The organism is Paractinoplanes tereljensis (assembly GCF_016862435.1).
In the GTDB taxonomy this organism is placed as follows: domain Bacteria; phylum Actinomycetota; class Actinomycetes; order Mycobacteriales; family Micromonosporaceae; genus Actinoplanes; species Actinoplanes tereljensis.
Map to the genome: position 1 here is coordinate 57,672 of NZ_BOMY01000047.1, position 53,435 is coordinate 111,106.

Genomic DNA, 53,435 nt, shown 5'->3' on the forward strand with positions numbered 1-53,435 from the left:
CGTCAAGCTGCCCGGCGGCAGCCGGGCGGGTCTCGGTGAGCGCCCCGACATCGACGGCCTTCCGGCGGTGCAGGGGCTGGGCGACGCGCCGACGATCGGCCTCGACGAGGCGGTGCGGCACGCCACCGCCAAGGTTCGCGAGACGGCCGCGCCCGAGGGCTATCACAACCGGGTCGACGCGGACGGCGACGGCCACCTGGACGAGGCCACCTATCGCGGCGACGGCAAGGGCGGCGCCGAGATCCTGGTCGACCTCGACGGCGACGGCCAGGCCGACTTCATCGGGCACGACACCGACCTCGACAACCGGGTCGACTTCGCCGACTACGACAAGGACCACGACGGCGTCTTCGAGAAGCGGATGTACGACGACGACGGCAACGGCTACCTGGACCGTACGGAGTGGACCCACGGCAGCTGATCGTCCGTCGTCTATTTACATTTACAGTTAACAGTCCTAATAATTGGCCATGCGCCGATCGACGATCTTCGCCATGGCAACCGCCGCGCTCCTCCTCGGCGGCACTCCCGTCTACCTCGCCAGCTCGGCCAACGCCGCGACCGCCTGCGCCACGGCGTGGAGCGCCACGACGGTCTACGTCGGCGGCAACAGCGCCTCGCAGAACGGCCACAACTACACCGCGAAGTGGTGGACCCAGAACGAATCCCCGGCCACCCACTCCGGACAGTGGGACGTGTGGGCCGACAACGGGGTCTGCGGAGGGACTACCACCCCGCCGACCACCGCCCCTACCACCACACCGCCGACGACTCCGCCCACCACCGCGCCGACCACGCCGCCGACGACTCCGCCGACCAGCTCCCCGGTCACCGGAATTCCGAAGCACGCCCTGATCGGCTACCTGCACGCGAGCTTCGCCAACGGCTCCGGCTACCTGCGGATGTCCGACGTACCGGCCGACTGGGACATCATCAACCTCGCCTTCGGCGAGCCCACCAGCGCGACCTCCGGCGACATCCGCTTCACCCTGTGTCCGGCCACCGAGTGCCCCGGCGTCGAGACCGAGGCCCAGTTCATCGCCGCGATCAAGGCGAAGCGGGCGGCCGGCAAGAAGGTCCTGCTCTCCATCGGCGGCGCCAACGGCCAGGTGCAGCTCACCACGACGGCGGCCCGGGACACGTTCGTCAGCTCGGTCAGCGCGATCGTCGACAAATACGGCCTGGACGGCGTTGACGTCGACTTCGAGGGCCACTCGCTGTCCCTGAACACCGGCGACACCGACTTCAAGAACCCGACCACCCCGGTGATCGTCAACCTGATCAGCGCCCTGCGTTCGCTCAAGGCCCGCTACGGCGCCGGCTTCGTGCTGACCATGGCCCCGGAAACGTTCTTCGTCCAACTCGGCTACCAGTACTACGGCTCCGGCCCGTGGGGCGGCCAGGACCCGCGGGCGGGTTCCTACCTCCCGGTGATCTACGCGGTCCGCGACTTCCTGACAATCCTGCACGTCCAGGACTACAACTCGGGCTCGATCATGGGCCTGGACAACCAATACCACTCGATGGGCGGCGCCGACTTCCACATCGCGATGACCGACATGCTGCTGGCCGGCTTCCCGGTGGCCGGCAACACCGCCAACGCCTTCCCGGCCCTGCGTGAGGACCAGGTGGCGTTCGGCGCGCCGAGCTCGGTGAGCGCCGGCAACGGATACGTCGCTCCGGCGGCGGTCCAGCAGGCGGTCGGCTGCCTGGTCAGCGGCGCCAACTGCGGCGGCTACACGGTCCGCAGCGGCACCAACCCGAACTTCCGCGGCCTGATGACCTGGAGCATCAACTGGGACAAGTTCTACAGCTGGGAATTCCAAAACCAAAACGGCAAGTTCGTGAAGGCGCTGCCGTAGCTGTCGCAAAAGATCAAGATCAGAAAGATCAAGATCAGGATGTCGTGCCTGGGTGGGTGGTTGCGCGCCGCAGCTCCCGCCGGGGCCGGGCCGGGGCCCAGCAGAGCTGGCCCTGGCCCTTCATTCTGCGTGCGTGGGGAAGATCAAGACCCTCAGGCGGCGATGACGTTGTGCACGGCTACCCGGTGGGTGTCGGGGTTGGACCATGACCAGTTCGGGTGGGCTCGGTTCGTCAGCAGGACGACCACCATTCGCTTGGCCGGGACCACCAGCAGCGACGTTCCGGTGAAACCGGTGTGGCCGAAGGCGGTCGGTGAGGCCAGCTTGCCCATGAACCAGGTCTGGTTCATCTCGACGCCGAGGCCGTGGTCGGCCGAGCGGCCCGGTCGCTCGGCGTCGATCGCCTTCTTGCCCTTGTTGACGTTGGTCAGCATCTTCTGGACCGTGCCGGCCGAGAGGATGCGCTTGCCGTTGTAGGTGCCGCCGTTCAGCAGCATCTGGCCGATCACCGCGACGTCCCGGGCGGTGCCGAAGACACCGGCGTGCCCGGCCACCCCGCCCAGGACGTTGCAGACGTCGTCGTGCACCGTGCCGCGCAGCAGCTCGCGCGAGGTGCGGGCGTCGGTGGCCACCAGGCGTTGCTTGTCGGTGACCCACTTCAGCGGCTGGAAGCCGGTGTCCTTGAGGCCCAGCGGCGTGGCCAGGTTGTCGCGCAGCGCCCGGTCCAGGGTCTTGCCGGTGAGCTTCTCGACCAGCCGGCCCAGCACCATCAGCCCGGTGCTGGAGTAGCGGAACGTGGTGCCGGGGACGCCGCCGCTGACCAGCGGGGTGGCCAGCACCGACTTCCACCGGGCGGTGTTGTTGGCCATCCCGGTCACCTTGGCGCCGACCGGGAGCGCGCTGGTGTGCGCCAGCAGCATCGCCACGGTGATCTTTTCCTTGCCGGCCCCGGTGAAGTCGGGCAGGTACTGCCGCACCGGTGCGTCCAGCGCGATCTTGCCCTGGTCGACCAGCTGCAGGGTGAGGATCGCGGTGTAGACCTTGGTGAGCGAGGCCAGGTCGAAGATCGAGTCGGTGCGCATGGTGACCCGCTTGGCCGCGGGCAGATCGACGGGACCGGCGCCATAGCGCAGGGCGTGCCCGACCGCGGTGGTCATCCGGGCAGTGCCGTCCTGCAGCACGAGCGCGACCGCACCGGCGTACCCGGGATGCTTGGGGTTGTCTTTTGTGGGTTTGAGGTATTTGGTCAGGGTTTCTTTGACTTTGCCGGCATAGGGCGCGGTAGCGGCCGCGGCTGACCGCGCCGGGGCGGGCGCGGAAGACGACGGAGCAGCAGCCGGCGGCTCCGCCGAGGAGACCGGCTCGGCCCAGGTCGTCGACGGTGCGGAGGCCCGGCCGCAGCCGGCGAGGCCGGCGGCCAGACCGGCGGCCAGGACGGCGCGGCGCGGAAGGGTCACGGCGACGATGATGACACGGACCACGGTGTACGCACAGGCGAGAGCGGTAGGGGCCGGATCGGATCGTGAAACGATGACGGCATGGTCAACGAGTCGGTGGCGTTCGTTCTCGGTGGTGGCGGGGTTCTCGGTGCGGTCGAGGTCGGGATGCTGCGAGCGCTCTTCCGGGCCGGTTTCAAACCGGACGTCGTGGTCGGCACCTCGATCGGCGCGGTGAACGGCGCACTCGTCGCGGCCGACCCCAGCGAGTCGGTCACCGACCGGCTGGTGCGGCTCTGGACCTCGCCGGAGGCCGCCGCGGTCTACGGCGACTCGATCGGCCGGCAGGTGCGCCGGTTCGCGGCCCGCACCCACCTGCACTCGCCTAGGCCGCTGCGCCGGCTGCTCGAGGGCGAGTTGGGCGAGCACACCACGTTCGCCGACCTGAAGATCCCGTTCCGCTGCTGCGCGGCCAGCATCGAGCGGGCCGCCGAGCACTGGTTCGACAGCGGGCCGCTGGTCGACGCCGTGCTGGCCTCCTCCGCGGTGCCGGGGCTGCTGCCCCCGATGGAGATGTCGGGAGAGCACTATGTGGACGGTGGCATCGTCAACTCGATTCCGATTGGCGAGGCGGTCCGGGTCGGTGCAAAACTGATCTTCGTGCTTCAGGTGGGGCGGATCGAGCGGCCGCTCAGCGTGCCCCGCCGGCCGTGGGAGGTGGCTCAGGTGGCGTTCGAGATCGCCCGCCGGCACCGGTTCGCGCGCGAGGTTGCCTCGCTGCCCGACGATGTACGTGTGCATGTCCTTCCCGCCGGCGGTGGCGACGGCCGCGACGACAGCCCCTGGGCCTACCGGGACATGGCCGCGGTCGGCCGCCGGATCAGCCGGGCCTACACCGCCTCCCGCCGTTACCTGGCCGCCAACGTGCATCCGTTGCCGGGCTCGCCCTGATGCCCCCGGTCTGGATACGCCGCCTGATCTTCGCGCCCGCGGTGGTGCTGCTGGCGATCGCGCTGCTCACCACCCTGCCGGTCTGGCTGCTGCTCGCACTGGCCGCGTCGCCGCTGGTGCCGGGCCACCTGCGGGTGCCGCGTCTGGTCTTCCTCGGCATCGTCTACGTGGTGTGGGACGCGGCCGCCCTGGTGGCGCTGGCCGCGCTCTGGGTGGCGTCCGGATTCGGGTGGAAGGTCCGCGGCCCGCGTTTTCAGCGCGCTCACTACGTACTGACCGGAAAGTTCTTGGGGGTTTTGTTCTGGTTGGCCCGATGGTCGCTGCACCTGACCGTCGACGTGGTCGGCACCGACCCGGACACCGCGATCCCGGGCCGCCCGGAGATCGTGGTGAGCCGGCACGCCGGGCCGGGCGACTCGTTCATCCTGATCCACGCCCTGGTCAACTGGTTCGACCGGGAACCGCGGATCGTGCTGAAGGCCACCCTGCAGTGGGACCCGGCGGTGGACGTGCTGCTCAACCGTCTGCCCAGCCGGTTCATCACGCCGGGGCGCACCACCCCGGGGACGAAGAGCCTGGAGGACGAGGTCGGCGAGCTCGCGGTCGGCCTGGACGAGAACGACGCCTTCGTGATCTTCCCGGAGGGCGGCAACTTCACGCCCCGGCGCAAGGTCAAGGCGATCCAGTGGCTGCGCCAGCGCGGGATGACCGGCCTGGCCCGGAAGGCGGAAAACCTGCGTAACCTGCTGCCGCCGAAGCCGGGCGGCCTGTCCGCGGCGATCGACGCGGCACCCGACGCGGGGGTCATCTTCGTGGCCCACACCGGCCTGGACCGGATGATCACGGTCGCCGACGTGTGGCGCGAGCTGCCGATGGACAAGCAGCTCATCATGCGGTTCTGGAGCGTTCCGCCGGAGGAGGTGCCGGCCGGCGAGGAGGAACGGGTGGCCTGGCTCTACGACTGGTGGGCCCGGATCGATGCGTGGATCGAGGAGAACCGGCCGGCGGTCCGTCCGCTGTCTACGGACTGGACCGCCCGCCGGATGTCTCAGGAACCGAGCGAGTTGTAGAAGCTGTCCGGGGCCTCGGTGACCTCGGACGCGGCCGGCGCGGCGACGTTCACCGGGGCGCCGTAATCGGCGTAGGTCACGTCGATCGGGTCACCCTGCGGGACCGTGATGGTCAGCTTGGTGAGCCGCCCCTGGTCGTCCAGGGCGGCCGTGAACGGCACCTTCGACGCGTCCGCGCCGTAGCTGTCGATCGTCACCTGGCTGAGCCCGGCGAGCCCGGCCGCCTTGGTGAGGTCGAGCGTGCCGGCGTACGTACCCGTGCCGGTTTCCTTGACGTCGGTGGCCGCACCCAGCAGATTCGCCGTACCCACCGGGTCGATCTGATTCGGCCGCAGGCCGATGTTGGCCCCGGCCGGCAGCCGGGAACCGTCGAGGTGGGTCCACGTGCCGGCCTTGGTGATGCCGGGCACCTGGGCGTAGAGGTCGTCGCCGAGCAGCAGCGATTTGATGTTGATCTCGGCGTTCGGGCCGCTCGCGGTGAGCTGGGCGCTGGCCTTGCCACCCACCGGGTCGATCGCGCCGGTCAGCTTGAAACCGGCACCGGAGGTCGCCGTGAGGGTGAAGCTGGTGGTGCCGAGCAGGGCCGTGGCCTTGGACAGGGCCGAGACCGCGCCCGCCTCGGCGGCGCCCGAGGAGGGGCCGGCCGCGACGCTCGGGGCCGGAGCTCCGGAGGCGGAAGTGCTGGCCGTGCCGCCGTTGTCGCACCCGGCCATCGCGAAGCCAACCGTGGCGATCGTGGCAATACCAAGCCCGGCGAGCCGTGGTGTCCGCATGTACGTCCTCCCTGACGTGGCCGGCGTCTGGGGTGACTCCGGCTGATCGACATCAATTCCCGGCAGGCCCGGTGGGCAAACGGCACCTTCCGGGTACGGCATGATGGGCCGAGGCAAGAACACCTGGAGGATCCGTGAGATTCGAGGTCAGCAAGGTCCTCGATGCCATCGAGGCGCGGCTGTCCACCGACCCGGCACTGGCGCGGGCGGTGGTCGACCTGTCGGAGATCGTGCGATATGCCGATCTTGACGGCGGGCGGCCGGCCAACTCGGTGCGCCTCGGCCTGGTCGTTGACGCGCTCGGCCGCTACCTCTCCGAGGAGAATGTGCCGGTTTACGTGGTGTCCCCACGCGCGTTGCTCTCCGACACCGACCTCACCTCGAACGAGCGGATGGTCATCCGCCGCTGGGCCGACGACGGCAAGGTCGAAGTGCTGCCGATGCTCGACGACCGGGTCTTCGAGGTGGCCGAGCTGCTCGGGGTGCCGGTGCTCACCCGCACCCGGGGTGAGCAGTTCCGGGCCCGCCGCCCGTGGGTCGACGAACCGGGCCGGCTGCTGGCCGCGGTGGCGGGCGAGGGCGGCACCCCGGTGCTGGTCTCCCGGGTGGGCCGCGGCGACCCGGCCAAGCAGGCCGAACGCTCACCGATGGGCGAGCGGCTGCTGGCCCGGGTGTGGCGCTGCCCCGAGTCGAACTGCACGAGCTTCGGGTCGGGTGTCGACTCGGACAGCCCGTTCGCCGACATGCGCACCTTCACCAGCCCGGTGTCCCAGCCGCCACCGGCGGTGCGGGCCGGGGCGCCGTCGTGCCCCCGGCACGGCGCGAAACTCAAGGACAACGGGGCTCGCCCGGCGGTGGAGGTGCTCTCGGTCCGCATCGACGGCATCGTCCGGCAGCGCTTCGTCGTCTCCACCGAGGGCCCGGTGGTGGTCGGCCGGGCGCCCGAGGGCGGCAAGGGCGTGATGCTCGGCCAGTGGCTGAGCGAGGACGCCCGGAAGTGGATCAGCCGTGGCCACGTGCAGTTCGCGCTGCGCGACGACGGCACCCTGACGGTCCAGGACGTCAGCACCAACGGCTCCGGCGTCCGCCCGGGCGGTTCCGACGACGATGACCAGCGGGTCACCCTCGGGCGTAATGAGAGCCGCCCGCTGGCCGCGGCCGACGTGGTGGAGCTCTACGCGGGCGTCAACGTGGGCCGGTCGAAGATGTGGGCCACCGGCGGGGTCGTCCAGCCGCATTCGGTCATGGGCGAGGCCCCGACGATGGCCCTGCGAAAGTTCGACCGTTAGGTAAGGATCGCGGCGAGCTGGGCTGAGCTGGCTGGCTCCGCTTCGCTCCGCGGGGACGCCCGCCCTATAGGCCAGTGAGATGGTGGGCGGTTTTCCGCCACCCGCAAACCCCGCGGGCGTCGAAAAACCACCCACCATCTCACTGACGGCGGTCGTCCAATATTGCCGCCAGTTGTCCAACCGCAAGATCGAGTTCCTCCGCCGTGACCACCAGGGGCGGGGCCAGGCGGATCGTGGAGCCGTGGGTGTCCTTGGCCAGCACGCCGCGGGCGGCGAGCCGCTCGCACGCCTGGCGGCCGGTCATCAGGGCCGGGTCGATGTCGACCCCGGCCCACAGGCCGCGGCCGCGCACGGCGATGACGCCCCGGCCGATCAGCGCGTTCAGGCCGGCGTGCAGGCGGTCGCCGAGCTCCTCCGAGCGCTTCTGGAACTCGCCGGTGGCCAGCAGCCGCACCACCTCGGTGCCGACCGCGCAGGCCAGCGGGTTCCCGCCGAAGGTGGAACCGTGCTCGCCGGGCTTGAGCACGCCCAGGACGTCCTTGTTGGCCGCGACCGCGGAGACCGGCACGATGCCGCCGCCCAGGGCCTTACCGAGCACGTACATGTCCGGGACGACGCCCTCGTGCTCGATCGCGAACGTGCGCCCGGTGCGGCCCAGGCCGGACTGGATCTCGTCGGCCACGAACAGCGCGTGGTTTGCGTCGCACAGCTCCCGCACGCCACCCAGGTAGCCCTCCGGCGGCACCAGCACGCCCGCCTCGCCCTGAATCGGCTCCATCAGCACGGCCACCGTGTTCGGGGTGAACGCGTCGGCCAGCGCGGCCAGGTTGCCGTAGGGAACAACCACAAAGCCCGGGGTGTACGGCCCGAAATCGTCACGGGCGTCCGGGTCGGTGGAGAAGCTGATGATCGTCGTGGTGCGGCCGTGGAAGTTGTCGGCCGCCACGATGATCTCGGCCTGCCCGTCCGGCACGCCCTTGACCTGGTAACCCCACTTGCGGGCCACCTTGATCGCGGTCTCCACCGCCTCGGCGCCGGTGTTCATCGGCAGCACCAGGTCCTTGCCGCAGAGCGCGGCCAGCCCGCGGCAGAACTCGGCGAACTGGTCGTGCACGAACGCCCGGCTGGTCAGCGTGACCCGGTCGAGCTGGGCGTGCGCGGCCGCGATCAGCCCCGGGTGGCGGTGGCCGAAGTTGAGCGCCGAGTAACCGGCCAGGAAGTCGAGGTAGCGGCGCCCGTCAACGTCAGTGACCCAGGCGCCCTCAGCCGAAGCGACGACGACCGGCAGTGGGTGATAGTTGTGCGCCGTCCACCGCTCGGCTTCGGCGAGCGCCTCCGGCGTACGCAGATCCACGCTTGTCATCGCACCTCCAACGTGCAGCACTTGGGACCGCCGCCGGCCTTGCGCAGCTCGGAGACGTCCACTCCGACGGTCTGGTAACCGGCGGCTTTCAGCGAATCGGCCAGGTGGGTGGCCTGGACCGGCAGCACCACGGTACGGCCGTCGCTCACCGCGTTGAGGCCCAATACCGCGGCATCCTCCTCATTCGCGATGATCGCGTGCGGGTAGAGCTGCCGGAGCACGGCCTGCGAGCCCGGCGAGAACGCGGACGGCAGGTAGGCGACGTTGGTGTCGTCGAGCACGCAAAGCGCGGTGTCGAGGTGGTAATAGGCCGGGTCGACCAGCTGGAGCGTGATCACCGGTCGGCGCAGCACCTCCTGCGTCTCGGCGTGCGACGCGTGCGAGGTGCGGAAACCGGTGCCGGCCAGCAGGATGTCCCCGGCGAGCAGGATGTCGCCCTCGCCCTCGTTGGTGTGCTTGGGCTCGGTGACGTCGAAACCGTGCTCACGGAACCACGCGGCGTACGCCGGGGCCTCGTCGGCCCGCTCGGCGTCGCGGAACTGCACGGCCAGCACCCGGCCGTCGACCACGGTGGCGCCGTTGGCCGCGAACACCATGTCGGGCAGCCCGGGCAGCGGGTCGATCAGCTCGACGGTGTGACCCAGGTCGAGGAAGGTCTGCCGGAGCGTCTCCCACTGCCGGACGGCGAGGGCGTTGTCGTACGGCGCCGTGGGGTCCATCCACGGGTTGATCCGGTACGTGACCGCGAAATGGGTGGGGCGGCACATGAGGTATCGACGCATGACCCAAACGGTAGGGCCGTTCGGCGTACGGAACTATGGCTCGATCATGCGTGCCACGTTCGATTCGTGCGTCATTTCTAGCCGCAGCGAAGATTCGTTGCAGACACACCGGAGGGCGGCTCACCGTTGAGCCGCCCTCCGAAGGTGTTGCGGTCGCGAACCGCTAACCGCGATCTAGAAGTGCCCGTCAGATCTTGTTGACAAACTGTGAATCAAGCCACTCACGCAGGCTGTTCACCGGCTGAACGTCGGTGCCCAGCCAGTACAGCGAGCCGGTCAGGGCGAGCACGCCGAGCACGATCGCGCCCAGCGAGAGCACCATGCCGATCAGGGCGTCGGTCTTACCGGCCACGTGCCGCTTGCCGGTGGCGTGGATGCCCGCCAGCGACAGGATCAGCGCCAGGCCGGCCACGCCGATGCCGTAGCCGAGCAGCGGCCCGGAGAGCACCAGCAGAACCGCGACGACGCTGAGGATCAGGCCGAGCGTGGCCAGCAGGCTGGCCCGCGGCTTCGGCCCGGTCACGACCGGGGTCACCTTCTCCTCGACCACCGGGGTCTCGAGCGTGTCGTGCTTGTTGTCGGGCCACCGCTTGACCGCGGTGGGCGGGGGCGGCGGAGTCACCGTGCGGTCGGCCGGCCGCAGGTCAGCCGTGGTGTCGTCGCTGCGCGGCCGCACCGCGCGGGCGGGGGTGTCGGTCGTCGTGGCGGGACCCGCCGTGCTCGGGCGGTCCGCCTCCGCGGTCTCGGCTTCGGACTGGCGGGAGAACGTCGGGAGCCTCACGTCAGTACCTCCTTGACGATTGTGGGGGATGACACGTCCTATACCCCGATCGCCTCAGGAGCACACAAAGGGCGCGCGGCAATCGCCGCGCGCCCGATGGAACAGCTGGTCAGACCGGCAGAGCCACCACGTCGGTGGCCTTGGCGATCACGTGGTCGACCAGGCCGTAGTCCTTGGCCTCGGTCGCGGTGAACCAGCGGTCGCGGTCGGCGTCGCGCTCGATCTCCTCCGGGGTGTGCCCGGTGTGGAAGGCGATCCGCTCGTTCATCACGTGCTTGACGTGCAGCATGCTCTCGGCCTGGATGGCGATGTCGGCCGCGGTGCCGCCGATGCCGCCGGAGAGCTGGTGCATCATCACCCGGGCGTGCGGCAGCGCGTAACGCTTGCCGGGGGCGCCGGCGCAGAGCAGGAACTGGCCCATCGAGGCCGCCATGCCGAGCGCGATCGTGGCCACGTCGTTCTTGATGTACTGCATCGTGTCGTACACCGCCATGCCGGCGCTGATCGAGCCGCCCGGCGAGTTGATGTAGAGCGCGATGTCCCGCTCGCTGTCGTTGGACGCGAGCAGCAGCATCTGGGCACAGATGCGGTTGGTGACCTCGTCGTTCACCTCGCTGCCGAGGAAGATGATGCGCTCCCGCAGGAGCCGCTCGAAGACCTGGTCGTCGAAGGATGCTCCGCCACGCATCGTCAGCTCGTCACTCATGCGCCAACCTTTCCTCAACATCAGTGGTCCCAACCAGCGATTCTCCTCTAGGCAGAAATACCGGATAGCGTTGCCCCTCGTGCCAGAGGGACACACCATTCACCGACTCGCCGCCCGGCATCTCGAGCTGTTCGCCGGCGAGAAAATAGGCGTCGACAGTCCGCAGGGGCGGTTCGCCGCGGGGGCCGGGCTGGTCGACGGGCGCGTGCTGCTCGACACCGAGGCGTACGGCAAGCATCTGTTCCACCACTACGACGGCGCCCTCAGCGTGCACGTCCACCTGGGACTCTACGGAAAGTTCGCGGACGGCGAGCCGGCCGTGCCAGAGCCGGTCGGGCAGGTGCGGATGCGGCTGATCGGCGCCCGGCATTGGCTGGAGTTGCGCGGGCCGACCGCCTGCGAGGTGCTCGACCCGCTGCAGGCACAGCGGCTGCGCGACCGGCTGGGCGCCGACCCGCTCCGTGACGACGCCGACCCGGCCAGCGCGTTCCGGCGGATCTCGACAAGCACCAAACCGATCTTCGCGCTGCTGATGGACCAGTCGATCGTGGCCGGGTGTGGCCTCATCTACGCGAACGAGGTGCTGTTCCGGGCCGGGCTGGCGCCGACCACGCCGGGCCGGCTGATCGGCGCCGAGGGCTGGGACGAGCTCTGGGCCGACCTGCGGGCGCTGATGAAGGAGGGCGTGCTGCGCGGCCGGATCGACACCGTGCACACCGAGCACACGCCGGAGGCGATGCGGCGGGCGCCGCGGGTGGATCGGCACGGCGGCGAGGTGTACGTCTACCGCCGCCCCGGCCAGCCCTGCCTGGTCTGTGGCACCGCGATCAGCCGCGGCCCGCTGGCCGGCCGGAACCTGTACTGGTGCCCGGCCTGCCAGAAGGGCTAGGAGGCGGCCGGCGCGGGGCTCGCCGAGACCGACGGTTCCGGTGAAGCCGGCTCCGGCGAGGTCGGGGCGGGCGTGGTCGGCGTCGGTTCGGCCGGCGTCGGCTCGGCCGCGGGCTGACCCGGGATGCCGAGTGTGAAGTTCTCGGTCAGCCAGGGCAGCAGCTTCTGGTACGCCGCGATCGTGTCCGGCTGGTTGAAGTCGTGCGACAGCACGATCGAGCCGGGCCGGACATGCTTCTTGATCTCGGCGATCACCCGGGCGATGTGCACCTCGTCGGTCTCGCCCTCGGTGTGCTTCCAGTCCTGCGGGTCGACCTGCCAGTAGAGCGAGGTCATCCCGGCGGACGAGGCCACACCGACGAGCCGGTCGGTGAAGTTGCCGCCGGGCGCCCGGAAGAACGGGACCGGCGTGCCGGGCACGGCCGCCTGGATCGCGGCGTTGGTGCGGGCCAGGTCGGCCTGGATCTGCTCCGGCTTGTCCTTACCGATGGTGAGGCTGTGGTTCCAGGTGTGGTTGCAGAGCGTGTGCCCGGCGGCCACGATCTCGCGGACGATCTCGGGGTGCTTCTGCACCTGCTGGCCGACCAGGCAGAAGGTCGCCTTGATCTGGTACTGGTCGAGCAGGGCCAGGATCTTCGGCGTCTGGGCCGGGTCGGGGCCGTCGTCGAAGGTGAGCGCTACGGCCGTGCTGCCGGTGGTGAGCAGCGAGTTGCCGGGGCCGGCGGTCTTGGCCTCTTTCTGCTGGCCGGCGTTGGTGGCCTCGACAACCGGGGTGCTCGGCGCCGGGCTGGCGGCGGCGGGGTCGGCGGCTGCGGAGCCGTTGCTCTCGCTCGTCGACGAGGTGTCCGAACCGCCGCCGGGCTTGGTCTTCTGGGTGGCGTGGGTGCCGGCTTTCCGCTCGGCCGCCGCGTTCACCGCGTCGATGGTGTCGCTGCCGCCGCGGGTGCCGGGCACCGCGACCAGCAGCAGGCCGACCGCGACCAGCGAGGCGAGCAGCACCTGCTGCCGGGTCTTGCCCATCAGCAGCCAGGACTCGATCGGCAGGGTGCCGGGTGCGCGGTGGCTGCCGGTGACCGGCCGCTGGTTGACCGGGGCGCGGTGGGTGGCCGCGTGCCGGGCGGGCTTGACGTTGCGCTGCTGGTGTCGCGCGCCGCGCTGGGCCGGCACGAACGCCCGGGTCGGCGGCAGGTCGTAACTGACCCGCGGCCGGGCGTCGGCCAGCGACTCCGGGCGGCGGTGGCGGCCGGCCGCCTCGGCGACGTCGCCGGACGCCGGGCTCAGGTACTGCAGAGTTTGCGGCGACATGCTGCATCTCTACCGTGTGACAAGATCTGGCGCGATACCAGAAGGGTGATACCGCCTTCACGGAAGGTAGTAACACCTGCTGGCGCTCAGTGACCGCTGACTCACAAAATCGGCCAAACTCGACTTACGTGGCCGCGTGAACGGCCTCGGTTGCCTTCCGGGCCGCGATCAGCACCGGGTCCCACACCGGGGCGAACGGCGGCGCGTAACTCAGGTCGAGTGCCGTCATCTCCTCGACCGACATCCGGTTCCACACCGCCACGGCCAGCGCGTCGATCCGCTTGGCCGCTTCCGCCTTGCCGACGATCTGCGCCCCGAGCAGTGTCCCGGTGCGACGCTCGGCGATCAGCTTGATGGTCATCTTGCTGGCTCCCGGGTAGTAGCCGGCCCGGCTGGTCGACTCCACGAGCGCCGTGACGTACTCGTACCCGGCGTGGGTGGCCTCTTTCTCGGTGAGGCCGGTGCGGGCCACCTCGAGCTCGCAGACCTTCGTCACCGCGGTGCCGATCACGCCCGGGAACGAGGCGTAACCGCCGGCCAGGTTGATCCCGGCCACCCGGCCCTGTTTGTTGGCGTGGGTGCCGAGCGGCACGTGCACCGGCTCGCCGGTGATCAGGTGCCGGGTCTCCACGCAGTCGCCGGCCGCCCAGATGTTCTCGGTGCCCTCGACCCGCATCTGCCGGTCGGTGCGCACCCCGCCGGTCGGTCCGACCGGCAGGCCGGCCGCGGCCGCCAACGCGGAGTTCGGGCGCACGCCCAAGCCGAGGACCACGATGTCGGCCGGCACCTCGCCGGCCGGGGTCACCACCGCACGCACTCGGCCGCCGGCCGCCGACAGACCGTCCACGTGCGCCTCGGTGACCACCTTGATGCCCTGGCCGCGGATCGCCTCGGCGACCAGCGCGCCCACCTCCGGGTCGACGGTCTTGCCCATCGGCTGCGCCGATTTCTCCAGCAGGGTGACGTCGAGGCCGCGCTTCAACATGGCCTCAGCCATCTCCACCCCGATGTAGCCGCCGCCGATCACCACGGCCGTGCGCGGGGCCGGCTCGCCGTCCAGCCATTCCTGGATGGCGGTGCCGTCGTCGAGGGTCTGCACACCGAAGACGCCGGACGCCGGACCCTGGGCCCACTCCGGCGTCACCGGCGTCGCGCCGGTCGCGTAGACGAGGTGGTCGAAGCTCTCCCGCACCTCACCGCCGCCAACCAGATCACGCGCGACGACCTCGCGGTTCGCGGTGTCGATCGCGGTCACCTCGTGCCGCATGCGCAGGTCGATGCCCGCTTTGCGATGCGCCTCGGGGGAGCGGGCGATCAGCGCGTCCAGGTCGTCGACCGCACCACCGATCCAGTACGGGATGCCGCAGGCCGAGTAGGACGTGAAACGCCCGCGCTCGAACGCGACAATCTCCAGCCGATCGGTGCCGAGACGCTTGCGGGCCTGGGACGCCGCCGACATGCCGGCCGCGTCGCCCCCGATGACGACGAGCTTCACGACACCCAACCTACGTCGCGGTGGCTATCGGAGCGTCCGGAACCGGTCAGGATGCACCGCGGGTGGCGCCGGCCAGCCAGTCGACCACGTCGCTCACCGTGCCGTCCCGGCCGAGAATCGCGCGTTGCCGCGCCGCGCCGGTGCCATGCGACCGCAGGCGTCCCATCAGGACAGTGGTCATCTCCAGGTCACCGTGCCGTTCCAATTCCGGGCGTACGTAGTCGAAGAGTTGCCGCATCAACCGCCAGGCCGGGCGTGGTTCCCGGGTCGCCAGGTCGAGCAGCTGGCCCTCGAGCCCGTCCTTCGCGGCCCGCCAGTGCGCGGCCATCAGCAGCGGGTGCGGCACGTCCGGGGCCGGCGCCCCCTCCTCGATGTCCCGCAGCAGCGTCGCGACCAGGCCCCGGGCCAGCGCGGCCAGCAGCAGCGCGTCGTCCAGGCTGGGCATCACGTCGCCCATCCGGATCTCGACGGTGGGGTAGGCGGCGGAGAGCCGGGCGTACCAGTAGAGCATTCCCTCGTCGAGCATCGCGCCGCTCGCCACCAGGTCGGACACGATCTGCTCGTAGTGCTCGTGCGACTCCAGGTGCGGCGTCGGGCCGACCGTGGGCCACCGCTCCCACAGCATCGAGCGCCAGCTCGCGTAGCCGGTGTCGTGGCCGTTGTAGAGCGGCGAGTTCGCGGTGGCGGCCTGGAAGACCGGGAGCCAGGGCCGCAGGTGGTTGAGCACCCGGATGCCGCTCTCCGGGTCCGGGATGCTGACGTGCACGTGCGTGCCGCACATGCCCTGACCGGGGGAGAGGTCGCCGAAGCGCTCCCGCATCCGGTGGTAACGAGGTCGGTCGACAAGCCGGGCGACGGGGCCGGCGGCCGGGCCGGTGCCGACCGCCACCAGCCGGGCGCCGGCCTGCTCGGCCGCGCCGGACACCACGCCGCGCAGTTCCCGCATCGCCTCGTAGAGGCCGCTCAGCTCCAGCTGTGGTGGGCTGGCCACCTCGATCTGGGTGCGGTAGTACTCGTGCTGCACCGACTCGGCGTACTCCGGCGGGATTCGGTCGATCACCTCTTCGACCGCCTCCACGCCGCGCGGTTCGACCGCGTCGACGAGCAGGTACTCCTCCTCGATGCCGAGCGTCAGCAGGTTCTGCGACTCGGCCTCCTGGGCCATCTCTTCGGAGATCGTGGTTCCGCCGGAAGCCGTGTCCATGGCACTGCGATACCCGTCGCTCGCCGACCGGAAACGGTTGCCCGGTCGGGCTACGCTCGGCTGATGCTGCTCGAGAGCTTCTGGGTGCTTGCCGCCCTGCTCGATCCGACCCCGTCCGGGGCGCCGGCGCAGCTCGTCCTCGGCCTGGCCCTGGTCGCCGCCATCCTTATCGTCGCCGCCACGGCCCTCCCGGCCCGGCTCCCGACGATGGCGACGGCAACCTTCGCCCTGTCCCGCCGAGCCCGCGCCACCGAGCGCCCCCGCCTGGCCGACCCGGATGCACCCGGCCGTCCACGCTCCCGAGCCCCGGCGCCGACCCCAGCGGCAGCCTGAGCATCCCTCTCCAGATCAAGCCGATCAGGGTTTGGGTTTTGGGCGCAACCACTTACGCAGAATGAAGGGCAGGGCCGGCGAAGCTGGGCCCCGCCCGGCCTCGGCGTGAGCAGCGGTCCGCACCCACCACCCCGCTACGACATCTGGCCTCTGATCTTCAGGTTTGCTTTCTGCCGCCTTGCGTCCCCATCTTCTTCGGACCGCAAGGGGTCTCCTTATGTTCATTTCCGATGCTTTCGGTGCCGTGGTCGGCGCCGCCCATTCCGCTATCGAAGCCCTCGCCACCCTTTTGACGCCGGCGGCCGGCAGCCTCGCCACCGCTGCGGCAATCATCGTTTTCACCCTGCTCGTCCGGGTGTTGATCAGCCCGATCACCTATCTCCAGGTGCGTGGTGAGCGTCGCCGCGCCGCGTTGAATCCCGAGATCGAGAAGTTGCGCGAAAAGCACGGCGACGACCCGATGACGCTGGCCACCGAATCCCTCGCTCTGCGGCGGGCGAACGGCATCAATCCATTCGCCGCTTTCCTGCCGGCGCTGGCCCAGGCGCCATTCTTCATGATCATGTACCGAGTGGCGATGAATGCGCCGGCCGGGGCGGTGTTCGGCGTTCCGCTGACCGCCCACCTGATCGCCGGTCTGCCGGTCTTCGCGGTCCTGATCGCGATTGCCGTGCTGATCGGCCGATGGTCCTCTCGCCGGATGCCGCCCGAGGCGCCGCGGCTGCTGCGAGTGATGCCCTATCTCACCGTTCTGGCGGTGGCCTGGCTGCCCCTCGCCGGCGCCCTCTACCTGGTCACGTCGGCGTCCTGGACCGCGCTGGAGCACGCCGTCCTACGAAAGCCGGTAACAACGGGCAATCGTTGAACGCCAATGTTGACACCTTCGCGTAACAAGCGTGAAATTTCATGAGAGCGCTCTCATGGCTCCCACTCCCGCCTCTCGTCCCCCCTTTGGAAAGGCGCACCCCCGATGGGATCTCGCTCCCGTAAGAGACTCCGCGGCCTCCTCGCGATGGCCACCGCCACGGTCGCAGTCGCCGCGACCGCCGTTTTCACCATGGATGCCAACGCGGCCGTTCCCGCCGCGCCGTCCGGCATGACCACCGTTTTCAGCGATGACTTCACCGGCGCGGCCGGCACCGGACTGAACACCGCGAACTGGCTCTACGACATCGGCACCGGCTATCCCGGCGGCGCGGCCAACTGGGGCACCGGCGAGATCGAGACGATGACCAACTCGACGAGCAACGTCTACCAGGACGGCGCCGGCAACCTGGTGATCAAGCCGATCCGGGACGCGGCCGGGAACTGGACGTCGGGCCGGGTCGAGACGCAGCGCACCGACTTCGCGGCCCCGGCCGGCGGCAAGGTGCGGATCGAGGCGCGGCTGCAGCAGCCGAACGTGAGCGGTGCGGCGGCGGCCGGCTACTGGCCGGCGTTCTGGGCGCTCGGCGCGGCCGCCCGCCCGGTCGGCGCGACGAACTGGCCGAGCATCGGCGAGTGGGACATCATGGAGGACATCAACGGCCGGTCCTCGGTCTTCGCAGCCCTGCACTGCGGCACCAACCCGGGCGGCGTCTGCAACGAGACCACCGGCCTCACCAGCGGTGAGCGTGCCTGTTCCGGCTGCCAGACCGCCATGCACACGTACGCGGTGGAGTACGACCGCAGCGTCTCGCCCGAGCAGATGCGGTGGTACCTGGACGGCAGCAACTACTTCACCCTCAACTCCTCCCAGGTCGACGCCACCACCTGGAACAACGCCACCCACCACGGCATGTTCGTGATCCTCAACGTGGCGATCGGCGGTGGCTTCCCGGCGGCGTTCGGCGGCGGGCCCACCGCGGCGACGCAGTCCGGCGTGCCGATGCTCGTCGACTACGTGGCGGTGTACCAGTCGTCGGGTGGCAGCACGACGACACCGACCACCGCGCCGACCGGTGGCACCACTCGCGATGCGTTCGCCAAGATCGAGGCTGAGTCGTTCAACTCGTCGGCCGGCGTGCAGACCGAGACCTGTTCCGAGGGCGGGCAGAACGTCTCCTACGTCGCCAACGGTGACTGGCTGCAGTTCAACAACGTCAACTTCGGCAGTGGCGGGGTCAAGGACTTCGTCGCCCGGGTTGCTTCCGGCGCGGGGACCGCGGTGAGCGGCCTTGTCGAGGTGCGCGTCGACAGCCGGTCCAACGCGCCGATCGGCAGCTTTGCCCTCGCCAACACCGGCGGTTGGCAGACCTGGACGTCGATCCCGGGCAACGTCACGGCGGTGACCGGCACGCACACGGTGTACCTGACCTTCACCAGTGGGCAGGCGGCCGACTTCGTGAATGTCAACTGGTTCCAGTTCCGCAAGTAACTCACTGTCATCGATGGGCTGAGGGCGCTGACCTGCGCCTTCGGCCCATCGCCGTATCTAGCAACAGGTGCGAAAAATTTAAGGTTGTTTAACGTCCGGCCCCCTGGACTTTATTGTTAACAGTCCTAAAGATTGACGTATCTCACAGGACTGTATGGAGGGACGGCGATGAAGCGCTCCAGATCGGTGGTCCTCGCGACCGTGGCGGCGCTGGCCGCTGGTGGCGCGGCGGTCTACTTCTCGGGCACGGCCGGTGCGGCCGTCGCGTGCGCCCCCGCGTGGAGCGCCACCCAGGTCTACGTCGGCGGTAACTCCGCCTCGCAGAACGGCCACAACTACGCCGCCAAGTGGTGGACGCAGAACGAGTCGCCGGCCACGCACTCCGGACAGTGGGATGTCTGGGCGGACAGCGGCGCGTGCGGGACATCGACCCCCACCACAGCCCCGACGACCGCACCGACGACCGCCCCGACCACTACGCCGCCGACCACCGTTCCGCCCAGCAACGGCACCCTCCCGGCGCACTTCCTCACCGGCTACTGGCAGAACTTCTACAACGGCGCCGCCGCCCTCAAGCTGGCGGCCGTCCCGACCAACTACGACCTGGTCGCGGTGGCTTTCGCCGACGCCACATCCACGCCCGGCGCGGTCACCTTCACCCTCGACTCCGGCCTGGCCGCTCAGGTCGGCGGTTACACCGATGCCCAGTTCAAGGCCGACATCGCCACCCTGCACTCGCGCGGCAAGAAGGTGATCATCTCGGTCGGCGGGGAGAAGGGCACGGTCGGCGTCGCCGACTCGACGGCCGCCACCAACTTCGCCAACTCGGTCTACTCGCTGATGACGACGTACGGCTTCGACGGCGTCGACATCGACCTGGAGAACGGGCTCAACTCGACCTACATGGCGAGCGCGCTACGCAGCCTGCGAGCCAAGGCCGGCGCCAACCTGATCATCACGATGGCCCCGCAGACCATCGACATGCAGAGCACCGGTTCGTCGTACTTCGCGCTGGCCCTGTCCATCAAGGACATCCTCACCGTGGTGCACACGCAGTACTACAACTCCGGCGCGATGCTCGGCTGCGACCAGATGAACGCGTACTCGCAGGGCACGGTGAACTTCCTGACCGCGCTGGCCTGCATTCAGACCCAGAACGGCCTGCGCCCCGACCAGGTCGCCCTCGGCCTGCCGGCCAGCACCAGCGCGGCCGGCGGCGGTTACCAGGCCCCGGCCAACGTCAACGCCGCCCTCGACTGCCTGGCCCGCGGCACCAACTGCGGCAGCTTCAAGCCGCCGGCCACCTATCCCGGCATTCGGGGCGCAATGACCTGGTCGATCAACTGGGATGTCACCAACGGCAACTCGTTCGCCAACACCGTCAAGCCCCACCTCTCCACACTCCCCTGAAAAATGGAGTCCCCGTGAAACTCGGCAGAAAACTGCTGGTCCTCGGTGCGGTGGCCGCCACCGGCCTGTCCGCCGCGATCATCCCCATGACCATGTCGAACGCGGCCACGGCCTGTGCCGCCGCGTGGTCCTCCAGCGCCGTCTACGTCGGTGGCAACAGCGCCTCGCAGAGCGGTCACAACTACACCGCCAAGTGGTGGACGCAGAACGAGTCGCCGGCCACCCACTCCGGCCAGTGGGACGTCTGGGCCGACAACGGCGCCTGCGGCGGCACCACCCCGCCGACCACGCCGCCCACCACCGGCCCGACCACGAACCCGCCGACCACCGGCACCAAGATGGCCTCCTCGCCGTACGTCTACCCGGGCTGGGGCAACCCGCCGGCGCCGTCGACGGTCACCGCGGCCACCGGCGTCAAGGCGTTCACCGTCGCGTTCGTGCTGGCCAGCAACGGCTGCAACCCGGCCTGGGACGGCGAGAGCGGCCTGACCGGCGGCGTGCACGCCAGTTACATCGCGCAGATCAAGGCGGCCGGCGCGGACATCGTGCCGTCGGTCGGCGGCTACAGCGGTAACAAGCTCGGCCCGAACTGCACCACCACGGCCGCGCTGGCCGGCGCCTACCAGAAGATCATCGACGCGTTCGGCCTGAAGTCGATCGACATCGACATCGAGAACACCGACGAGTTCGAGAACACCGCCGTGCAGGACCGGGTCCTCGGCGCGCTGAAGATCATCAAGCAGAACAACCCGTCGGTGAAGACGATCCTGACCTTCGGCACCGCGACCACCGGCCCGACCTACTACGGCACCCGGCTGGTCCAGCAGGCCAAGGCGCTCGGCGCGAACATCGACATCTTCACCCAGATGCCGTTCGACTTCGGCGGCGGCAACGACATGTACGGCAACACGGTGAACTCCTCCGAGGCCCTGAAGAACCTGCTCAAGACCACGTTCGGGTACACCGACGCGCAGGCCTACAGCCACATGGGCATCTCCGGCATGAACGGTCTCTCCGACCAGCAGGAGCTCACCTCGACCGACACCTGGACGCGGATCCGCGATTACGCCAAGAGCAAGGGCTTCGCGCGGTTCACCTTCTGGGCGGTCAACCGGGACCGGGGCTGCGCCGGGGGCGGCGTTGTCTCGAACTGCTCGGGAATCGCGCAGGCCGACTGGGCCTTCACGAAGATCAGCGCAGGTTTCTAGTCACGGTTGATTTGGGCGCGCGGCTGTCGTTCTCGGCGGCCGCGCGTCTTCTTGATTACCCACCAGCCCACCGCGCCGACGAAGAACGCACCGACCGCGTAGTCGAACCAGTGGCTGTATTTCTCCACGTTCTGCCAGCGCGCGCCAAGCTGGTAGCCGCCGATGATGAAGAGGGCGTTCCACAACCCGCTGCCGAGCGTGGTGAAAACCACGAACTGGCCGAGGTGCATGCGATTGGCGCCGGCCGGGATCGAAACCAGGGAGCGTACGACCGGAGCACAGCGACCGAAAAGCACGGCGTTCTTCTCGTGCTTCTCGAACCATCGATCGGCCTTGTTCAGATCGTCCGCGTCGACCAGCGGGATCCGGTCCAGCCACCGGCGCAACCGGTCCTCGCCCAGTGCCCGGCCGAGCCAGTAGAGCAACAGTGCGCCGACCACCGACCCGGCGGTCGCCGTGATCAGCACCAGCACCAGGTTGACCCGGCCCGCCGAGGCCAGGTACCCGGCCAGCGACAGCACGATCTCGCTCGGGATCGGCGGCACCAGGTTTTCCAGCGCGACGAGCAGGCCGACGCCCGCCTCGCCGAGTGACTCGATCACCGACGCGACCCAGCCCGTGAGTCCGGTCAGCTGCCCCAGGTCGCTTTCTGCCATCGCTCATGTCTACCCGACTCCGGCGCTCTCAATCTTTTGATATGCCGACCATCGGTATATGCTGCCGCCGTGACCGATGGACCGATGCGCGAGCCGACCTTCCTGGTCCTCACCGCGCTGACCGGCGGGCCGCTGCACGGCTACGCGGTCATCGAGGACATCGCCGGGATGACCGGCGGCCGGGTCCGGCTGCGCGCGGGCACGCTCTACGCGGCGCTCGACCGGCTGCGCGCCGAGGGCCTGATCGAGGTCGACCGCGAGGAGATCGTCCAGTCCCGGCTGCGGCGCTACTACCGGCTCACGGGGGCCGGCGAGCAGAGCCTGACAGCCGAGACCGCCCGCCTGCGCGCGCAGGCCACCATCGCGGAGCGCCGCCTGCGCGCGCGCCGGATCCAGCTCGGGGGAGCAACGGCATGACCAGGTCGGAGTCGCGCTTTCGCCGCCTGCTTGCGCTCTACCCCAAAGGCCACCGCGAGGAGTACGGCGAGGAGATGCTCGGCGTCCTGCTGGCCGACGGCCGCACCGGCCCGGGCGTGACCGCCGACCTGGTGCGGGGTGCCCTCGGCGCCCGGTTCCGGCAGGCGTCCACCTCGTTGCGCGAAGCGTTGCGGGACGAGGGGTGGCGGCACGTGGCGTACCCGGTGCATTTCTTCGGCTCGCTCCTGCTGCTGGCCGTGGCCGTCGGGCGATTCGCGATGGCGATCCTGACGATGGTCCGGCGGCCGGACTACGACATCTCCCCGTTCTACGGGGTCGACCTGGTCGGCGCACTCGGCTGGGCGGTCGCGGTGACCGGTGCCGTGCTGGGCGTCCGGCTGCTCGGGGTGGTGGGCGCGGCGGCCGGACTGGCCGGCGAGGTCGTCGTCCCGTTCCGCGATGCGCAGGTCCTCAACCCGTCGTCCTGGATCATCGTGGCCGCGACGGTGGTGCTGATCGCGGCCGCGGTGTCGGTCCGGCGGGCCGCACCGCGCGGCTGGCGGTTCGTGACGGCGGCCGGGGTGGTGCTGATCGCCCAGGGCTTGGCGCCGTTCGGGCTACACGTGCCGATGTTCGGCCTGGTCCCGGTACTGGCGGTGATCGCTGTCGGCGCGCCCGGTCTGGGCCGGCGGTTTCGGGGCCTGATACCGCGGACAAGTAAGGGGGCATGAGTGACCGCTGGTATCAGAAAGCCGTCGTCTACTGCCTCGACATCGACACGTTCGCCGACTCGAACGGCGATGGCGTCGGCGATATCCGCGGCCTGATCGGCCGGCTCGACTATCTCGCCCGGCTCGGTGTCACCTGCCTGTGGCTCAACCCGATCCACCCGACCCCGGGCCGCGACGACGGGTACGACGTGGAGGACTTCTACAACGTCGACCCGCGACTGGGCACCCTCGGCGACTTCGCCGAACTGTTGCACGCGGCGGGCAACCTCGGCATCAAGGTGATCATCGACCTGGTCGTGAACCACACCTCCGACCAGCACCCGTGGTTCCAGTCGGCCCGTTCGTCGCCGGATTCGCCGTACCGTGACTGGTATGTCTGGGCGGACAGCGCGCCGTCCGACCGCCACCAGGGCATGGTTTTCCCGGGCGAGCAGGGCGAGACCTGGTCGTTCGACCGCACCGCGAAGCTCTGGTATTACCACCGCTTCTACAAGTTCCAGCCGGACCTCAACATCAAGAACCCCGAGGTCCGCGAGGAGATCAAGAAGATCTGCGCGTTCTGGCTGCAGCTCGGGGTGGCCGGGTTCCGGATGGACGCGGTGCCGTTCATCATCGAGGAGACCGAACCGGGCAACCCGAACTCGCCCAAGGATCTCGACTACCTCACCGACCTGCGGCAGTACCTGCAGTGGCGCAAGGGCGACGCGGTCCTGCTGGCCGAGGCGAACGTCGAGCCCGACGAGCTGGTGAAGTTCTTCGGTGACACGGGCGGTTCGAACAACCGCATTCACATGCTCTTCGACTTCATGCTCAACGGTCAGCTGATCCTGGCGCTGGCCCGGCAGAACCCGGAGTCGATCATCGCGGCACTGCGCGAGACCCCGAAGCTGCCGGCCGGCGGCCAGTGGGCCACCTTCCTGCGCAACCACGACGAGATCGACCTGTCCCGGCTCACCGCCGACCAGCGCAACCACGTTTTCGCCGAGTTCGGCCCGGACGAGAACATGCAGCTGTACGGGCGGGGCATCCGGCGGCGGCTGGCCCCGATGCTGGGCGGCGACCGGCGCCGGCTCGAACTGGCCTACTCGCTGCAGTTCAGCCTGCGCGGCACCCCGGTGCTGCGCTACGGCGAGGAGCTCGGGATGGGCGACGACCTCCAGCAGGAGGGCCGCAACGCGATCCGCACCCCGATGCAGTGGTCGACGCTGCCGAACGCCGGCTTCTCCACCGCCGACCGCAAGAAGCTGATCCGTCCGGTGATCGAGAACGGCGAGTTCGGCTACGACAAGGTCAACGCGACCAAGCAGCGGCACGACCCGAAGTCCCTGCTGTCCTGGTTCGAGCGAATGATCCGGACCCTCCGGGAAGCGCCGGAGGTCGGCGCCGGGACCTGCACCCACGTCGACGTCCCGGTTCCCGAGGGCGTGCTGGTACACCGCGCCGACGACGCCACCGGTACCATGCTGTTTGTGCACAACCTGTGCACAAAGAATGCGGTCGTCGACCTCAGCTCGATCTATGCCGACGCCGACTCGCCGAACGACGTTCTCGCCGACCGCGAGTACCCCGACCTGGGGAAATTCACCGAGGTAGCGGTCGCCGGGTATGGCTATCGGTGGATCCGGCTGCGGCGTCGTTCGTGAGCCGGGTTAAAGTCGGCCGTCGGCGCAGAGATCACTACCGGAGGCCGCAATGTCGCAGTCCGCACCCACCCGCGTAGCCATCGTCACCGGAGCCGCCCGAGGGATCGGTGAGGCCACCGCCCGCAAGCTCGCCGCCGACGGACTGGCCGTCGCCGTCGTCGACCTCGACGAGGGCGCCTGCGCCAACACGGTGACCGCGATCCACGACGCCGGTGGCACCGCGCTGGCGGTCGGCGCCGACGTCTCCGACCCGGTGCAGGTCGCCGCGGCCACCGAGAAGGTGGTCGCCGAGCTGGGCGCGCCGACCGTGCTGGTCAACAACGCCGGCGTGCTGCGCGACAACCTGCTGTTCAAGATGACCGAGGACGACTGGGAGACCGTGATGGCGGTCCACCTGCGCGGCGCGTTCCTGTTCAGCCGGGCCGTGCAGAAGCACATGGTGGACGCGGGCTGGGGCCGCATCGTCAGCCTCTCCAGCACCTCGGCCCTGGGCAACCGGGGTCAGGCCAACTACTCGGCGGCCAAGGCCGGCCTGCAGGGCTTCACCAAGACCATCGCGATCGAGCTGGGCCGCTACGGCATCACCGCCAACGCCGTCGCGCCGGGATTCATCGTCACCGACATGACCGCGGCCACCGCGGCCCGGGTCGGGGTCGATTTCACCGATTTCGAGAAGGCCGCGATCAGTCAGATCCCGGTCGGCCGGTCGGGTCGTCCCGAAGACGTCGCGAACACCGTATCCTTCCTCGTCAGTGAGGGCGCCGGGTTCGTCTCGGGACAGGTCATCTACGTGGCTGGTGGCCCGCGCGACTAGTTGCTGAGGGGCGCTACAAAGAGATGATGAATCGACGCATGACCTCCCGCAGCGTCTCGCTGACCGGCACATTTCTGTTGCTGGCGGCGGGCGGCGCGGCGGCCTGCGACAGCGGCAATCAATATCAGGACGAAGGCTTCTACTGCGCCGACCAGAACGGTGTGATCGTCGACGAGGACCTCTGCGACGACGACAACTACCACTCGTCCGGCGGGATCTACCCCTATTACCTCTGGCACTCGCCGTCCTACGGGCGGGGTTACTCGGTGGGCAGCAGGCTTCCGTCCGGGGGCAGCAAGTTCGCCTATAACGACAAGGCGTCACGCGCGTCGTTCGGTCTGCCGTCCAGCGGCAAGATCGGCAACGGCACGGTCAAGACGAGTGTGGTCGGCAAGGGCGGGAGCGGCAGCTCGTCCTCGTCCGGTAAGAAGTCCGGCAGCTGACCATGCGCCGCGTTCCTTATGGTCCGGTCCGAGACGGGTGGAAACTCACCAATTACAGTCTCGGACTGACCTACAACGACACCGAACTGCCCGACGGGACGATGATCTCGTACTGGCAGGAGGGTCCGTACTACGACTTCACGGCGGCCGAGATCGAGGAACTCGAATCGGCCACCGCGATCGTCTTCGCGATGTGCCTCGAGGCCGGCGACTGGATGGTCCGGCAGTGCCCGCGACACACCGTCCAGGGCCGCCGGGACGGCTTCTTCGCCTCGGTGTGCAACCCGCAGAGCTGCTTCCTCGCCAAGATCGGCATTCCCGAGTTCGCGCACGAGCAGATCATCCGCACCTGGTTCGACGGTGACGCGGAAACCTGGACGCATTACGACAAAGACCCAGATATGCGTACGCCGATGCAGACCCCGGACTTCTCGCCGAGCGTCTACGGCCGCTTCGATTTCTGGTACAACGGCGCCGGCACCACGCCCAAGCTGCTCGAGTTCAACGCCCAGACGCCGACGTCGCTGGTCGAGAGCGCGGTCATCCAGTGGCACTGGGTCGACCAGACCGGCGTGACCCAGCACGAGTGGCGGCAGTGGAACTCGATCCACGACCGCCTGGTCGGCTGGGAGGCGGCCGACGGCGAGCCGGCCAACCCGGGCGCCTGGCGCCGCAACATCAACAAGTTGCGCGAGGCCCGCACGTGGCTGCCGGAAAAGCCAAAGATCTTCTTTGCGTACGAGACGAGCGAGACATCCGGCGAGGATCGGATGAACGTCGCCTACCTGATGTCGACCGCCGAGGAGGCCGGTTACCCGGTCGAGCTGATCGCGATGAGCCAGATCGGCTGGGACGTGGCCGGCGATCGGGTGCTCTTCGTGCCCGAGCCCGGCCGGGAGGACAAAGCCCAGCCGATCGACATCATCTTCATGCTCTACCCGTGGGAATGGTTCTGGACCGAAGAGGGCGGCAAGGGCTTCTTCCGCAACATGGCCGACCCGACCAAGCACGGCACGGTCTGGATCGAGCCGCCCTACAAGGCCGCGCTGCTCGGCAACAAGGCCCTGCTGCCGGTGCTGTGGAAGCTGTTCGGCGACGACCCGGAACGCAGTAAATACCTGCTGCCGTCCTACTTCGCCGGCTCGGCCGGCGCGGCCACGCTCAAGAGCTATGCGAAAAAACCGGTGTGGGGCCGGGAGGGCGGTTCGGTCACGCTGGTCGGCGACGGCCAGGTGATCACCGAAAACCCCTCCGAGTACGGCGCGGACGGCCTGTTCGTGGTGCAGGAACTGTGCGAGCTGCCATCCTTCGACGGCCTTGAGGGTACGGTTCATCCGGTGATCGGCGCCTGGCTCATCGACGGTGAACCGGCCGGCATGGGCATCCGTGAGGGGCTCGGCACCGACGGCCTGGTCACCAAGGACCGCTGCTACTTCGTCCCGCACACGGTCGAGGCCGACGCTTGAGCGTGCCCGACGTGCCGTTGTCGCCACCGAGCGACGATCGGCTCACCGCACTTGCCCGGACCGGTCTGGGGGCCGAACCCGACCCGGCGTTCGACCGCTTCGCCGACCTGGTGCGGCGCGTGCTGAACGTGCCGGTCGCCCTGGTCAGCCTGGTCGAGGCCGACCGGCAGGTGTTCCCGGGCGCGGGCGGCCTGGCCGAGTCCTGGCAGAAAAGCCGGGAGACTCCGCTGTCGCATTCGTTCTGCCAACTGGTGGTGACCACGGCCGCGCCGCTGGTGGTCGAGGACGCCCGCACCGATCCGCGGGTGACCGGCAACCCGGCCATCGTCGACCTCGAGGTCGTGGCCTACGCCGGCATGCCGCTCACCGATGACACCGGGCAGGTTCTCGGCTCGCTGTGCGCGATCGACTCGGCCCCCCGGGAGTGGTCGTCGAGCGACCTGGCGATGCTGTCCGACCTGGCCGCGGCGTGCTCGGACACGCTGCGACTGCGGATCGCCACGCAGACCGCCCGGCGCCGGGAGAGCCGGGCCGGGGTCGCCTTCGGCCGCAGCCAGCTTCTGCTGCGGGCGAGCGTCTCGCTGGCTAACACCAGCACCCTCGACGACATCGTGAGCGTCGTCCGCGAGCTGGTGACCGGCTCGCTCGACCCGGCCTACGTCGGGGTCTCGCTGCGGGACGGGGCCGGCCGGGTTACCCTGCGGTCCGGCCAGGCGCTGCCGCCGACGGTCGCCGCGCGGTGGAACCGCTACCCCGGTAGTGCCACCACCCCGACCGGGCTGGCCATCCGGCACGGCGTCCTGGTGCTGCTGCCCGACCTGGAGGCGGTCCGCGCCCAGGCGCCGGACTCGGTCGCGACGTTCGTCGAGATGGGCTGGCAGTCGGCGGTCAGCGTCCCGTTGCTCGGCGCGGCCGGCCCGATCGGGGCGCTGACCCTGGTCTGGAACGAGCCGTACGCCCTCGACGACATCGAACAGGCGGTGCTCGCGGCGCTGGCCGGCTACGTCGCCCAGGCGCTGCAACGAGCCGACTACCTGAGCGCGCAGAAGAACACGGCCGAGGTCCTGCAGCGGGCGCTGCTCTCCGAACTGCCGGACGGGGCCCCGTTCGAGCTGGCCGCCCGCTACGAACCGGCCGCCCGCGGCGAACACGTCGGCGGCGACTGGTACGACGCGGTCCGGCTGGAGGCCAACCATCTCGCCCTGGTCGTCGGCGACGTCACCGGGCACGACATGCGGGCCGCCGCCCTGATGGGCCGGCTGCGCAGCAAGATGCGGCTCCTGATGGTCGACCGGCACGAGCCGCCGGCCGCGTTGTTGCGCCGCCTGGACGCCGCCAACCAGGCCCTCGGCGACCGGATCGCGGCGACCGCGGTGCTCGCCTACCTCTACCCCGACCCCGGCGCCGACGGCCACCAGCTGCACTGGTCCAACGCCGGGCATCCCAGCCCGCTGCTGGTCACCGACGGCGGCCTGACCGTGCTCACCGGCCGCGACCCGCTGCTGGGCGTGCTGCGCCGCACCCCGCGGACCAGCCACACCCGGCACGTGCCGCCGGGCTCGACCGTGCTGTTCTACACCGACGGCCTGATCGAAACCCGCGCCGACGTCTGGGACGACCGCGAACAGCTGCTGTGCGACCTGCTGACCGGCCTGGCCACCCTGCCGCTCCCCGACCTGCTGGACCGCCTGTACCGAGAGCTGGCCGGCGACAACCACGAGGACGACGTAGCCCTCCTAGCGGTCCGCACGCCCTGCTAGCTGGCTCCGCTTCGCTCCGCGGGCAATCGCCCCGCTGATGAGGAGGAAGCCGATTTCCTGGCACCGCACACCCCGCGGCGACAGAAAATCGACTGCCTCCTCATCAGCGGGGCGATTGCGGGCAGTTCCGTGGTACCACCCTGCGCGGATATCAGCTCTGCGGCCTATGGCGCCAGATCCACCAGAGGCCGATGAACGGGAGCACCAGGGGCACATAGCCGTAGCCGCTGCCGTAGTGCGACCACACCGTGTCGTCCGGGAAAGCGACCGCGTCGGCGACGCTCAGGGTGCCGACGATCAGCACGCCGAGCAGCTCGATGCTGCAGCTCACCAGGGCGATCAGGCGGCCGCGCTCGCCGCCGACGGCCAGGCCGACCGTCGCCGAGATGTAGACCAGGCCGGCCACCGCGGACAGCAGGTAGGCCAGCCGGGCCTCGGAGAAGTGGGTGGCGATCTGGACCAGGGCGCGGGCGCTCGCCGACAGCGCGAAGACGCCGTAGACGAACAGCAGCAGGCGGCCGAGGCCGGTGTTCAGCGCGGCGTCGGCCGGCCGGGTGCGGGTGGGAGCGGGTGAGTCAGGCAACGGTCACCGACGCAATCTGCTGCAGCCGCAGCACCAGGACCGGCAGCACCAGGCAGGCGACGCCGAGGATCAGGTTGCCCCACCGGGTCGGCTCCATCCGGGCCAGGTAGATCGCGGTGGGGCCGAACGCGATCGTAGTGATCAGATAGCCGCCGAAGGTAGCGGTATCGGACGGCCGATGATCACCGAAGAGGCCGACCACGGCGACCAGCACAAGCACCGCGACCAGCACGCTGACCGCGGCCGTGGCCAGCAGGTCGAAGCGGCTGGGCGCCCGGTTGAGCGCGGCCCGCAGCAGGAGCCAGGCCGCGAGCACGAGGGCGACGACGATCGTCGCAACCGACAGGGGACCGTTCACCCGGCACAGCGTACTGATGGTCGTCGGCCTGATAGCTTGCGGTCGGGCACCAAGAGAGGCAGGCCGCACCATGCGCTTCGGACTATTCGGCACGGGACCCTGGGCGCACCTCGCGCACGCACCGGCACTGGCGGAACACCCCGATGTCGAGCTTGTCGGGGTCTGGGGCCGCAATCCCGACAAGGCGGCCGAGGTCGCCAAACAGTTCGGCGGCCGGCCGTACGCCGAGATCGACGAGCTGATCGCGGACGTCGACGCCGTCGCCATCGCCCTACCGCCGGACGTGCAGGCCCCGATCGCGCTCCGTGCCGCCAAGGCCGGCCGGCACCTGTTGCTCGACAAGCCGGTGGCGTTCACCGCGGCCGAGGCCGATGAGATCGCCGCCGCCGTGACCGAGCGCGACCTCGCCTCAGCGGTCTTCTTCACCCGGCGGCTGATGCCGCCGATCGCCGAGTTCCTGACCGAGGCCGCCGCGGCCGGCGGCTGGCGGGAGGCCCGGGTCGACCACCTCGGTTCGATCTTCACCGACGACAACCCGTTCGGCGCGTCCCCGTGGCGCAAGGAGAGCGGCGGCCTGTGGGACGTCGGCCCGCACGCGCTCGCCGTGCTGCTGCCGGTGCTCGGCCCGGTCGCCGAGGTGGCCGCGATGGCCGGCCCGCACGACATGACCCACGTGCTGCTGCGGCACACCGGCGGCGCGATCAGCACCCTGACCCTCTCGGTCGACGCCGCCCCGGCCGCCGCCCGCGAGGAGACGGTCTTCGCCGGCGAGGCCGGCATCCGCCCGGTCCCGGGCGCGCAGTGGCTGCCTACCGAGGCTCTCGGCCGGGCGATCGACCAGCTCCTGGCGGCGGCCGGCGGCGGACCGAAATCGGAGCTGGACGTCCGCTTCGGCGCCGAGGTGACCGCCATCCTGGAAGCAGCCCAGGAGGCGGCCACCACCGGCCGCACGGTCGCTATTCGCAGCGCCAGATAACCGGCTGTTCCGGCGCGCTCGGGTTGGACGTGTCGGTGCGGACGGCATTGCCGCTCACCACGCGCGCGTCCGCGCTCACCCCGTTCAACCCGAAGATGACCGGGCCGGTGCCGGTCAGTGGGCCGCTCGGCAGGTCCACTGTCCTGGAGCCGATGACGACCACCGGTACCGGGCTCAGCATCGCGCCCATCGTGGCCGGCGCTGAGACACCGTACTGCGCGGCCGCACTGTTGTGGGTGATCCGCTGCCAGGCGCCACCGCGCACGTCCTGCCGGTAGAGACCGTCGTCGGGGCCGTTGATGTCGGAGAACATCGCGTAGACCCAGCCGAAGCGGAGGCCGACCACCCAGAGCTCGCCGCCTTCCGGCTTTTGGAGGGGAGGCGTGTCGAGCTCCCGCACCGTGCCGTCCGGCCGCCACAGGTAGTTCTTCGTCGTGCGGCCGATATAGCTCCCGACCGCCGTGCCGTCCTCGGCCAGGTCGTAGATGCCGTGGAGGTTGGTCTCACCGGCCGGCCGGGTCAGTTCCTCGGGCTCGGCCTCGGGCGACGCCCAGCGAACCGGCACCTCGCTCCCGTATTTGCCGAGCTTGCCGACGATCACGCCGTCGTCGTTGATCTGGACCGCCAGACCGGTGCCGCCCTTGAGCCGGTGGAACGTACCGTTCCGGTAGACGTAGGGGTAGTTGGTGCTGCCGCCGCTCTCGGAGGAGCCGACCGCCACCCCGGACGAGTTGATGTCCCACAGGACGAGGTGCCGCACCGGCGTCGGGGCCTGCGCGACCAGTTTGCCGTCGTGCCAGATCATCGCCGGCGATTGCGTCCCGCCGGCGTTCGGATCGGCCGTGCCGACCTGCCATCGGCCGGCGGCGTCGCTGCCGTTGAGATGAACGAGGCGGTGGCCGCCGTTCGGCAGCTCGTGCAGCGTGCAGGAGGCCGGTACCGCCGGGTCCGGCGGCAGGCTCGGCTTCGGGTGCGGGTTGTCGTCCTGGCCCGGCGCCAGCAGCAGGCTGCCGCCCACCAGCGTCGCCACCAGCCCGGCCAGCAGCCCGCCGGTCCACCAGCGCCGGCCGCGCAGCCGCCGGCCGTCGCGTATGGCCTTGGGCACGTCGATCGCGGGCTGGCCGGACGGTTCGCCGCGCAGCGGTTCGAGCAGTGTCATGCCGTAGTCGTCGTCGTTCATGACCGCCTCCCCGTGCTCTTCGTCCGGACGGCGGGCGAGGGCTCGCCGAGGATCTTGCGCAGGGCGGTGAGGCCGTGCGCGGTCTGGCTTTTGACCGTCCCCTCCGAGCAGCCGAGGATCTCGGCCACCTCGGCAACCGGGCGGTCGCAGAGGAAACGCAGCACGAGGACGGCCTGCTGGCGTGGCGGCACCCGGGTGAGGGCGGCACGCAGCACGGTGCGGTCCTCGGCGCCGCCCGCTGACGACGAAGCGGCGCGGTCCGGTGCGGAGCCCCACAGGCGTACCCGCCACCAGCCGCGCCGCTTCTCGTCCAGAAACGCGCGCACCATCATGGTGTGCACGTACGCGTCGACGTTGTCCGCCTCGGCGATCCGCGGCCATCGCGCGTACAGCTTGGTGATTGTCTCTTGCACCAGGTCATCGGCCTGGTGTTCGTCGCCGCTCAGCAGGTATGCGACCCGCCGCAGCGCCGGTATCCGGCCATGGACGTACGCCAGGTACGCCCCATCCGATCCATCATCCATCCCGGCTCCCCGTCAGAGTCTCCCCAATAGACGGCGATCCGGTGGAAGAGGTTGTAGGCGATTTTCAGGGAACCGTGCGCTCGATGGCGGCGGCGCCGTCCTGCTCGAGTTCCTGGCGGGCCCGTTCCACGTTCGCCGGGGTGGGGTCGCGACCCTCGGCGACGGCCAGGTCTTCCGGGTCCCACGGCTGATCGGCTCCAGTGCGCCACTGCGGTTCCTGGCCGGGCGGCAGGAACTCCGGGGTGTCCCGATCGGTGCCACCGCCGGTGATGAAGGCGTCCACCGCCACGTCGTCCTCGATCGCGTCGGCCACCTCCGGGCTCTCCTCCAGTGGCGGGCGAAGTTCGTCGGTCATGTCATCCCTCCAGGTCTATTCCTCTCTCGTCTTACCCCGTTGTTCCCATCGTGACCATGGGGCGGAATCGGACGATCATGTCGTCGGGGGACGAACTGAGCGCTAACTGGACAGGACTTGCGTGTTACGGATGGACGCTACGTAGCGGGCCGAATACATTTTCGCGTGGCACGTGTGCGACGGTGGTGTCCGGACGTGCAGTGAGGGGGATGACGCGTGACAAGCTTGTCCGACGCGGAACGGGATGCATGTGACGTAATGCAGGCCCTGGCCGGTCTGGCCGCCCTGTTGCGCCGCTCCACGGATGATGTGCCCGGCGCGGTGCCGGCCGATCCCGCAGCCGCCGAGACGTACCGTCTGCTGCTCGCCATCGCCGAGGACGGCGGTGTGGCCGCCGCCCGGGTGGTGGCCTACCTGAACGAGCAGCGCGGCGCGGGCGATGGCGAGCTCATCGCGGTGCCCCGCCGGCTCGGTCAGTTCCGCGACTGGGTTCCGCCGCGCGGCCACGTGTTCGGCGCGTCCGGCGGCGTGATCCGGCCGAATGGCGTACCCCAGCCGCGCCGCAGCGATCCGGGCGAGTAACCCCGGTCACCCCGCCGATCGCAGGGTTTCCGACGGCGGCACCCCGAACCGGCTGCGATAGGCCGAGGCGAAGCGGCCCAGGTGGGCGAAGCCCCAGCGGTGTGCGACAGCGGCCACGGTGACCCGCAGCGGATCCGAGCGGCGCAGCGTCTCGTGCGCCCGCATCAGCCGTTCCTGCTGGAGGTACGCCATCGGTGCGCAGCCGAGGTGCCGGCGGAAGCCCTCCTGCAGCGAGCGCACGCTCATCCCGGCGATCGCGGCCAGGTCGGCCACCGTGAACGGCCGCTCCGGCTCGTCGTGGATGGCGTCCGCCACCCGGCGGATGGCCCGCGGCGGCCCGGCCGTGGCCGGTCCGGTCAGCTCCTCGTGATAGCGGTGCGGCAGGCTCATCAGCAGCCCGCTCAGCACGCTGCTGCGTAACTGCTCGGCGATCAGCGGCTGGTAGATCAGGCTTTCCGGGTGCTCCAGTTCGTCACGCAGCAACCGCACCAGCCGGCTCCAGCTGTGGCTCGGCCCGGTCGAGACGTCCATGGCCGGCGGCAGATCGATCGGCCCTTCCACCGGGCGGCCCAGCATGCCGGCCAGTTCCTGTTCGAGGGCGTCCCGCTCGATCTTGATGGCGAGCTCGGCCGAGTTGCCGTCGTGCACGGTGTAGACCGGGTTGCCCGGACCGAACACGGCCGCGGTCGACGGGTCGGCCAGCACAACGTGACCAGCGTGCCGGGTTTGCATACGCCCGGTGGTGGGCATGCTGACGTGATAGGCGTCGATTTCCGCCACGGTAAGGATCATCGGGGACGCGTAACTTAGTTGTCCCACGGTAAGTGGTCCGAGTTGGATCACTTCCATGCCCAGGCCGAAGCCATCGGCGCCTTCCGGGATGCCGACTGCCACGGGATAGTAGAAACGATTTAGCGCGGAACGTGCCTGATCGATATCTACGCTGCTGAAGTGGAGTATGTCGGGAACTTCCGAAGGCGCTGGGCCGGACCGTGGGTAGACGTCACCCATGCTGAAGCGGACTCCATCGCATACCGTGAGTATTCGGCCCCGGTACGTGGAACGTCAACGTTCCCGCCACGCGCTGACCGTTCCAGCACATTCAGGCCATATGAACTACTCTGGCGTTCCGCGCCTACGTGGCGTAACTTGCAGACCAGCGGATTGTTGTAGGAACGCGGTCGGAGAGCGGCGCCTGGGCGAGGCGTCCAGCACCCAGCAGGGCCACGAGGCAGAGCCCCGGGTCGGCGGGTGTCACTCCACGCGGAAACTCGGCGTCGCCCCACTCGACGCCAGGAAGAGGGCAGCCGTGTATCTGCCGATCACCACGCGCCAGTTGGCCGATGGCACCGTCGAGATAGCGCCCAGCGGTGAGATCGACCTGGACAATGCCCACGTGATGCGGGACGCGGTAAATGACGTCCTGACCAGCAGCACGCCGGGCAAGATCTGCCTCGACCTGCAACGCGTGATGCTGATCGACAGCATCGGCATCGGCATTCTGGTGGCCTGCTTCCACACCGCCGCGGCCAGCGGCGTGAAGCTCGTGGTGAGCCACCCGAGCCCCACGGTCTACCGTCAGCTCTGGGTTTCCGGGCTGGTGGGCCTGCTGGGCTGCGCCGAGCCACCCTCGCCGCGCACCTCGGTGGGCCTGCGCCCGTCCTGAGTCACCCGTTGATCGAACGCGGCACGTGACCGTGCCGCGTTCGATTCACTCTTCTGGGCGAAGGTCGTCGACCGATTCCGCTCACACGTCAGTGCAGCGGCACCTTCTCCTGGGCGAGGCGCTCCTCGCCGGAGAGGGTCGACAGCGGCTTCTCCTTGATGAACAGCACCGCGATGATCGCCAGGAACGCGATTGGCGCGCCCACCAGGAACAGATCAGCGGTGGCCTCGCCGTAGATGCCCTTGATCACGTCGAGGACCTGGGGCGGCAGCGTGGCCAGGTCGGGCACCTTGCCGTCGCCGGCGGCCGCGGCGGACGCCCCGAACCTCTCGGTGAACAGCGTCGTCACCCGGTTGGCGAGCACCGCGCCGAGCGCGCTCACCCCGATCGCCCCGCCCATGCTGCGGAAGAAGGTCAGCGCCGAGGTGGTCGCGCCGAGCTCGGCGGCCGGCACGTCGTTCTGGGCGGCCAGGATCAGGTTCTGCATGAGCATGCCGACGCCGACGCCGAGCACCAGCATGTAGATCGACAGCAGCACGACACTGGTGCCGGCGTCGATGGTGGCCAGCAGCAGCATCCCGATGGTCATCACGACCGCGCCCGCGACCAGGTACATCTTCCATTTGCCGAACTTCGTGATGAGCTGTCCGGCAATCGTCGAGGAGAGCAGTAGTCCGAAAATCATCGGCAGGCTCATCAGGCCCGCGACGGTCGGGGACTTACCCAGAGCAACCTGGAAGTACTGCGACAGGAAGACCGTGCCGCCGAACAGGGCCACGCCGACCAGGACGCTGGCCACGATCGTCAGGCTGACCGTACGGCTGCGGAAGATGCCGAGCGGGATGACCGGTTCGGGCGCCTTGGACTCGACCAGGACGGCCAGGGCCAGCAGCACCACGCCGCCGATCACGAACGCGGCGGTCTCCCAGGAGGCCCAGTCGAAGTGCTGGCCGGCCAGGGTCGACCAGATCAGCAGGGTGCTGACCCCGGCGGTGATCAGCAGCGCGCCCAGCCAGTCGATCTTTACCTGGCGCCGGGTCGTCGGCAGGTGCAGGGTCTTCTGCAGCAGCAGGATCGCGGCCACCGAGAACGGCACGCCGATGAAGAAGCACCAGCGCCAGCCGAGCCAGTCGGTGTCCACCAGGACGCCACCGATCAGCGGGCCGGCGATGGTGGCGACGCCGAACACGGCACCGAACATGCCGGAGTAACGGCCCAGCTCGCGCGGCGGGATCATGGCGGCCATCACGATCATCGCGAGCGCGCTCATCCCACCCGCGCCGACCCCCTGGGCGACCCGGCTGACGATGAGGACGCTCACGTTCGGGGTGAAGCCGGCGATCAGCGAGCCGGCCACGAACAGCAGCAGCGAGATCTGGATCAGCAGCTTCTTGCTGTAGAGGTCGGCGAGCTTGCCCCAGAGCGGGACGGTCGCGGTCATCGCGAGCAGTTCGGTGGTGACGATCCAGGTGTAGACGGACTGGCTGCCGCCGAGGTCGGCGATGATCCGGGGCAGTGCGTTCGAGACGATCGTCGAGGCGAGGATCGAGACGAACATGCCGAGCATGAGGCCGGACAGTGCCTGGATCACCTCTTTGTGGGTCATCCGGGCGGCTGGGGCCTCGGCCGCGATGGGTTCCGCGACGGACATGTCACTCAACTTTCGTTCGGGGTGGCCAGGCCGGTGGCGACCATGCGGAAGGATTCGCGGACGAAGCCGGCGAGCTGCTCGTCGGGGCCGGCGGTGGCCCAGCGCATCATCGCGATGCGGAACGCCGAGCCGGTGACCACCGACGCGAGCTGCGGGAAGGTGTCCGCCGGGGTGAGCCCGACCCGGGTCGCGATGGCCGCGATGAACTCCTGCTCCTTGGCCGCGCCCTGCGCGAACAGGGCCAGCAGCAGGGACGGGTTGTCCTTGATCACGCGCATCCGGAGCAGCCACAGCTCCCGGTCGGCCTGCATCGCCGCGATGGCCGGCTCGAAGACGGTCAGCACGGCGTCGACGATCGGGATGTCGCGGGGCAGTTCGAGCAGCCGGCGGCAGACCGTCTCGTTGTCGATCACCGGGTCGCCCAGGATCGCGTCGTCCTTGGTGGCGAAGTAGTTGAAGAACGTGCGTGCGGACACGTCGACGGCCGCGCTGATCTCCTCGACCGTGACATGGTCGAGGCCGCGCTCGTCGGCCAGACGCAGTGCGGCCGCGGTCAGCGCGGAACGGGTCTGTTGCTTCTTGCGGTCCCGGAGGCCCATGGAGAGGAGACTACGGTCAAACTTTCAGACACTGCAAACTTTTATTGGCTGCAAGTAGGCTCCGCGATCTACGCCCTCGGCGTGCTCGCCGTGACGGTCCTCCCGATCACGCCGCAGGAGCCGTCCGGGCCGGTGATCCACTACATCCCGTTCCTGGTGGACGCGCCCAGCTTCGTCCTCAACGTGATCATGTTCGTGCCGTTCGGCGTGCTGGTGCCGCTGCACCGGCCGGGCGCCGACGCGTACCGGAAGATCCTGGGTCTGGCCGTGGCCGCCAGCGCCGCCATCGAGGTCACCCAGCTCGTCCTGGGACTGGCCGGGGGCAGCCGGCGCACGGTTGACGTCAACGACCTGATCGCCAACGTGACCGGCGCCCTTATCGGCTTGGCGGTACTGCGTCTCGCCGTACCCCATGAGGTTCATCGCCGTGCTTTCGCAAGAAAGCGGCAGTGGCCGCGACCGCCTGGCTGAGGTAGGGCTCGGTGTCGTAGAGATCGACATGGCGGTCGCAGTCCAGCCAGACGGTCTCGTCGGCCGCCAGAGCCGAAGCGAGCTCCGGCGAGCAGTAGTCGTCCTTGCGGCCGTGCACCACCAGGCTGGGCGGCAGCAGCGGCCGGGCCGACAGCACGTCCAGCGTCATCAGGCTGTGCAGCGAGCCGCGGGTGACCCGGTTGGTCCAGTTCGCCGGGTGGGTCGAGTAGTACGACCACGGCTCCTCGCCGGGCATCGCGGCCTCGCCGTCGGCCGCGACCGCCGGAAGGTATTCGTCGTAGCGGTCGAGCATGCCGCGCAGCGCCGCGCGATAGGTGTCCACGCCCATCCGCTCGGCGAACCAGGCCGGGCTGTTGTAGGCGCCCGCGATGCCCGCCACCGCGGCCACCCGCGGATCGGTGGCGGCCGCCTTCATCGCGTATCCACCACCCAGGCAGATCCCCACCAGCGATACCCGGTAGCCCTCGCCGGCCAGCAGGCCCACCGCCGCCCGCAGGTCGGCCAGCTTGCCCTGGCTGTCCTCGTGCTGCGGGCGGCCCTCGCTCGCGCCCCAGCCGCGGTGGTCGAAGGCCAGGGTGGTGAAGCCCTCGGCCGCGAACCGCTCGGCGTAGAGGCCGGTCACCTGCTCCTTCACGCCGGTGAACGGTCCGGTGAGGACGATCGCCTGCGGGTCGTCGGTGCGGTGCAGGACGCCGGACAGGCGGAGGCCTTCGCTACGAAATTCGGTCACCCGGCGACACTAGGCTGGCGGTACGGCGGGAGGACAGAAGGCACTTCCGCGTACCCATGGGGAGGGTGGCCGTGGACCTGGTCGTGCCCGACGTGCTCGAGGAGAGCTGCGCCACCCGGCAGGCGCTGGAGCGTCTCGCCACCAAGTGGCGGGTGCTGCTGATCTATTCGCTGCTCCCCGGCCCGCAGCGGCCCGCCGGCCTGCGCCGGCGGGTGCCCGGCATCACCCAGAAGATGCTCACCGAGACGCTGCGCGGGATGGCCGACGACGGCCTGGTCGCCCGCCGGGTGCTCAAGGCTGATCCGCCGCAGCACGTGGAATATGAGCTGACGCCGCTCGGCCGCACCCTCGAGCAGCCGCTCGCCGCGATCTGCGGATGGGCCCGCGACTACGGCTCGCGCTGACTGATCTTGACGGTGGTGCCGTCCGGGGTGCGGATGCACAGCTGCTCGCCCAGGTCCTGGTCGGCGGTGACCTCGGTGACCGGCAGGCCGGCCCGGTGCAGTCGGCGTTCCCACTGATCGAGCGGTCCGGCCGCGCCGAAGTGCAGCTCCACCGGGGTCTCACCGCGAGACTCGTCGGCCGGGCGGGCCAGCAGGCCCAGCTGGACCGTGCCGAGCTGGAGCAGCACCCACTCCGAGTCGCGGGCGCCGTGGATCACCTCGGCCCCGAGCTTCTCGTAGAAGGTGATGGCGGCGGCCATGTCGCCGACGTGAACCAGCGGCCGTAGCTCCATGATCGTCCCCTCTCGCGCCCGTCCCGGCGTGTTCAACGACCGATCAGTCGTTGAGCTGCGCGCGCTCGATCTCGGCCAGCGCCGCGGTGAGGAACGGCGGGACCGGACGAGGGCCGAGCAGGTCGGCCAGCAGCAGCGCGGCGTGCCGGGCCAGCTCGTCGAGCTTCGGCGGGGGAGTGTCGTCGTCCTCGTCGGCGACCCCGAGCGCACCGGCCAGGAGCAGCAGAATCACGTGCGGGTCGACCTCGGTCTGCCACTCGGACGCGCCGCGCACCGACCGCTCCAGCACCGTCCGCACGCCTTCGGCGTCGATGCCGTCCGGCTGGGTGTCCTCCAGCAGCAGGCGCACGGTCACGCCGAGGATCAGTCCGGTGTGCGCCGGGTCCAGGCCGGCCATCCGGGCGACCGCGTCGGCCAGTGCGTCGCTGTCCCGCAGCTGCGCGGCCTCGACCGCGTCGGTCGCCGCGGCCGCGATCGGGCGCGCCGGAGGTGGGAGATGCCGCCAGTTCTGTTCCATGCTGTACCCCATGACGAGTTCGTTGCGTGACGCGATCACCGCTCGGGTCGATCGCGGCGAGTTTCCCGGAGTCGTCGCGCTGGTAGCGCGCGGCGACGACGTTACCGTCCACACCGTCGGCGTGACCCGCTTCGGCGGCGACGTCCCGATGCGGCGGGACACGCCCTTCCGGATCGCCTCGATGACCAAGCCGGTGGTGGCCGCGGCCACCCTCATGCTCGCCGAGGACGACCGGCTCGACCTCGAGGAGCCGATCGTCAAACTGCTGCCCGAACTGGCCGGGCCGCGCGTCCTGCGCCGGCTCGACGGGCCGCTGGACGACACGGTCGAGGCGGTCCGCCCGATCACCGTGGCTGACCTGCTGACCTTCACCTGCGGCTTCGGCCTGGTGATGGACGGCGACCGGTTCGACCCGCCGTGGCCGATCGTCGACGCCTGGCGGGACCTCGGCCTGATCCTGAACGACCCGTACCCGCGCAACCAGCACGACCCGGACGAGTGGGTCCGCCGGTTGGGCACGCTTCCGCTGATGCGCCAGCCCGGCGAGACCTGGATGTACAACGCCGGGACGCTGGCGCTCGGGGTGCTGCTGGCCCGGGCGGCCGACCAGCCGCTCGACGAACTGCTGCGGGACCGCGTCCTCGAGCCGCTCAGCATGAGCGACACCGCGTTCTGGCTGCCGGCCGAGCGGGCCGCCGAGTTGCCGGCCTACTACATGAGCGCGGGCGAGGAGCGGGACGACAGCGGCCCCGATCTGTGGAGCACGCCGCCGATCTTCCCGTCCGGCTCCGGCGGGCTGCTCTCCACCGCCGACGACTACCTGGCCTTCGCCCAGTTGCTGCTGAACGGCGGGGTCGCGGGCGGCACCCGCCTGCTCTCCGAGCAGTCGGTGGCCGCGATGACCCGCAACCATCTGACCCCCGCGCAGATCGAGGGCGCCGGCTTCATGCTCAATGGCGAAGGCTGGGGGTACGGCATGTGCGTGACCGCCACCGGACGGTACGGCTGGTCCGGCGGGTTCGGCACCGACTGGTTCAACGACCCGGCCGAGGGGCTCACCGTGATCCTGCTCAGCCAGGTCAGCGATCTGCTGTGGAACGGCGCACTGCAGGAGTTCAGCGGCCTCGCCTACGCTGCGGATTGAGGCGACCTGGGGAGGTGCGCGATGAGCAGTCTCGACGCGGTGACGGCATGGGTGACGAACTATCGCAAGGCGTGGGAGTCGAATGATCCACGCGACATAGCTGATCTTTTCGCAGAGAACGCCGCCTATTTCACGGAACCGTTCGCGAAACCGTGGCTGGGTCGCGACAAAATTGTCGAGAAGTGGCTGAAACGTCAGGACAAACCGGGATCGACCACGTTCGAGTGGCATCCGCTGCTGGTCACCGATGATCTTGCAATGATCGAGGCGACGACCACCTATCCGAGAAAGACTTTCAGCAATCTGTGGGTGTTGCGCCTGGACAACCTGGGGCAGGCCCGCCAGTTCACCGAGTGGTGGATGCGGCATCCGGATCCGAAAAAATAGGGAAATGTGAAACGCGAATAGCGTTCGATGTGCGAATTTCCGGTCGGGCGGGCAGACTGCTCCGGTGGAGGTTCGGCAGACGCTGGGCGGCCGCTACAAATTGCTGGACGAACTCGGCAGTGGTGGCATGGCCGTGGTGTGGCGTGCCCGCGACGAGGTGCTCGGCCGCCCGGTGGCGGTGAAGCTTCTGGCCGGTCGCTACACCGATGATCCGCAGTCGCGCGCCCGCATCCGCGATGAGGCGCGGGCCGCCGCCACCCTCTCGCACCCGAACATCGCCCAGGTCTACGACTACGGCGAGACGGCCGACACCGGCACCCCGTACGTCGTCATGGAATTGATCAATGGGCCGACCCTGCAGCAGCGGGTCTCGGCCGGGAAGCTGCCGCCGCGCACGGTTTTCCGGATTTGCGGCGAGGTGGCCGCCGCGCTGGCCGCGGCGCACGCCGACGGCCTGGTGCACCGGGACATCAAGATGGCCAACATCATGGTCACCCCGGCCGGCGCCAAGGTGGTGGACTTCGGCATCGCGGCCGCGGTGGGTCCGGCCTCGCCCGAGGAGATGCTGGTCGGCACCCCCGCCTACCTGGCCCCCGAGCGGCTGACCGGCGCCGAGATCGTGCCCGGCTCCGATGTGTACGCGCTCGGCGTCCTGCTCTACCGCCTGCTGGCCGACGAATCGCCCTGGTCGGTGGAGAGCACCACGCAGATGTTGCGGGCCCACGTCTACCTCGAGCCGGCCCCGCTGCCCGAGCTGCCCGGCGTGCCGCCGGCGGTGTCCAAGCTGATCAGCCGTTGCCTGACCAAGGATCCGGCCGCCCGGCCGAGCGCGAGCGAGGTGTCCAGCACGCTGGCCGACGCGGCCGAGGCTTCCCTCGCGATCACACCCGATGCGGTACGCCAAGCAGGCACCCCGCCGCCCCGGATCCCGCATCCCGCCTCCGGTGCGGCCGATGATCTGGACGACCTCGACGCTGAGACCGGGGTCTGGCCGTCGCCGATGCGCCCCACCAACACCGGGCCGGGCGGGGCGGCCGCTACCGAGCTTTCCGGGCGGCGGAACGCCGGGGCCCTGCCGCGGGCGCGGGACGGGCGGAATCGGCCCGCCGCGGCGGTCACCGCGATGCTTCCGGCGGTACGCGAGGGCTCCCGGGTGGGTCGGGGGCAGCCAAAGGTTTTCGGGAACGGTGCTCGACCCGTACGCAAGAAGCAGTTGATGTTGATTGTGGCGATCGTCGTGGTGTTTGCGGCCGCCGTCGTCGGCCTGCTCCTGCAGGGTGGCTCCGGCGCGGGCATCGCGACGCCGGACGCCGCCAAGACCGCGTCGGTCGCACCCACCGTGAGCAAGCAGGCCGCCGTGCCTACCGCGAGTAAAGGCGCGAAGGTTACCCGGCCGTCGGCTACCGCAGCGTCGGGGAGCCCGCCGGCCGCGGGGAGCGCCCCGATCGCCTCAGCGAGCCCGGGCCAATCGGCGACCTCGTCCAGCCCGCCGCGCTCGCCCGCGCCCACCAGCACCTCGGACGACGACCCGGTGGACCCCGAGGGGAAGCGGCTCGAATCACCGGGTGGCGTGATCTATGCCGTCTGCTTCGGTGGCCAGGTGGAGCTGACCTGGTGGGAGGCCAAGCCGGGCTACGAGGTCGAGGACGTGGAACCCGGTCCGGCACTGACCGTGGTGGCCTCCTTCCGGAGCACCCTGAACCGTTACCGCACCACGGTCACCTGCGTCGGGGGCACGCCGACCCCGGTGGTCCTCCCGCTCTGACTCGCCGCCAGCAACGCCTCGGCGACCTCGGTGCGGGTGTTCAGCAGCGAGCGGCCCTGACGGTGGGTGACCACCAGGCCCGCCGCCCGCAGCGTGGTCAGGTGTTGCGAGACGCCGCCGGCGGTCATCCCGGTTCGCCCGGCGAGCTCGGTGGTGGACCGTGGCGTGGAGAGTTCCCGCAGCAGCGCGGCCCGGCCGCGGCCCAGCAGGGCGACAAGTGGTTCCGCCGAGCGGGACGACTGCTCCCACAGGGTGGCCACCCCGTGCGCCGGATAGGCGAGCTGCGGCACCTCGCCGGCGGTCACCGTGAGTACCGAAGGCCAGACGAAGACCGACGGAATCAGCACCAGGCCGGAACCGTGCGGGACGTCCGGCGCCGCACAGTGCGGCTGATCGATGGTCAACCGGCCGCCCTGCCAGGTGACCTGCGGATGCAGGTCGTCCAGGACGGCGGTGCTGCCGCCCTCGGCCACCCGGCGGGCCTGCCGGTGCACCTCGGCCTCCAGCAGGGCGCGCATCCGCGGCCAGTCGGGGGCGATCGCGGTCTGCCAGAACGACTCGATCTCGCCGGCCAGCCGGGCCAGCCCGGTCGCCGGGGCGGCGCGCAGCTCGCGCAACGGCTCCGGCAGGCCGGCGCCGAGCAGGTCGAGATGCTCCCGGACCAGCCCGGCCGGGGTGGCGCGCAGCCCGGCCAGCTCGTGCCGCAGGTCGGCCGAGAGACCGGTCGGCGGCGGGGTCAGGAAGTCGGGGGTGTAACCGCCGGTGGGGGCGACCAGGTGCCAGAGCAGGGTCTCGGGGGAGAGCCGAGCCCGGCGCGACCAGGTGCGGAAGATCGGCGGCACCCCCGGGTCGCGCAGGATGCGGACGCTCGCCAGCACCTCCCACAGGCACGAGACGGCGAACCGGATGCGGGTCGCGGACGTCGCCGACAATCCGATGGTGGCCAATTCCGCCTCCGTGGATTTAGCTGGGGCTCAAACCTTACGTCCCGGGCCGGTCGTCGCGAAGACTGGCAACGTGACTGAACAGGTAGCTCTTCTTCGTTCTCTGCACGTCCCGGGCGCGCCGCTGGTGCTCGCCAACGCGTGGGACGTGGCCAGCGCCCGCGTCGCCGAGGAGGCCGGGTCACCGGTGGTCGCCACCACCAGCGCCGGCGTGGCCTGGAGCCTCGGCGCCCCGGACGGCGACACGCTCGACCGCGACCTGGCCGTCGACGCCGTGCGCCGGGTGGTCGCGGCGGTGTCGGTGCCGGTGACCGCCGACATCGAGTCCGGTTTCGGGGAAGATCCGACGGGGGTCGCCGAAACCGTTCGCCGGGTCGTCGCGGCCGGTGCGGCCGGCATCAACCTCGAGGACTCGGTGCGGCCGATCCCGGAGTACGTCGCGCGGCTGACCGCGGCCCGGGCGGCGGCGCCGGCCGAGGTGCTCTTCATCAACGCGCGGATCGACACGTTCCTGCGCGGCAACGGCGACGTCGAGGAGACGGTGGCCCGGGCCGAGGCCTATCTCGCGGCCGGTGCGGACGGCATCTTCGTGCCGGGCGCGGTGGATCCGGCGGTGGTGGCCGCGCTGGTCGAGCGAATCCCGGCGCCGGTGAACATCCTGGTCTGGCCGGGCGCGCCGACGGTGGCGGAACTGGCGAAACTCGGCGTCGCGCGGGTGAGTCTGGGTTCCGGGGTGGCCGAGGCGGCGTACGCGGTGATGCGGCGGGCCGTGCGGGAGGCGCTCAGCTCCGGATCGTACGACTCGATTGCCGAATCGATCGCCTACGGCGACCTCAACGGTCTTCTTTCCTGAGCTTCTCGATCACGATTGACCCGTGCGACGCGGCCACCCACTGCCGCGCCGCACGGGCGATTATCGACCGTGGTCATTGTTTTACCGAGCGCGAGCGAAAGTCAACCATTAGTTCTCGGATAGTTGCCGAAACTATCGGAGCCAGATCACTATGCCGGTGAGCTTGTTCAGCACCGCGGCGGCGCCCGCGCGGATCGCGTCGGCGCAGCGCTCGGCAGTGAACGACGCCGCATCGTAGGTCGAGGACATGCCCAGGCCCTCACCCCGGAACGACGCGCCCGACCAGTCGACCGCGGTGACGTTCGCGGTTGGCTCGGCTATCTCGGCCCCCACCACCAGGAAGTGCTGCGACAGGTGGTTCGCGGTGACGATGGCGAGCGGGTCGATGAGTTCGTTGCCGGCGCTGACGATCAGGTCCGCGTTCATGCCCAGGGCCTTGGTGATGCTCGGGATCGGGTCGTGGGCCGGCGCGGTGACGGTGCGCAGGTCGGCGTCCTCCGCCTTGGCCCACTCCCGCACCGCAGTGACCAGCGCCTTGGTCGGTGCGTCGTCGCCCGAGGTGAGCAGCACGACCCGGTAGCCCTCGGGTGGATGCACGCTGTCCCAGGAGCCGGGGCTCGGAGTGATGGTGGCCTCGGGCGACGGCGCGGCCGACGGGTCGACGAAGCCGGGGCCGAGCGTGCCGACCGGAGTGGGCGTCGGTCGCGGAGCGGCCCAGCTCTTCTCGGACGCGCAGCCGGCGGCGAGCGCGGCCGCTGCGGCGAGTATGGCAACCGCTCGGATCGGGGTGCGCAAGGGTCTCCTCCTTCGATGCGGCTCCTTCCTATCCCAGGTGGGGCGGGGTTGGGGCGGTCGGGACTTGATCTTGGCTGGTTGTTTTCCGGGGTTCTTCGGCTGGCCGGATCTTGTTCACCCAGGACAGGGACCGTGCACTCGCCAAACCCTGGAGGAGTCCCATGTCCCGCCCCGTCCGCGCGGCTGTCCTGGCGGTCGTCGCCACGGCGATCGCCCTGCTGAGCGCCGGTCCGGCGTTCGCGCACGGCTTTTCGTCCACCGTTTACGTCGACGTCTCCGCACATGAGGGGAAGGTGCGCACGGCGCTGGAACTCGAGTACGACCTGTTCGTCGTCTCCGCCGCGGACGCCGCCAAACAGGACTCGCTGTTCCAGGACGGCACCGCTGCCTTCGACGACGGCGACCCGGTCGCGCAGGCGGCGGCGCTCGAGAAACACTCCGACGTCGCTCTCGCCTACGTCCGGTCGCACTTCTCGGTGCAGGGCTGCACGCCTGCCAAGGTCGGGGCCTTCACCATGGGCCGGCGCGAAGGCGTGCCCTACACCGACCTGACCCTGGACTGGGACTGTCCGCGGTCGGATGCGCACGAGGTGCGCAGCGGCCTCTTCGCCGACGACGAGGGCTTCGTCAAGGGCGTGAAAACCATCGTTACCTACGATTTGGACGGTCGGACCGGCAGCGCGGCGCTCGACGCCAACCAGCCGTCGTTCTCCACCGCGCAGACCTGGTACCAGCGGTTCTGGGAGTTCTTCCGGCTCGGCGCCGAGCACCTGCTCACCGGCATCGACCACATTCTGTTCCTGCTGGCGCTGATCGCCGGCTCGCGGCGGTTGCGCGAGATCGTGCTGGCCGCCACCAGCTTCACCCTGGCCCACTCGGTGACCTTCATGCTCGCCGCCCTTGGCGTGGTCGACGTGCCGGGCGCGGTGGTCGAACCGATCATCGCGCTGTCCATCGCGGTGGTCGCCGGCTGGTATCTGTTCCGGATCTGGCGGCGGGGTGACCACGCCACCGACCTGTCGGTGGACGGTGGGCACTTCGCGCTGGACCGGGCCGGCTGGACCCGGCTCGCCGTGGTGTTCTGCTTCGGACTCGTGCACGGCCTCGGCTTCGCCGGTGCGCTCGGCATCAACGAGGCGTGGTCCTGGACCCTGCTCTGGTCGCTGCTGGTGTTCAACGTGGGCATCGAGGTCGTTCAGCTCACCATCATCGCGCTCGTCTTTCCGCTGCTGATGCTGCTGCGCCGGCGTTCGCCGCGGGCCGGGCTCTGGGTCACCGGAGCGGTTTCCGCAGGAGTGTCCGCAATGGGGCTGATCTGGTTCGTGCAGCGGATCACCGGAGCCTGAGAAGTCCCTGTAAGGGCCATCGGTCTGCACGCCGCCATTCATATCCGGTTCATCGGACACCGCGAACTTGATCAAGCTTTCGCTAACTCTCATCAGGGAAAAGGGGAAACAACACCGATGAGAACGAGCAACTCGGCATCAGCCCTCGGGCCGGTGCGACGCCGCGTGGTCGCCTCGACCGTCGCAGCGTTCCTCGGCCTCGGCGTGGCTTTCGGTAGCGGTCTGGCCGCTCCCGCCTTCGCCGCCGACCCGGCCACGCTCTCCGGCATCATCCTCGGCGTCGGCTCCAACGAGACCCAGCGCATCGTGACCTGGTACTCGTCGGCCGACACGGCCCAGCAGGTGCAGCTCGCCCCGACCAGCTCGCTGGTCGACGGCGCGTTCCCGGCCTCGGCCGTCACGTTCGCCGCCTCCGGCGCCGCGAACATCGCCACCAGCGGCGGCTTCAACCGCCACGCCACCCTCACCGGCCTGAAGGAGGACACCGGGTACTCGTACCGGGTGGGCTCCGACGGCAACTGGTCCTCGGCGTACGCGTTCAAGACGCAGTCCTTCGAGGGCGACTACGACTTCCTGTTCTACGGCGACCCGCAGATCGGGTCCTCCGGCAACGTCGCCAAGGACCAGGCCGGCTGGGTCGACACGGTGAACGTCTCGCTCGCCGCCAACCCGAACGCCGAGCTCCTGGTGTCCGGTGGCGACCAGGTCGAGACCGCCAACACCGAGGCTCAGTGGGACGCGTTCCTCGCCCCCACCCAGCTCAAGTCGTACCCGTGGGCGGCCACCATCGGTAACCACGACGTCGGCGGCAAGGCGTACGAGCAGCACCTGTACACGCCGAACACCGACCGCTCGGCCGCGTACTACTCGAACGGCACGCCGTCGTCGAACACCTCCGGTGGCGACTACTGGTACATCTACAAGGACACGCTGTTCATCGACCTGAACAGCAACAGCTACGCCACCGCGCAGGGTGGCGGCGGCGACGCGGCGCACCTGGCCTACGTCACCGACGTGATCAACCAGCACGGCGGCGAGGCCAAGTGGAAGGTGCTGGTCTACCACCACGCGATCTACTCGCCGGCCGACCACGCCAAGGACGCCGACAACAAGATCCGTCGCGTGGACTTCTCGCAGAAATTCTCCGACCTGGGCGTGGACCTGGTTCTGCAGGGTCACGACCACAGCTACTCCCGTAGCTACCTGATCAAGAACGGTGCCAAGGCCGACGCCACCGAGCAGCCCGGTGCGGCCGACGTCTACCCGGGCCCGGGCGGCGTGCTGTACGTGACCGCGAACTCGGCCTCGGGTTCCAAGTACTACGACATCACCCAGCCGGACAACACCGGGACCAGCGGCGCCGGCAACGGTGCGGACCCGCTGGACGCCGGCAAGTACTGGTACAACTCGGTGCAGAACCAGGAGCACGTCCGGTCGTACGTCAAGGTTGAGGTTCGCAACGACAAGCTTGTCGTTCAGGACCTCCGCTCCGGCACCTGCGCGGCGCCGAACGCGGCCGTCGAGCTGGCCAAGTCGCCGTGCGCCGAGACCGGCCAGGCGGTCGGCTCGATCGTCGACAAGGTCACCGTGCACCCGTACCACGGTTCGGGCCAGGACATCCAGGTCAACGTGCCGAACGCCGCCCCCGGCGAGTTCGGCTGGACGATCGACGGCTACAACGGCCTGGTCGACCTGGGCACCGCGGTGGACCACAACGGTGACTACTTCGAGGCCACCGGTTCGATCAACCCGATCGCGGTGTCGGACAGCCGCCGGTCGCTCGCGCCCTGGTCGATCTCGGCCGGCGTGGGTGACTTCACCGACGGCACCAAGACCTTCTCCGGCTCGTACCTGGGCTGGACCCCGAAGGTCGTCACCGCCGGTGCCGGCGCCAAGGCCGGAGCCGCGGTCGGCTCCGCCTACGACGACGGCGGCCAGGGTCTCTCGGTCTCCCGTGGCCTCGGCTACGCGGACCAGGGCCACGCCCGCGGTACCGCCAAGCTCGGCGCCGACCTGGACCTGAAGATCCCGGGCAGCGTCGACAAGGGCAACTACCGCACCACCCTCACCATCACCGCACTGAGCAGCTGAGCTTTACCCCCCGGTGGGGCGGGCGCCGTCGCGTCCGCCCCACCACCCTTCGGAGGAATCAATGCGAAAGATCGTCGCCGCCCTGCTCGCGACCCTCGTGGCCGCCCTCTTCGCCGCGCCCGCCCACGCCGAGGAAGGCGATGTCACCTGGACGGTGCGGACCGCCGCCAACAGCTACGGCGACGACCGGACCAGCTACAGCTACGCGATCAACCCCGGCGGCACGATCCAGGACGCCATGGTCGTCGCCAACCGCGGCAAGACCCCGCTGAACCTCGCCGTCTACACGGCCGACGGGTTCACCACCGAGGCCGGCCAACTCGACCTGCGCAACCGGGACACCAAGGCGGTCGCCATCGGAACCTGGGCCAGAACGGCCGGCGCGACCATCACCGTGCCGCCCGGCAAGACCGTCGACGTGCCGTTCACCGTGACGCTGCCGGCCAACGCCACCCCCGGCGATTACGTCGGTGGCATCGTCACCTCGCTGACCCAGCCCAGCAGCACCGAGACCATCAACGTGGAACGCCGCCTCGGCATCCGGATCAAGCTGCGGGTCGGGGGCGACCTCAAGCCGGCCCTGTCGATCGAGAACCTGTCCGTCGACTGGCACGGCTCGGTCAACCCGTTCGCCAAGGGCGACGCCACGGTCAGCTACACCATCCACAACACCGGCAACGCGAGCCTCTCGGCCGGTCAGGCGCTCCGCGTCGAGGGCCCGTTCGCGATGTTCCGCACCGACGCCGCCAAGATCGCCGCCCCGCCGGAGCTGCTGCCCGGCGAGAGCTGGAAGGTGAGCGTCCCGGTGCACGGCGTGGCTCCCGCCTTCGACCTGGTCGCCACGGCCACGCTCACGCCGATCGCCACCGACGCCTCCGGCTCCACCTCGTCGCTGCCGGCGATCCACGTGAGCACCCACTTCTGGGCCATCTCCTGGACGCTTGTGCTGCTGATCGCCGTACTCATCGCCTTGATCGTTCTTGTGGTCTTGTTTGTTCGCCGCAACCGCGCGCGGCGCAAGGCGCGCGAGGACGATCGGGTGGCCAAGGCCGTCGCCGACGCCCTCCGGGAGAAGGCCGATACGACGGCATAACTCAGATCACCTGCGCCCGAGCCGATCGGAGGCAGGTGATCCTGCCGCGCGTCCTCGCTGTCCTGGTCGCCGGCGTGCTCATGCAACTACTGCTGCCGCATCTGTCGGACCGAGTGGGCATCGTGGTGGTAAGTGTCCCGATCGGGGCGGCGGGCTTCTACGCGGCCGCCGGGTTCGCCCGGTGGGCCCGCACGGTGCGCGGGCGGCTGCGGGCCGGCTGGCGGCTCGGCGCCGTCGCGGCCTGTACCTTCGGCGTCGCCTACCTGGTCTACATCGCGGCCGCCGTGCTGGACATGCCGCTCAAGAGCTCGGCCGACGGCCTGTCCCTGGTGGCGGCCGGGATGGCCATGGTGGCACTGGTGCTGGCCTCGCCGAAGCTGCCGGACCGGGCCGCCCGGTTCACCCTGGCCCTGGACGTCACCGCAGTGGCCGGCGCGCTGTACGCCCTGGCCTGGCAACTGATCCTTAACGGCGCCCAGGATCACCTGAGCCCCGGCACCTACCTGATGTTCACGATGGTGATGGCGGTGGAATCGGTCGGGGCGGCGCTCGCCCTGGTGCTGATGTCGCGCAGCACCCCCACCCCCGATGGGTACGCCCTGCGCCTGCTCGCCGCCGGTCTGGGTGCGTTCGCGCTGACCGCGGGCGTCGCGGTGCACAACGACGTACTGAATCAGCCGTGGTACCGCACCGGCGCGGGTGGCGGCTACCTGATCGCCGCCCTGCTGATCGCGGTAGCCAGCCGGACTGTCCTGCCCACCGGCGACAAATCCGGCGAACGCGTCTTCGCCGGCATCTGGCCGGCCCTGCCGTACATCCCGGTCCTGCTGGCCATCGCCGAGGTGATCCACGCGTACGCGCGGACCGGAACCCTGACTCCCGTACTGATCTTGTTCCTGCTGGCCGCGGTGCTGCTGGCCATGCTCCGCCAGTTGCTCATGCTCTTCACCATCCGCGGCCTGATCGGCAGCCTCCGCCACCAGGCGCACCACGACGCCCTGACCGGCCTGCCGAACCGGGCGGCGTTCTACGACCTGGCCGGCGCGCAACTTGCCAACGCCCAGCGGCATACGGCCGTGCTCCTGCTGGACCTGGACGGCTTCAAGGAGGTCAACGACACGATGGGCCACGCGGCCGGCGACGCCCTGCTGATCGAGGTAGGCCACCGCCTCCAGGCCGCACTGCGTGCCGCCGACACCCCCGCCCGCCTGGGCGGCGACGAATTCGTGGCGTTCCTGCCGGCCCTGAACGACCCCAGCGAGGCCGACGAGGTGGCCCACCGCTTGCTGTACGACATCGCCGAACCGATCCCGGTGGCCGGCCGTGAACTGCGCATCCGGGCCAGCGCCGGCATAGCCGTCTGCCTGGGCCCCGGCCACGACCTGGACCGCCTCCTGCTGGACGCCGACCTGTCGCTGTACGAGGCGAAGGACGCCGGCAAGGGCACCTTCCGCCGGGCGGGCCTGCTGCCGGCCGCCTAGCACTACCACGCACTTCCACCATCGAGTGGGTGACCGCTTTCGCGGTAAACCGGCGCCCTGATGCACGATGGGAAGTGCTGCCCGCACACGGCAGCTCGGGGGACTGGTCGGAGGACTTTGCCGTGACGGTGCCGTTCGCGGTGACCAAGGACGTCGGCAACGACGGCGTAGCACGCCTACGGGTAACCGGCGGAGTGGACAACAACGTCTCCGAAACCCTGACGGCCCTGCTGATCAACGCCATCGAACACGACGACGTCCAGGAGCTGGTAGTAGACCTGACCGACGCCCAGTTCCTGTCGGCCGCAGGCTTACGCTGCCTGCTGGACGCAAGGAGCACAGCGTTACGCCGAGGCCGAGGCTTCCGCCTGCAAAACCCCACCGTGATAGTCACCCAGGTCCTGCAGGTAACCGGCTTCGCCGAACTACTAGACCCAGCCAACCCCACAACCTGACCCGTACTCTGCCCCCGAGCAGCAGAAGCGCGCCGAAAGTAAGCGCGTAGGCGGTCACGATCCACTGCCGCTGGCCGTCGGTCATGCCCAGCTCCTGCTGGGCCTCGGGCACTACTAGACCCAGCAAATCCTATCTAGCGGCCGCATGATCGTGCGGTTTAGGCGTCCGGCCGATGACAAGGCAGGCCGCTAGCGCTAAACCCGCACGTTCGTGCGGATGGCAGTGGGGGACACCGTAATGCCAGATCTTGACCTGAGCGGCGCCCTTGCAGACACGGTGCGACTGCGCCGACGCCAGCTTGGACTGGGACAAGGCGAACTGGCCGACCTCGCGGGTGTGTCGGAGCGATTCGTATACGCCCTGGAACATGGCAAGACATCTGTTCAGCTGAACAAGGTCATCGCCGTCCTGTCGGCGTTGGGCCTGCACTTGGAGCTCCATCGCGGCGGCTCGGCAACGATCACATCCGTCGGCGTGACCTCTCGATGAGCGCGCCGGCGGACGACAGTCTTGAAGAGCTTCGCGCGGTCGACGAGGCGGACGTCTTTAAAGCCGGCCAACATGCCGGAACCCTCATCCGGAACCAGGATGGCATTGAGTTCCGCTACCTCGATGCCTGGGTGGATGCTGGCGGACCGCCTGTCGCCACTACTCTGCCGGTGACGTCCGAGCCGGTGGTTCGGCCTGGCGGCGCACTCCCCGCCTATTTCACCGGCTTGTTGCCCGAAGGGCGCCGTCTGGGCGCACTCCGCCGGGCAGTGAAAACGTCGGCCGACGACGAACTGTCACTACTGCTCGCGGTGGGGGCCGACGCGGTCGGTGATGTGCAGGTTGTGCCGTCCGGAGTCCAGCCCACCGAAGTGCCGGCCCGTGTGGCGATCGAGCGAGTCTCCGACATCCGGTTCGCCGACCTGCTGATCGAACTGGGCATTCGTGCACAGCGGGTGGCACTTCCCGGTGTGCACGAATGCCCACCCGCCGACAAGTAC

Annotated in this window: 57 protein-coding genes (1 of these 57 only partly in view); 34 read left to right on the forward strand and 23 right to left on the reverse strand. The window is 69.7% G+C overall.

The window, feature by feature from the left end; translation table 11 throughout:
* Window positions 1–421 carry the 3' portion of a hypothetical protein gene (locus tag Ate02nite_RS36935; RefSeq protein ID WP_203812553.1) on the forward strand. The gene continues 74 nt to the left of window position 1, outside the view, so the window shows 421 of its 495 coding nt (coding positions 75–495); its start codon lies off the left edge, out of view; the stop codon is at window positions 419–421.
* A 73-nt stretch (window positions 422–494) separates the two neighbouring features.
* Window positions 495–1,862: a chitinase gene (locus Ate02nite_RS36940; RefSeq protein WP_438871312.1), complete on the forward strand. Its 1,368-nt coding sequence runs from the start codon at window positions 495–497 to the stop codon at window positions 1,860–1,862.
* Window positions 1,863–2,014: 152 nt separating this feature from the next.
* On the opposite strand, the gene Ate02nite_RS36945 is transcribed toward Ate02nite_RS36940, so the two are convergent.
* On the reverse strand, window positions 2,015–3,319 hold the full coding sequence (locus tag Ate02nite_RS36945; protein WP_203812555.1) for a serine hydrolase domain-containing protein: 1,305 nt from the start codon (window positions 3,317–3,319) through the stop codon (window positions 2,015–2,017).
* Window positions 3,320–3,400: 81 nt separating this feature from the next.
* Here Ate02nite_RS36945 and Ate02nite_RS36950 point away from each other — a divergent pair, with 81 nt between their 5' ends.
* A complete protein-coding gene (locus Ate02nite_RS36950) occupies window positions 3,401–4,249 on the forward strand; it encodes a patatin-like phospholipase family protein (protein WP_203812556.1) in 849 nt (282 codons plus the stop codon).
* The gene (locus Ate02nite_RS36955; RefSeq protein ID WP_203812557.1) at window positions 4,249–5,319 is read left to right on the forward strand and encodes a 1-acyl-sn-glycerol-3-phosphate acyltransferase; all 1,071 of its coding nucleotides are present in this window, start codon (window positions 4,249–4,251) and stop codon (window positions 5,317–5,319) included. Before Ate02nite_RS36950 ends, Ate02nite_RS36955 begins: the two co-directional genes overlap by 1 nt.
* Here Ate02nite_RS36955 and Ate02nite_RS36960 read toward each other — a convergent pair.
* Window positions 5,298–6,092, reverse strand: a complete 795-nt coding sequence (locus Ate02nite_RS36960; RefSeq protein WP_203812558.1) for an LppX_LprAFG lipoprotein — start codon at window positions 6,090–6,092, stop codon at window positions 5,298–5,300. The two genes, Ate02nite_RS36955 and Ate02nite_RS36960, sit on opposite strands and share 22 nt — an antisense overlap.
* A gap of 134 nt (window positions 6,093–6,226) precedes the next feature.
* Between Ate02nite_RS36960 and Ate02nite_RS36965 the strand changes: the two genes are divergently transcribed.
* Window positions 6,227–7,381, forward strand: coding sequence for an FHA domain-containing protein (locus Ate02nite_RS36965; RefSeq protein WP_203812559.1), 1,155 nt, complete (start codon window positions 6,227–6,229; stop codon window positions 7,379–7,381).
* 139 nt (window positions 7,382–7,520) lie between these two features.
* Here the strand turns inward: Ate02nite_RS36965 and rocD are convergent, their stop codons facing one another.
* The 4 genes from rocD to Ate02nite_RS36985 all read right to left on the reverse strand — a co-directional run bounded on the left by rocD (window position 7,521) and on the right by Ate02nite_RS36985 (window position 11,013).
* Window positions 7,521–8,744 carry an ornithine--oxo-acid transaminase gene (gene rocD, locus Ate02nite_RS36970; protein ID WP_203812560.1) on the reverse strand — a complete coding sequence of 408 codons (1,224 nt, stop codon included), beginning with the start codon at window positions 8,742–8,744 and terminating at the stop codon, window positions 7,521–7,523.
* Complete coding sequence (ddaH, locus tag Ate02nite_RS36975) at window positions 8,741–9,526, reverse strand: dimethylargininase (RefSeq protein WP_203812561.1); 786 nt, start codon at window positions 9,524–9,526, stop codon at window positions 8,741–8,743. The genes rocD and ddaH overlap by 4 nt, the downstream gene beginning before the upstream one ends.
* Before the next feature lie 187 nt (window positions 9,527–9,713).
* Entirely contained in the window at window positions 9,714–10,307 is a 594-nt protein-coding gene (locus tag Ate02nite_RS36980) for a hypothetical protein (protein WP_203812562.1), read from the reverse strand.
* A gap of 109 nt (window positions 10,308–10,416) precedes the next feature.
* Window positions 10,417–11,013, reverse strand: coding sequence for an ATP-dependent Clp protease proteolytic subunit (locus Ate02nite_RS36985; RefSeq protein ID WP_203812563.1), 597 nt, complete (start codon window positions 11,011–11,013; stop codon window positions 10,417–10,419).
* A 79-nt stretch (window positions 11,014–11,092) separates the two neighbouring features.
* Here Ate02nite_RS36985 and Ate02nite_RS36990 point away from each other — a divergent pair, with 79 nt between their 5' ends.
* Complete coding sequence (locus tag Ate02nite_RS36990) at window positions 11,093–11,902, forward strand: Fpg/Nei family DNA glycosylase (protein WP_203812564.1); 810 nt, start codon at window positions 11,093–11,095, stop codon at window positions 11,900–11,902.
* Here the strand turns inward: Ate02nite_RS36990 and Ate02nite_RS49205 are convergent.
* The 3 genes from Ate02nite_RS49205 to Ate02nite_RS37005 all read right to left on the reverse strand — a co-directional run bounded on the left by Ate02nite_RS49205 (window position 11,899) and on the right by Ate02nite_RS37005 (window position 15,905).
* Window positions 11,899–13,206 carry a polysaccharide deacetylase family protein gene (locus Ate02nite_RS49205; protein WP_239147976.1) on the reverse strand — a complete coding sequence of 436 codons (1,308 nt, stop codon included), beginning with the start codon at window positions 13,204–13,206 and terminating at the stop codon, window positions 11,899–11,901. The two genes, Ate02nite_RS36990 and Ate02nite_RS49205, sit on opposite strands and share 4 nt — an antisense overlap.
* Window positions 13,207–13,330: 124 nt before the next feature.
* Window positions 13,331–14,701, reverse strand: a complete 1,371-nt coding sequence (locus Ate02nite_RS37000; RefSeq protein ID WP_203812565.1) for an FAD-dependent oxidoreductase — start codon at window positions 14,699–14,701, stop codon at window positions 13,331–13,333.
* Between the two features lie 46 nt (window positions 14,702–14,747).
* Window positions 14,748–15,905, reverse strand: coding sequence for a carboxylate-amine ligase (locus Ate02nite_RS37005; protein ID WP_203812566.1), 1,158 nt, complete (start codon window positions 15,903–15,905; stop codon window positions 14,748–14,750).
* 63 nt (window positions 15,906–15,968) lie between these two features.
* Between Ate02nite_RS37005 and Ate02nite_RS37010 the strand changes: the two genes are divergently transcribed.
* The 5 genes from Ate02nite_RS37010 (at window position 15,969) to Ate02nite_RS37030 (ending at window position 21,212) form a co-directional block, all read left to right on the forward strand.
* Window positions 15,969–16,238 (forward strand): hypothetical protein, encoded by a 270-nt coding sequence (locus Ate02nite_RS37010; protein WP_203812567.1) that lies wholly within the window; start codon window positions 15,969–15,971, stop codon window positions 16,236–16,238.
* A 217-nt stretch (window positions 16,239–16,455) separates the two neighbouring features.
* On the forward strand, window positions 16,456–17,103 hold the full coding sequence (locus Ate02nite_RS37015; RefSeq protein ID WP_203812568.1) for a YidC/Oxa1 family membrane protein insertase: 648 nt from the start codon (window positions 16,456–16,458) through the stop codon (window positions 17,101–17,103).
* 147 nt (window positions 17,104–17,250) lie between these two features.
* On the forward strand, window positions 17,251–18,594 hold the full coding sequence (locus Ate02nite_RS37020; RefSeq protein WP_239147977.1) for a carbohydrate-binding protein: 1,344 nt from the start codon (window positions 17,251–17,253) through the stop codon (window positions 18,592–18,594).
* A 168-nt stretch (window positions 18,595–18,762) separates the two neighbouring features.
* A complete protein-coding gene (locus Ate02nite_RS37025) occupies window positions 18,763–20,004 on the forward strand; it encodes a chitinase (RefSeq protein ID WP_203812570.1) in 1,242 nt (413 codons plus the stop codon).
* Window positions 20,005–20,018: 14 nt separating this feature from the next.
* Window positions 20,019–21,212 (forward strand): chitinase, encoded by a 1,194-nt coding sequence (locus Ate02nite_RS37030; protein ID WP_203812571.1) that lies wholly within the window; start codon window positions 20,019–20,021, stop codon window positions 21,210–21,212.
* Here the strand turns inward: Ate02nite_RS37030 and Ate02nite_RS37035 are convergent.
* The gene (locus Ate02nite_RS37035; RefSeq protein WP_203812572.1) at window positions 21,209–21,868 is read right to left on the reverse strand and encodes a DedA family protein; all 660 of its coding nucleotides are present in this window, start codon (window positions 21,866–21,868) and stop codon (window positions 21,209–21,211) included. The genes Ate02nite_RS37030 and Ate02nite_RS37035 overlap by 4 nt on opposite strands.
* Before the next feature lie 69 nt (window positions 21,869–21,937).
* On the opposite strand from Ate02nite_RS37035, the gene Ate02nite_RS37040 reads away from it, so the two are divergent.
* Genes Ate02nite_RS37040 through Ate02nite_RS37070 form a run of 7 tightly spaced genes read left to right on the forward strand, consistent with a single transcriptional unit; the run spans window position 21,938 to window position 29,142 of the window.
* Complete coding sequence (locus Ate02nite_RS37040; protein ID WP_239147978.1) at window positions 21,938–22,285, forward strand: PadR family transcriptional regulator; 348 nt, start codon at window positions 21,938–21,940, stop codon at window positions 22,283–22,285.
* Entirely contained in the window at window positions 22,282–23,016 is a 735-nt protein-coding gene (locus Ate02nite_RS37045; RefSeq protein WP_203812573.1) for a hypothetical protein, read from the forward strand. The genes Ate02nite_RS37040 and Ate02nite_RS37045 overlap by 4 nt, the downstream gene beginning before the upstream one ends.
* Window positions 23,013–24,659: an alpha-amylase family protein gene (locus Ate02nite_RS37050; protein ID WP_203812574.1), complete on the forward strand. Its 1,647-nt coding sequence runs from the start codon at window positions 23,013–23,015 to the stop codon at window positions 24,657–24,659. The genes Ate02nite_RS37045 and Ate02nite_RS37050 overlap by 4 nt, the downstream gene beginning before the upstream one ends.
* 49 nt (window positions 24,660–24,708) lie before the next feature.
* Window positions 24,709–25,473: a 3-oxoacyl-ACP reductase FabG gene (fabG, locus tag Ate02nite_RS37055; RefSeq protein ID WP_203812575.1), complete on the forward strand. Its 765-nt coding sequence runs from the start codon at window positions 24,709–24,711 to the stop codon at window positions 25,471–25,473.
* Between the two features lie 38 nt (window positions 25,474–25,511).
* On the forward strand, window positions 25,512–25,916 hold the full coding sequence (locus Ate02nite_RS37060; protein ID WP_239147979.1) for a hypothetical protein: 405 nt from the start codon (window positions 25,512–25,514) through the stop codon (window positions 25,914–25,916).
* Between the two features lie 2 nt (window positions 25,917–25,918).
* Window positions 25,919–27,382 carry a glutathionylspermidine synthase family protein gene (locus Ate02nite_RS37065; RefSeq protein ID WP_203812577.1) on the forward strand — a complete coding sequence of 488 codons (1,464 nt, stop codon included), beginning with the start codon at window positions 25,919–25,921 and terminating at the stop codon, window positions 27,380–27,382.
* Between the two features lie 2 nt (window positions 27,383–27,384).
* Complete coding sequence (locus Ate02nite_RS37070) at window positions 27,385–29,142, forward strand: SpoIIE family protein phosphatase (protein WP_239147985.1); 1,758 nt, start codon at window positions 27,385–27,387, stop codon at window positions 29,140–29,142.
* 151 nt (window positions 29,143–29,293) lie between these two features.
* On the opposite strand, the gene Ate02nite_RS37075 is transcribed toward Ate02nite_RS37070, so the two are convergent.
* Together Ate02nite_RS37075 and Ate02nite_RS37080 are read right to left on the reverse strand one after the other, a co-directional pair.
* Entirely contained in the window at window positions 29,294–29,725 is a 432-nt protein-coding gene (locus Ate02nite_RS37075; RefSeq protein WP_203812579.1) for a hypothetical protein, read from the reverse strand.
* Complete coding sequence (locus Ate02nite_RS37080; protein ID WP_203812580.1) at window positions 29,718–30,083, reverse strand: hypothetical protein; 366 nt, start codon at window positions 30,081–30,083, stop codon at window positions 29,718–29,720. The genes Ate02nite_RS37075 and Ate02nite_RS37080 overlap by 8 nt, the downstream gene beginning before the upstream one ends.
* Window positions 30,084–30,153: 70 nt before the next feature.
* On the opposite strand from Ate02nite_RS37080, the gene Ate02nite_RS37085 reads away from it, so the two are divergent.
* The gene (locus Ate02nite_RS37085; RefSeq protein ID WP_203812581.1) at window positions 30,154–31,059 is read left to right on the forward strand and encodes a Gfo/Idh/MocA family protein; all 906 of its coding nucleotides are present in this window, start codon (window positions 30,154–30,156) and stop codon (window positions 31,057–31,059) included.
* On the opposite strand, the gene Ate02nite_RS37090 is transcribed toward Ate02nite_RS37085, so the two are convergent.
* From Ate02nite_RS37090 to Ate02nite_RS37100, 3 genes are all read right to left on the reverse strand, one after another.
* A complete protein-coding gene (locus Ate02nite_RS37090) occupies window positions 31,040–32,239 on the reverse strand; it encodes a hypothetical protein (protein ID WP_203812582.1) in 1,200 nt (399 codons plus the stop codon). The genes Ate02nite_RS37085 and Ate02nite_RS37090 overlap by 20 nt on opposite strands.
* Window positions 32,236–32,763 carry a SigE family RNA polymerase sigma factor gene (locus Ate02nite_RS37095; RefSeq protein WP_203812583.1) on the reverse strand — a complete coding sequence of 176 codons (528 nt, stop codon included), beginning with the start codon at window positions 32,761–32,763 and terminating at the stop codon, window positions 32,236–32,238. Before Ate02nite_RS37095 ends, Ate02nite_RS37090 begins: the two co-directional genes overlap by 4 nt.
* A 64-nt stretch (window positions 32,764–32,827) precedes the next feature.
* Entirely contained in the window at window positions 32,828–33,118 is a 291-nt protein-coding gene (locus tag Ate02nite_RS37100) for a hypothetical protein (RefSeq protein WP_203812584.1), read from the reverse strand.
* Window positions 33,119–33,334: 216 nt separating this feature from the next.
* On the opposite strand from Ate02nite_RS37100, the gene Ate02nite_RS37105 reads away from it, so the two are divergent.
* Entirely contained in the window at window positions 33,335–33,700 is a 366-nt protein-coding gene (locus Ate02nite_RS37105; protein ID WP_239147980.1) for a hypothetical protein, read from the forward strand.
* Window positions 33,701–33,706: 6 nt separating this feature from the next.
* On the opposite strand, the gene Ate02nite_RS37110 is transcribed toward Ate02nite_RS37105, so the two are convergent.
* Window positions 33,707–34,711 carry a helix-turn-helix transcriptional regulator gene (locus Ate02nite_RS37110; RefSeq protein WP_203812585.1) on the reverse strand — a complete coding sequence of 335 codons (1,005 nt, stop codon included), beginning with the start codon at window positions 34,709–34,711 and terminating at the stop codon, window positions 33,707–33,709.
* A gap of 298 nt (window positions 34,712–35,009) precedes the next feature.
* Here Ate02nite_RS37110 and Ate02nite_RS37115 point away from each other — a divergent pair, with 298 nt between their 5' ends.
* Window positions 35,010–35,366 carry an STAS domain-containing protein gene (locus Ate02nite_RS37115; RefSeq protein WP_097318103.1) on the forward strand — a complete coding sequence of 119 codons (357 nt, stop codon included), beginning with the start codon at window positions 35,010–35,012 and terminating at the stop codon, window positions 35,364–35,366.
* Between the two features lie 88 nt (window positions 35,367–35,454).
* Here the strand turns inward: Ate02nite_RS37115 and Ate02nite_RS37120 are convergent, their stop codons facing one another.
* Both Ate02nite_RS37120 and Ate02nite_RS37125 read right to left on the reverse strand, forming a co-directional pair.
* The gene (locus Ate02nite_RS37120; RefSeq protein ID WP_203812586.1) at window positions 35,455–37,017 is read right to left on the reverse strand and encodes an MDR family MFS transporter; all 1,563 of its coding nucleotides are present in this window, start codon (window positions 37,015–37,017) and stop codon (window positions 35,455–35,457) included.
* 5 nt (window positions 37,018–37,022) lie between these two features.
* A complete protein-coding gene (locus Ate02nite_RS37125) occupies window positions 37,023–37,616 on the reverse strand; it encodes a TetR/AcrR family transcriptional regulator (RefSeq protein ID WP_203812587.1) in 594 nt (197 codons plus the stop codon).
* A gap of 81 nt (window positions 37,617–37,697) precedes the next feature.
* Between Ate02nite_RS37125 and Ate02nite_RS37130 the strand changes: the two genes are divergently transcribed.
* Window positions 37,698–38,087 (forward strand): VanZ family protein, encoded by a 390-nt coding sequence (locus tag Ate02nite_RS37130; protein WP_203812588.1) that lies wholly within the window; start codon window positions 37,698–37,700, stop codon window positions 38,085–38,087.
* On the opposite strand, the gene Ate02nite_RS37135 is transcribed toward Ate02nite_RS37130, so the two are convergent.
* The gene (locus tag Ate02nite_RS37135; RefSeq protein WP_203812589.1) at window positions 37,993–38,838 is read right to left on the reverse strand and encodes an alpha/beta hydrolase; all 846 of its coding nucleotides are present in this window, start codon (window positions 38,836–38,838) and stop codon (window positions 37,993–37,995) included. The genes Ate02nite_RS37130 and Ate02nite_RS37135 overlap by 95 nt on opposite strands.
* Window positions 38,839–38,909: 71 nt before the next feature.
* On the opposite strand from Ate02nite_RS37135, the gene Ate02nite_RS37140 reads away from it, so the two are divergent.
* The gene (locus Ate02nite_RS37140; protein WP_203812590.1) at window positions 38,910–39,242 is read left to right on the forward strand and encodes a winged helix-turn-helix transcriptional regulator; all 333 of its coding nucleotides are present in this window, start codon (window positions 38,910–38,912) and stop codon (window positions 39,240–39,242) included.
* Here the strand turns inward: Ate02nite_RS37140 and Ate02nite_RS37145 are convergent.
* Window positions 39,227–39,574 (reverse strand): VOC family protein, encoded by a 348-nt coding sequence (locus Ate02nite_RS37145; RefSeq protein WP_203812591.1) that lies wholly within the window; start codon window positions 39,572–39,574, stop codon window positions 39,227–39,229. The genes Ate02nite_RS37140 and Ate02nite_RS37145 overlap by 16 nt on opposite strands.
* 43 nt (window positions 39,575–39,617) lie before the next feature.
* Window positions 39,618–40,091, reverse strand: coding sequence for a hypothetical protein (locus Ate02nite_RS37150; protein ID WP_203812592.1), 474 nt, complete (start codon window positions 40,089–40,091; stop codon window positions 39,618–39,620).
* A gap of 10 nt (window positions 40,092–40,101) precedes the next feature.
* Between Ate02nite_RS37150 and Ate02nite_RS37155 the strand changes: the two genes are divergently transcribed.
* From Ate02nite_RS37155 to Ate02nite_RS37165, 3 genes are all read left to right on the forward strand, one after another.
* The gene (locus Ate02nite_RS37155; RefSeq protein ID WP_203812593.1) at window positions 40,102–41,235 is read left to right on the forward strand and encodes a serine hydrolase domain-containing protein; all 1,134 of its coding nucleotides are present in this window, start codon (window positions 40,102–40,104) and stop codon (window positions 41,233–41,235) included.
* A gap of 21 nt (window positions 41,236–41,256) precedes the next feature.
* Window positions 41,257–41,622: a nuclear transport factor 2 family protein gene (locus Ate02nite_RS37160; protein WP_203812594.1), complete on the forward strand. Its 366-nt coding sequence runs from the start codon at window positions 41,257–41,259 to the stop codon at window positions 41,620–41,622.
* Window positions 41,623–41,686: 64 nt separating this feature from the next.
* Window positions 41,687–43,387 (forward strand): serine/threonine-protein kinase, encoded by a 1,701-nt coding sequence (locus Ate02nite_RS37165; RefSeq protein WP_203812595.1) that lies wholly within the window; start codon window positions 41,687–41,689, stop codon window positions 43,385–43,387.
* On the opposite strand, the gene Ate02nite_RS37170 is transcribed toward Ate02nite_RS37165, so the two are convergent.
* On the reverse strand, window positions 43,327–44,334 hold the full coding sequence (locus Ate02nite_RS37170; protein WP_203812596.1) for an ArsR/SmtB family transcription factor: 1,008 nt from the start codon (window positions 44,332–44,334) through the stop codon (window positions 43,327–43,329). The genes Ate02nite_RS37165 and Ate02nite_RS37170 overlap by 61 nt on opposite strands.
* A 70-nt stretch (window positions 44,335–44,404) precedes the next feature.
* Here Ate02nite_RS37170 and Ate02nite_RS37175 point away from each other — a divergent pair, with 70 nt between their 5' ends.
* Window positions 44,405–45,184 carry an isocitrate lyase/PEP mutase family protein gene (locus Ate02nite_RS37175; RefSeq protein WP_239147981.1) on the forward strand — a complete coding sequence of 260 codons (780 nt, stop codon included), beginning with the start codon at window positions 44,405–44,407 and terminating at the stop codon, window positions 45,182–45,184.
* A 132-nt stretch (window positions 45,185–45,316) separates the two neighbouring features.
* Here the strand turns inward: Ate02nite_RS37175 and Ate02nite_RS37180 are convergent, their stop codons facing one another.
* Entirely contained in the window at window positions 45,317–45,979 is a 663-nt protein-coding gene (locus Ate02nite_RS37180) for a type 1 periplasmic-binding domain-containing protein (protein WP_203812597.1), read from the reverse strand.
* 161 nt (window positions 45,980–46,140) lie between these two features.
* Between Ate02nite_RS37180 and Ate02nite_RS37185 the strand changes: the two genes are divergently transcribed.
* From Ate02nite_RS37185 to Ate02nite_RS37215, 7 genes are all read left to right on the forward strand, one after another.
* Window positions 46,141–47,325 carry a HupE/UreJ family protein gene (locus Ate02nite_RS37185; RefSeq protein ID WP_203812598.1) on the forward strand — a complete coding sequence of 395 codons (1,185 nt, stop codon included), beginning with the start codon at window positions 46,141–46,143 and terminating at the stop codon, window positions 47,323–47,325.
* A gap of 117 nt (window positions 47,326–47,442) precedes the next feature.
* A complete protein-coding gene (locus tag Ate02nite_RS37190) occupies window positions 47,443–49,416 on the forward strand; it encodes a purple acid phosphatase family protein (protein ID WP_203812599.1) in 1,974 nt (657 codons plus the stop codon).
* A gap of 61 nt (window positions 49,417–49,477) precedes the next feature.
* Complete coding sequence (locus Ate02nite_RS37195) at window positions 49,478–50,509, forward strand: WxL protein peptidoglycan domain-containing protein (protein WP_203812600.1); 1,032 nt, start codon at window positions 49,478–49,480, stop codon at window positions 50,507–50,509.
* A 35-nt stretch (window positions 50,510–50,544) separates the two neighbouring features.
* Window positions 50,545–51,990: a GGDEF domain-containing protein gene (locus tag Ate02nite_RS37200; protein WP_203812601.1), complete on the forward strand. Its 1,446-nt coding sequence runs from the start codon at window positions 50,545–50,547 to the stop codon at window positions 51,988–51,990.
* Between the two features lie 122 nt (window positions 51,991–52,112).
* Complete coding sequence (locus tag Ate02nite_RS37205; protein ID WP_203812602.1) at window positions 52,113–52,445, forward strand: STAS domain-containing protein; 333 nt, start codon at window positions 52,113–52,115, stop codon at window positions 52,443–52,445.
* Window positions 52,446–52,683: 238 nt separating this feature from the next.
* A complete protein-coding gene (locus tag Ate02nite_RS37210) occupies window positions 52,684–52,935 on the forward strand; it encodes a type II toxin-antitoxin system Y4mF family antitoxin (RefSeq protein WP_203812603.1) in 252 nt (83 codons plus the stop codon).
* The coding region (locus Ate02nite_RS37215) for a HipA N-terminal domain-containing protein (protein WP_203812604.1) at window positions 52,932–53,435 on the forward strand (504 nt) is incomplete at its 3' end. The genes Ate02nite_RS37210 and Ate02nite_RS37215, both read left to right, overlap by 4 nt.

What these genes read in the sequence shown, in the direction of transcription:
- Ate02nite_RS36940 (WP_438871312.1), top strand. Translation starts at nt 495, where the DNA reads ATGGCAACCGCCGCGCTCCTCCTCGGCGGCACTCCCGTCTACCTCGCC.
- Ate02nite_RS36950 (WP_203812556.1), top strand. Translation starts at nt 3,401, where the DNA reads ATGGTCAACGAGTCGGTGGCGTTCGTTCTCGGTGGTGGCGGGGTTCTC.
- Ate02nite_RS36955 (WP_203812557.1), top strand. Translation starts at nt 4,249, where the DNA reads ATGCCCCCGGTCTGGATACGCCGCCTGATCTTCGCGCCCGCGGTGGTG.
- Ate02nite_RS36960 (WP_203812558.1), bottom strand. Translation starts at nt 6,092, where the DNA reads ATGCGGACACCACGGCTCGCCGGGCTTGGTATTGCCACGATCGCCACG.
- rocD (WP_203812560.1), bottom strand. Translation starts at nt 8,744, where the DNA reads ATGACAAGCGTGGATCTGCGTACGCCGGAGGCGCTCGCCGAAGCCGAG.
- ddaH (WP_203812561.1), bottom strand. Translation starts at nt 9,526, where the DNA reads ATGCGTCGATACCTCATGTGCCGCCCCACCCATTTCGCGGTCACGTAC.
- Ate02nite_RS36985 (WP_203812563.1), bottom strand. Translation starts at nt 11,013, where the DNA reads ATGAGTGACGAGCTGACGATGCGTGGCGGAGCATCCTTCGACGACCAG.
- Ate02nite_RS49205 (WP_239147976.1), bottom strand. Translation starts at nt 13,206, where the DNA reads ATGTCGCCGCAAACTCTGCAGTACCTGAGCCCGGCGTCCGGCGACGTC.
- Ate02nite_RS37005 (WP_203812566.1), bottom strand. Translation starts at nt 15,905, where the DNA reads ATGGACACGGCTTCCGGCGGAACCACGATCTCCGAAGAGATGGCCCAG.
- Ate02nite_RS37010 (WP_203812567.1), top strand. Translation starts at nt 15,969, where the DNA reads ATGCTGCTCGAGAGCTTCTGGGTGCTTGCCGCCCTGCTCGATCCGACC.
- Ate02nite_RS37015 (WP_203812568.1), top strand. Translation starts at nt 16,456, where the DNA reads ATGTTCATTTCCGATGCTTTCGGTGCCGTGGTCGGCGCCGCCCATTCC.
- Ate02nite_RS37020 (WP_239147977.1), top strand. Translation starts at nt 17,251, where the DNA reads ATGGCCACCGCCACGGTCGCAGTCGCCGCGACCGCCGTTTTCACCATG.
- Ate02nite_RS37025 (WP_203812570.1), top strand. Translation starts at nt 18,763, where the DNA reads ATGAAGCGCTCCAGATCGGTGGTCCTCGCGACCGTGGCGGCGCTGGCC.
- Ate02nite_RS37035 (WP_203812572.1), bottom strand. Translation starts at nt 21,868, where the DNA reads ATGGCAGAAAGCGACCTGGGGCAGCTGACCGGACTCACGGGCTGGGTC.
- Ate02nite_RS37045 (WP_203812573.1), top strand. Translation starts at nt 22,282, where the DNA reads ATGACCAGGTCGGAGTCGCGCTTTCGCCGCCTGCTTGCGCTCTACCCC.
- Ate02nite_RS37050 (WP_203812574.1), top strand. Translation starts at nt 23,013, where the DNA reads ATGAGTGACCGCTGGTATCAGAAAGCCGTCGTCTACTGCCTCGACATC.
- fabG (WP_203812575.1), top strand. Translation starts at nt 24,709, where the DNA reads ATGTCGCAGTCCGCACCCACCCGCGTAGCCATCGTCACCGGAGCCGCC.
- Ate02nite_RS37060 (WP_239147979.1), top strand. Translation starts at nt 25,512, where the DNA reads ATGACCTCCCGCAGCGTCTCGCTGACCGGCACATTTCTGTTGCTGGCG.
- Ate02nite_RS37065 (WP_203812577.1), top strand. Translation starts at nt 25,919, where the DNA reads ATGCGCCGCGTTCCTTATGGTCCGGTCCGAGACGGGTGGAAACTCACC.
- Ate02nite_RS37085 (WP_203812581.1), top strand. Translation starts at nt 30,154, where the DNA reads ATGCGCTTCGGACTATTCGGCACGGGACCCTGGGCGCACCTCGCGCAC.
- Ate02nite_RS37090 (WP_203812582.1), bottom strand. Translation starts at nt 32,239, where the DNA reads ATGAACGACGACGACTACGGCATGACACTGCTCGAACCGCTGCGCGGC.
- Ate02nite_RS37095 (WP_203812583.1), bottom strand. Translation starts at nt 32,763, where the DNA reads ATGGATGATGGATCGGATGGGGCGTACCTGGCGTACGTCCATGGCCGG.
- Ate02nite_RS37100 (WP_203812584.1), bottom strand. Translation starts at nt 33,118, where the DNA reads ATGACCGACGAACTTCGCCCGCCACTGGAGGAGAGCCCGGAGGTGGCC.
- Ate02nite_RS37110 (WP_203812585.1), bottom strand. Translation starts at nt 34,711, where the DNA reads ATGGGTGACGTCTACCCACGGTCCGGCCCAGCGCCTTCGGAAGTTCCC.
- Ate02nite_RS37120 (WP_203812586.1), bottom strand. Translation starts at nt 37,017, where the DNA reads ATGTCCGTCGCGGAACCCATCGCGGCCGAGGCCCCAGCCGCCCGGATG.
- Ate02nite_RS37125 (WP_203812587.1), bottom strand. Translation starts at nt 37,616, where the DNA reads ATGGGCCTCCGGGACCGCAAGAAGCAACAGACCCGTTCCGCGCTGACC.
- Ate02nite_RS37145 (WP_203812591.1), bottom strand. Translation starts at nt 39,574, where the DNA reads ATGGAGCTACGGCCGCTGGTTCACGTCGGCGACATGGCCGCCGCCATC.
- Ate02nite_RS37150 (WP_203812592.1), bottom strand. Translation starts at nt 40,091, where the DNA reads ATGGAACAGAACTGGCGGCATCTCCCACCTCCGGCGCGCCCGATCGCG.
- Ate02nite_RS37155 (WP_203812593.1), top strand. Translation starts at nt 40,102, where the DNA reads ATGACGAGTTCGTTGCGTGACGCGATCACCGCTCGGGTCGATCGCGGC.
- Ate02nite_RS37160 (WP_203812594.1), top strand. Translation starts at nt 41,257, where the DNA reads ATGAGCAGTCTCGACGCGGTGACGGCATGGGTGACGAACTATCGCAAG.
- Ate02nite_RS37185 (WP_203812598.1), top strand. Translation starts at nt 46,141, where the DNA reads ATGTCCCGCCCCGTCCGCGCGGCTGTCCTGGCGGTCGTCGCCACGGCG.
- Ate02nite_RS37190 (WP_203812599.1), top strand. Translation starts at nt 47,443, where the DNA reads ATGAGAACGAGCAACTCGGCATCAGCCCTCGGGCCGGTGCGACGCCGC.
- Ate02nite_RS37195 (WP_203812600.1), top strand. Translation starts at nt 49,478, where the DNA reads ATGCGAAAGATCGTCGCCGCCCTGCTCGCGACCCTCGTGGCCGCCCTC.
- Ate02nite_RS37210 (WP_203812603.1), top strand. Translation starts at nt 52,684, where the DNA reads ATGCCAGATCTTGACCTGAGCGGCGCCCTTGCAGACACGGTGCGACTG.